The following is a 55729-nucleotide window of genomic DNA, read 5'->3' as shown; positions in this document are numbered from 1 at the left end:
TGACCGATGCGGTGGACGCGGTCGATCGCCTGCGTCTGCTCCGCGTCGGTCCAGGAGAGCTCGGCGAGCACGACGTTCGACGCGACCTGCAGGTTGACCCCGACGCCGGCGGCGGTCAGCGAGCAGACGATGACCGCGACCTCGGGATCGTTGACGAAGGCGTCGATGTCGCGCTGGCGCGCCGCGGACGTCTGGTCGCCCCGGATCGTCGAGTAGCGGAGCCCTCGCTTGGCGAAGGTCTCCTCGGCGACGTCCATCACGTCGAGGTGCTTGGCGAAGAACACCACCTTGCCGACGCTGTGCGCGAGCTGCGCGGCGTAGTCGGCCGCGAGGCCCGCCTTGGCGAGCCCGATCCGGCGCATCATGCCGAAGACGTTGCCGCCCTCACCGCCGGCATCCTCCTCGCGCTCCCAGCGCGCGACCAGGCGTACGAGCTCGTGGTCGATGCCGTCGACCACGGCACCGGAGCGCCGGTGCTCCAGGGCGCTGTCGTACCGGGCGACCATGCGGCGTGCCAGCTCGCGCTCGGCCGCACGGATCGAGCGTCCGGTCTCGTCGTCGAGCTCGACCGGGATGTCGGCGATCCGGCGGGCGGGGATGTCGGCGGCGACGTCGATCTTGCGACGGCGCACGATGCCGAGGTCGACGACGCACTTGCGCGCCGCCGGGTAGAACCCGGGCTCACCCGGGGCGAGGCCGGTCTCGTCGAGCGCCTCCATCAGCTCCGCCTCGGGCTTGCGCTCGTCGATCCAGCCGAGGAACTGCCAGATCGCCCGGAAGTCCTCGATGTCGTTGATGAGGGGCGTGCCGGTGAGCGCCATCAGCAGCGGCCGCGGGGTCCGCGCGCGGATCCGCGCCGACAGCTCGAGGGCGTGCTGCGAGCGCTGCGACTTGCGGTTCTTGATGAAGTGCGCCTCGTCGACGACCATCCCCTTGAACCCGTGCGCGCCGAGCCATCCGACGTGCCGGTCGAGGACCTCGTAGTTGACGACGACGATGTCGGCGAACCCGTCGATCGTGGTGCCGTCGCCATGGATGACGGTCGCGGCGTGCCGGGGCGTCCACAGCTCGGCCTCGCGGGCCCAGTTGATCTTGACGACGTTCGGGGCGACGACCAGCAGCGGGTACGCGTTCGCAGCCTGGGCTGCGAGGAGCGCCTGCGCCGTCTTGCCCAGACCGGGCTCGTCGGCCAGCAGGAAGGTCCGGTGCCCGTCGCCGGCGGACGCGATCAGCTGCGCCTGGTGGCGCATCAGCTCGCGCCCGTCGCGGGTCCGCAGCGTGGTCGGCGTCGGGAGGTCCATGCTCGAGGCCGGGCCTCCGCGCTCGAAGGACCGCAGCAGAGGCTCGATCAGCTCCCAGTTCGCGAGGCGGCCGGCGCTCGAGCGCCGGGGCCGGGCCGCGGAGAAGTCGGGGGTCAGGAACGGGTTGGCGAGCTGCCGTGCGGCGACCGACTGGGGGACGACCTGCCGGTCGGGGGCGGCGGGTGCCTCCTCCTCCGGCGGGGGCGGCTCCTCCTCGACCTCCATCCCGGCGGCGGTCATCATCTCGCGGCGCAGCGTCTTGGCGGCGGGGGAGAGGACCGCGTCGTCGGCGAGGAGCGAGAACAGGGACGGGTCCCGTGCCGCGGTGGTGGCCAGGATCGTCGCGATGCCGTCGAGGCGCTTGAGCTGCTCCGTACGCCGGGCCTCCGGCATCGCGTCCTCCTTGACGCGGGCGCGCTCCTCGCGCACGAGCAGCGCGACCACCTGGAACGCGGTGCGCGTCGACGCGGTCGCCGTGCCGCGCTGGACGGAGCGTTCGACCTCCCTCACGGCCTGCGCGAGCTGCGGCAGGATGCCGACGTTGTCGGTGCTGCCTGCCGAGCGGTCACGCTGCTGACGTCGCGGGCCCCCCTTGCGGGCAGGGTCCGGTCGCCGCTTGGTCGGTCGAGCCAACGAATCTCCTCCGGAGCTGGGCGCCCCGTCGAGGGCGCAGTACTCGTCTGCGGCTGCCTGCCGGGCGGGTGCCAGGCCGAGACGCAGACCGACAGTCGCACTGTCGTCGTCGCCTGGAACCCACCGAGCGGTGCCGCGCCGAGCGATCGCTCACGGCGGCCGAGGAGATGACGAGCGTCGATGTCCTCGCGGGGTCCAGCCAACGTCCAACGACGATGATACGCCCTGAACGCCGTACCGCTGCGACTCGCTCGCCCCGTGTCCGCCGACGTCAGCCGAGGTAGCGCACGTCCACGGACCGGATCGTCCCCTCGAACGGGAACGGTGCCTTGTCGTGGTAGTCGAGCGAGACCGGGCTGCCGAGGCACGTGCCGATGTCGAGGCAGTCGTTGGCGGTGAACAGCAGCGGCGCGCTCACCGGGACCTGCCCGGACGCGACGACGTCGCCGTCCACGCGCAGCGTCACGTCGAGCGGTCCGCCCGGCCGCGGCTCCGCGTAGACGGTCTCGACCTCGATCGTGGCCTTTCCGGCCGGGAGCTGCTGCTCCGAGCGGAGCTTGGTGCGCATCAGGATGAACAGGTTGTACTCGTAGCAGAGACGACCGTCCTCCAGGAAGCAGGTCAGGCCGCCGCCGGCGCCGCCGAGGGCGTACAGGACGCCGTTCGCCCGATCGGGGAGGTCGGCGTCGATGACGACGGTGTTCGCGCGGTTGCCCAGCGCGGGTGCGCAGAACTCCGGCATCCGCACGATGTCGCCGGTGAAGCTCCACTCGCGGTACGGCGTGGAGATGCGCATCTCGGGGTGGAAGACCGGGACCCACAGGCCGCCGCCGATCGGGTAGACGCTGTTGCGTGCCGCCTCGATCGCGAAGGTCTCCTTCAGCTGCGCGAGCTTGTCGGGGTGCTCAGCCGCGAGGTCGTGGGCCTGCGTCCAGTCCTCGTCGAGGTTGTAGAGCTCCCAGGTGTCGTGGTCGGGCGTCCAGTCGTGGATGCCCTCGGGGAGCCCCGGGACCCACGGGGTGCGCGGGCCGAACGCGGACGCGATCCACCCGTCGTGGTAGATCGCGCGGCTGCCCATGATCTCGAAGTACTGCGTGCGCAGGCGCCCGTCCGCGTCCGCGTCGTCGAAGGTGTAGGCGAAGCTCACGCCGTCGAGCGGCTGCTGCTCGACGCCGCGGACCTCGCGCGGCGGCGTGATCCCGAGGATCTCGTACAGCGTCGGGACCAGGTCGTTGCAGTGGTGGAACTGGCTGCGCGGCTTCGCCTCGGGGGTGATCGTGCCCGGCCAGCGCACGACCATCGGGTTCCGGGTGCCGCCGAAATGTGACGCGAGGAGCTTCATCCCCTTGTACGGCGTGCTCCCGGCCCACGCCCAGCCCGCGTGGTACTGGTTGTCCGTCTTCGGGGAGCCGAGCACGTCGAGCCCGCCGATCTCGTCGAGCGCCTTGATGTGCATGTCGACGGTGGTGGGGATGCCGTTCTGGGCGAGCAGCTCGCTGATCGTGCCGTTCTGGCCCTCGCCCGAGGAGCCGTTGTCGCCCCAGATGTAGAAGATCAGCGTGTCGTCGCCGTAGCCGAGCCGCTCGACCTCGTCGACGAGCCGGCCGACCTGCACGTCGACGTGCTCGGCGAAGCCGGCGGCGACCTCCATCAGCCGCCGCTGGAACGGACGCTCCTCCTCGGGGATGTCGTCCCAGGCCGGCATGCTCGGGTCCCGGGGCGTCAGGACCGCGTCCTCCGGGATCCACCCCTGGGCCTTCGCCCGCTCGAAGACCCGCTCGCGGTAGGCGTCCCACCCGTCGTCGAAGGCTCCGGCGTACCGGTCCGCCCACTCCTTCATGATGTGGTGCGGGCCGTGCAGGCAGCCGCTCGCCCAGTACAGGAAGAACGGCTTGTCCGGCTCGAACGCCTTGTGCTTGCGGAGCCACCCGATCGCGTCGTCGGCGAGGTCCTCGCTCAGGTGGTAGCCGTCCTCCGGGCGCCTGGGCGGGAGCACGCTGGTGGTGTTGCGCACGAGGTTCGGCTCCCACTGGGACGCCTCGCCGGCGAGGAAGCCGTAGAAGTACTCGAACCCCTTGCCGGTCGGCCAGTTGTGGAACGGGCCGGCGGGCGTCGTCTCCTCGGCCGGCGTGTTGTGCCACTTGCCGAACGCGGCCGTGGAGTACCCGTAGTCGGTCAGGACCTCGGCGACCAGCGCCGTGCTGTCGGGGATGTGGCCCGAGTAGCCGTCCCAGTCGTTGGCCAGCTCCGCGATCTGGCCGTTGCCGATGCGGTGGTGGTTGCGGCCGGTGAGCAGCGAGGCGCGGGTCGGCGAGCACATCGCCGTCGTGTGGAAGCGGTTGTAGGAGATGCCCTGCTCGCGGATCCGGGTGAGCGTGTCCGTGCGGACCTCGCCGCCGAACGTGTCGGGCAGTCCGGGACCGGCGTCGTCGATCAGCACGACGAGGACGTTGGGGGCGTCCTCACCCAGGCGGGGCGGCTCGACGCGCCGCTCGTAGGTCGACTCCTGCATGGTCCGCCCGGCGACCGACGCGGAGGGCGTCGGGGGGAACGGAAGGCTGTCCTGGCGGGGAAGGCGCGGGACGCTGGACTCCATCAAGGGCTCCTCGACGTGAGACGAATGGCCCTCAATGTACGCATTTCGACCGGCTTTGTGGTGGCCGTTGTCTGGCGCGCGGGTGAGCGGTCGGCGGCTATCGTGGCGGCCGAGGCGTGGCGTGGAGGCCGCGCGACGAGGGAGCCGACCATGGCACGTGACCCGAACGTCCCGGACGCCTTCGACGTCGTCACGGTGGTCGTCCTGCGCCGACCGGACGACGCCCCGGAGATGTCCGACGAGGAGCTCGACGCGCTCCAGGCGCGTCACCTCGCCTACCGTGCCGAGCTGGCCGAGCGGGGCCTGATCGTCGCGAACGGGCCGTTCGACGCGCAGAGCGACCCGTCGTACCGCGGGATGTCCGTCTTCGCCTGCGACCCCGCGGAGGCGGCCCGGCTGTCGGCGGAGGACCCGTCGGTGCGTGCGGGACGGCTCGCGTACGACGTGATGGAGTGGTGGACCCGCGCGGGGTCGCTCGCGTTCCCGCTGGCGGGCGGTCCGGTCGGCGAGCGCCGGACGATGCCGGACTGAGTCGTCCAGCAGCCGACGGCCCGCCGCCCGAGTCCCGCGTCAGCCCCCGGTGGCGGCGAGGTCGGGCACAGGGGCGCCGACGGCGTACGGTTCCGCGTCGAACGTGCCGTTCTCCGCGCGGTAGCGGCTCATGTAGTCGGGCCACAGCGCCGAGAGCCGGCCGCTGACCGGGTGCCTGTACCAGCTGCTGCACCCCTCGGACAGCCATACCGTGCCCTCGCTGCGGGCGTCCAGGTCGGCGACGTACGCGTCCTCCGCCTGCGGAGTCGGCTCGATCGGTGCGCCGTTGTCGGCGACGAAGTCGACGGCACCGCCGATGTAGGACGCCTGGCTCTCGATGATGTACACGATCGAGCCGGCGCCGAGGCCGGTGCTCGGCCCCTGCATGACGAAGAGGTTCGGGAACCCGGCCACGCTCGTGCTCGCCACCGTCCGCCCGCCCTCGGCCCAGTGCTCCGACAGGAGCCGCCCGTCACGCCCACGGACGCGATAGGCGAAGGGGAGGTCGGTGGCCTCGAAACCGGTCGCCACGACGAGGACGTCCAGCGCGATCTCCGAGCCGTCGCGCGCGACGACGCCGGTCTCGGTCACCCGCGCGATCCCGCTCGTCTCGAGGTGCACGTGCGACCGGGTGAGCGCGGGGTAGTAGGTGTTGGAGAGCAGGATGCGCTTGCACCCGAGCTCGTACGACGGGGTGAGCCGGTCGCGGAGGTCCGGGTCGGCGACCTGCGCCGTCAGGTGGTCGAGCGCGGCCTTCTTCATCTGGTCCAGGAACGCGGGGACCCCGAGACGCTGGGGGAAGCGGGCCTCGCTGTCCCAGAAGAGGCTCTCGCGCAGCTGTCGCGCCGTCTCGGGGAGCCGCCCGAACATCGCCTTCTCCGCCTCGGAGTAGGGCCGGTCCTTGCGCGGCACGATGTAGGGCGCGGACCGCTGGAAGACCGTCAGCGAGCCTGCGACCTCGGCGAGCTCGGGAACGATCTGGATGGCCGACGCGCCCGTGCCGACCACGCCGATCCGCTTGCCGGCGAGGTCGACGTCGTGGTTCCAGCGGGCGGAGTGGAAGATCTCGCCGGCGAAGGTGTCGAGCCCCTCGAGATCGGGGATCGCCGGATCGGAGAGGTGCCCGCAGGCCGTGACGAGGGTCGTGGCGAGGTGCCGTCCGCGCGACGTGCGGACGTCCCAGCGCTGGGCCTGCTCGTCCCAGGTGGCGTCGAGCATCTCGGCGTCCAGGAAGGTGTGGGGGAGCAGTCCCTCCTCGCGCGCCGTCTGCTCGAGGTAGTCGAGGATCTGCGGCTGGCGGCCGTACACGTGCGACCACGACGCGGACGGCCGGAACGAGAACGAGTACAGGTGCGAGGGGATGTCGCACGCAGCACCGGGATAGGTGTTGTCGCGCCACGTGCCGCCGACCGACGAGGCGCGGTCGACCAGGGCGAAGGAGTGGCGACCCTGGCGCGCGAGACGGGTGCCGACCGCGAGGCCGGAGAACCCGGTGCCCACGATGAGCACGTCGGTGTCGCTGAGGAGCGTCTCGTCCTCGACGGCGGGCACGGGCGGACGGACGGCGGTGCTCACACGGCCTCCTGGAGGATCACGTCGCCCGGCGTCGTCCGCGCCGGGTCGGTCAGGAACGGGTCGATCAGGTGGTAGAGCTCGGCGGGGCGCTCGTGCACCACGGCGTGCCCCGAACGGACCTCGGCGTAGCGGGCGTCGCGGATGCCGCCGAAGAGCAGGCGCGCGTGGTGCGGCGGCACCATCTGGTCCGCGGTACAGCCCACGACGAGCGTCGGCGCCGCGATCGCCGCGACGTCCTCGCTGATGTCGACGGTGCGGTTGAACCGCATCATCACCGCGCGGTCGCGGCCCGCCCCGGCGTTGGCGACGAGACCGGCGAGCTCGGGCGCCGTCCGCGCGAGCAGGTACGCCGGGCTGTAGGCGGTGAACACCATGAACTCCGCGAGGGCCGACGAGCCCTCGGCGTGCAGGCGCGACCAGATCTCGTTGCGGAGCTGCTGCTGCGGGTCCGTCCTGGTCCAGCCCGCGACGAGGACGAGGCTCTCGACCAGGTCCTGTCGACGGCCGGCGAAGGCCGCGGCGACCACGGCGCCGAACGAGTAGCCGACGACCGCGACGCGACGGTTCGGGCTGAGCTCGGCGACGAGCGCCTCGACCTGCTCGACGTACCAGGTGGTGTCGGCGTCGCCGTCGGCCGGAGCGGGGTCGGTGAAGTCGAGCGCGAGGACGCGGTGGTGCTCGGCGAGCATCGGGAAGAGCGCCCAGAAGTGGCTGGTGGCCGTGCCCCCGGTGCCGTGGAGCAGCACGACCGGGGTGCGGGGGTCGTCGGGGTCGGTGGAGTCGTAGGACGTCGCGCGCGCCCGGGGGCCGCGGACGACGCCCTCGCGCACGCCAGGAAGAAAGTTCACGAGATCCCTTGGCAGTCGGTTCGGTAAGTAGTGAGAGCGTACTCTCACAATTTCTGGTCGAGCAATACCGGCGAGCGGTTGATGACTAAATTTCTGGGACGGTTGCTCATGGTGTGGTTGAAAGCGCACTCTCGCGATCGACGGCCCTGAGGGATCGCGCAGGCCCCCGTGTGCAGTACGCTCTGTCCGTGTCCGACTCCGATCAGGGGCCCCGCGACGTGGCCCGGCGCGCACGCCTGGACCGCATCAGGGTCGCCGCCACCGAGCTGCTCCTCGAGAAGGAGTTCACCGCCATCACCACGCGCGACATCGCGCGCCGCGCGGGCGTCGCCGAGGCCACGCTCTTCCGCTACATCAAGGGCAAGCAGGAGCTGCTCACGATGGTCTACGCGGACCACCTCGACGCCCAGCTGAGCGTCGTCGAGGAGGAGGACGCCCGCATCGTGGCGCGCCGCGCGGGCGCGCCGCCGTCGATGGACGCCGTCCTCGAACGGATCTTCCACATCTACCAGCGGCGGTGCGAGTTCTACCAGGCGGCGCCGCACAACGCCTCGCTCTACCTGCGCCAGGGCTTCGACGTGGACCCGGACGTGAGCGCGCGCCCGGTCTCGCAGGGCGACCGGACGATCCGGCTCGTCGTCTCGATCCTCGGCGACGGCCAGCGCGCGGGTGTCCTCGACCCTGCCGTCGACATCGCGCTCGTCGCCCAGAACCTCCACGGCACCTACATGCACGAGATCGACCGCACGCCGGTGCGCGGGTTCGAGCCGAGCACCCTGTGGGAGCGGCTCCGGCCGCGCCTTGAGGTGCAGCTCGTGCCGCTGGCGCGACTCGCGTCCTCAGACACCGCCGCTCCTTAGCTCCCGCCGCAGGATCTTCCCGCTCGCCGTCTTCGGGAGCTCGTCGACGAACCCGATCGCCCGGGGGTACTTGTACGCGGCCATGCGCTCGCGGCAGTGCGCGATCAGCTCCGCCTCGGTGGCCGACGCCCCCGGCTGCAACGAGACGAACGCGTGCACGGTCTCTCCGCGGTACTCGTCGGGCACGCCGACGACTGCCGCCTCACGGACGGCCGGGTGGGTGTAGAGGACGTCCTCGACCTCGCGCGGCCAGACCTTGTAGCCGGCGGCGTTGATCAGGTCCTTCTTGCGGTCGACGAGGTAGAACCACCCCTCGGCATCCATGAAGCCGACGTCCCCGGTCCGCAGCTCCCCGCCGGGGAACGCCGCTGCCGACGCGTCGGGGCGTCCCCAGTAGCCGCTCGCCACCTGGGGTCCGGCCACCAGCAGCTCGCCGACCTGACCCGGCTCGACCTCGTCGTCGGACTCGTCGACGATCCGGGCGCGCACCGAGGCGATCGGGACGCCGATCGACAGCGCGCCGGACTCGGGGTCGACCGGCGCGTGCCGGTCGGGTGGGACGAGATGCGTGATCGACGACGTCTCGGTGAGTCCGTACGCGTTGTGCACGTAGCTCCCGATCACCCCCTCCACCTTCTCGGCCACCGCCGGCGCGATCGGTGCACCGCCGGAGTAGACCTTCGTGAGCGACGCGAAGTCCTCCGGACCCACGCCCGGCACCGCTGCCAGCGCCGTGAAGGCGGTGATCGCTCCGATCGTGAAGACCGGACGGTGCTCGCGCACGAGGTCGACCATCACCTCCGGGTGGAACCGGTGGCCCAGCACGAGCGGCGCCGGCACGAGCAGCGACAGGATCCCGTGGCCGACGAGACCGGTGATGTGGAACAGCGGCGCGATCGCGAGGATCCCGTCCTGGGGGGACAGCTCCATCCACTCGCGGTAGCTGCGCGCGTTGAACACCAGGTTCGCGTGCGTGAGGCAGGCGCCCTTCGGGTCGCCGGTCGTGCCGGAGGTGTAGACCAGGAACGCCGGGTCGTCGGGCTGTGCGGCCGGGACGTCGGCAGGGCGCCGGCCGGTGTGCTCGGCGAGCAGGGCGGTGAGACCGACGGAGCCCGGCAGAGGGCTCGGGTCGCGGTCGGGCAGGACCCGCACGTCGTCGCGTGCCTGGAAGTCCCGTCCCGCCGACGTGATCACGATCTCGACCGCATGGCCGTCCTCGGCCAGCACGTCGGCCGCCACCGCGTGCACCTCGTCGAGGCACAGCAGCGCGCGGGCATGCGAGTCGTGGAGGAGGTGCCGCAGCTCGCGCTGCTTGTACATCGGGTTGACCGACACCGCGATGCCGCCGGCCTTCCAGGTCGCGAGCATGCCGAGCACGAATGACGGATGGTTCTGGGTGAACAGGGCCATCCGGTCCCCGGCGACGAAGCCGCGCTCCTGCAGCGCCGCCGCGAGCGCGTCGGCCGCGGCGTCCAGCTCGGCGAGGCTCATCCGCCCGTCGAAGTACCGGATCGCGTCCTGGTCCGGAGCCCGCCCGACCGCGTCGTCGACCATGGCGAGGAGGTTGTCGAACTCGGGCTCGACGTCGGTCGGCTGGCCGTCGCGGTAGAGGGTGAGCCACGGTCGCTCGGCGTACGACGGGTTGCTCATGCGGAGGCCTTCCTGCTCGGAGCGACGGCGCCGCGCGCCGCCGCTGGACTCACTATTCGTACGACGTGACGCGGTCGGGGTCCAGGCGTACGTCGACCAGAAGCGGTCCCGTACGACCGGCGATCGCCTCGTCGACCGCCGCGAGGTCGCCCGGCGTCGTGACCGTGACGCCGTGGCCGCCCAGCGCGGTCGCGACGGCGGCGAGGTCCGGCCAGGCCAGCAGCGAGAGCGCGGGGTCCATCCCGCGGCCCGTGAGCTGGATGTGCTCGGCCCCGTAAGACCCGTCGTTGGCGACGACGCAGACGAGGTCCAGCCCGTGCTGCACCGCCGTGACGAACTCGTTGAGCCCGCCCAGCACGAAGCCGCCGTCGCCGGCCAGCAGCACGGTCGGCCGCTCGGGCCTGGCCGCGGCGGCGCCGATCGCCATGCCGGCGCCCAGCCCGATGGAGGCGAACCCGGCACCGGCCCACAGCCACGACCGCGCGTCGGTCGCCGACAGGACGCGCAGCGTGTGCAGCGCGAAGCGACCGACGTCCACGACGACGGTGCGCTGCGCCGGGAGCACGGTGTCGAGGTGGCGCAGCACGTCCTGGAGGTCGACCGTGCCCGGGCGGCCGGGACCGGCGAGTCGTCGAGGAGGTTCCGCAAGGCGGGCGGCGGCGCGCTCCGCGAACGTCGACGGCTCGGCGTCGGCCTCCTCCAGCCACCGCACCAGCTCGGTCGCCGTTGCCGCGGCGTCGGCGACGATCGCCGCGTCCGGACGCACGAACCGGCCGATCGCGGATCCGTCGACGTCGCACTGGACCACGGCCCGTCCGTCGAGCAGACCGCCCCTGTCGGTCGTCTCCGGCGTCAGCGACGCCCCGAAGGCGAGGATGCAGTCGCTGTCGGCGATGACCTGCTGCGTCGTGACCGTCGACAGCGTGCCGAAGATCCCGAGGTCGGCGGCCTCACCCGCGAAGAGCCCCTTCGCCTGCGCGGTGCAGGCCAGGGGAGCGCCGAGCAGGCGGGCGAGGCGGACCAGCGGCTCACGCGCGTCGAGCGCGCCCTGGCCCGCCAGCACGATCGGGCGGCGGGCGGACATCACGATCCCGAGCGCCGTGTCGACGGCGTCCTGGTCCGGTGCACTCGGCGACAGCGCGGGCGGCACAAGGACCGGATCGGTCGAGACAGCGGCCTCCTGCCACATGAGGTCGATCGGCACCTCCAGGACGATCGGCCGTCGTTCGGCGCGGGCTCGCCAGAACGCGTGGTCGAGGTCGGCGGCGACGGTGTCGGCGGCGCGGGCCTCCTCGAACCCGGCACCGGTCGCCTCCACGAGCGGACGCTGGACGATCTTCTGCGGTGCGTGCCGCCGCTGGTCCGACGTCCGGCCCGCGATCACCACCAGCGGGATCGAGCTCTTGACGCACTCGACCAACGGGGTCACGACGTTGGTCAGCCCGGGGCCGTGGGTGACGGTGGCGACGCCGACCGCCCCCGTCGTCCGCGCCTGGCCGGCCGCCATCATCACGGCGTTCGCCTCGTGGACGGCACCGACGTACCGACCGCCGAGCGCGCGCACCCAGTGGTCCACGAAGAACAGGTTGGCGTCGCCCACGAGGCCGAACACCACCTCGACCCGGTGCTCGCGCAGACGTTGCGCGAGTGCTGCGTAGGAGGGGGTGGTGCTCAACGGAACGCCGGGATCCCGGTCAGCGCCTGCCCGACGACGAGGGTGTGCATCTCCACCGTGCCCTCATACGTGAGGACCGACTCGAGGTTGTTCATGTGGCGGATCACCGGGTACTCGAGCGAGATGCCGTTCGCGGCCAGGATCGTGCGGGCGGTCCGGCAGATGTCGAGGGCCTCGCGCACGTTGTTGAGCTTGCCGAGGCTGACCTGCTCCGGACGCAGCGTCCCTGCGTCCTTGAGGCGGCCGAGGTGGATCGCCAGGAGGAGCCCCTTCGTGTACTCGAGGCTCATGTCGGCCAGCTTCTGCTGCGTGAGCTGGAAGCCTGCGATCGGCCGGTCGAACTGGGTGCGCTCGGTCGCGTACGACAGGGCGGACTCCAGCGACGCCCGGGCCGCGCCCATCGCGCCCCAGACGATGCCGTACCGGGCCTCGTTCAGGCAGGACAGCGGGCCCTTCAGGCCGCGCACCTCCGGGAAGGCCGCGGACCCCGGGAGGCGGACGCCGTCGAGCACGATCTCGCCGGTGATCGAGGCGCGCAAGGACAGCTTGTGCTTGATCTCCGGCGCCGAGAAGCCCGCGGCGTCCGTCGGGACGACGAAGCCGCGGACGCCCTCGTCGGTCTGCGCCCACACCACGGCGACGTCGGCGACCGGGGCGTTGGTGATCCACATCTTGCGACCGTCGAGGACCCAGTCGTTGCCGTCGCGGCGTGCACGGGTGCGCATCGACCCGGGGTCCGATCCGTGGTCGGGCTCGGTGAGGCCGAAGCATCCGATCGCCGTGCCCTCCGCCATCGCCGGCAGCCAGCGCTGCTTGTGCTCCTCGCTGCCCCACTTCCAGATCGCATACATGGCCAGCGACCCCTGCACCGAGACGAGCGAGCGGATCCCAGAGTCGGTCGCCTCCAGCTCCAGGCAGGCCACGCCGTACTCGGTCGCGGACATCCCCGCGCAGCCGTAGCCCTCGAGGTGCATGCCGAGCACACCGAGGGATCCGAGCTCCTTGGCCAGGTCGCGGATCCCCGGGATCGTCCCGTCCTCGAACCACTCGGCGACGTAGGGGTCGATGCGGTCGGCGCACAGCTGACGGACCGAGGCGCGGACGGCCTTCTCGTCCTCGGTCAGCAACGTGTCGAGGGCGGCGAGGTCCAGCGGCGGCAGGGTGGCGGTGCTCATGTCGGGTTCTCCTTGGTGGGGTCGGACAGCCAGCGGCGGATCTCGTCGTCGTGCTGGCCCAGGCGGGGCGGGGGGAGGTAGCTGGTGACGGGCGTACGGGAGTACGTGACGGGGTGCCGGACCTGAGCGGGCGCGTCGGGAGCGACCGTGACCGTGGGCGAGAGCCCGAGCCGTTCGGCCAGCGCGATCGCGTCACCGACGTCTCCGACCTTGCCGGCCGGCACACCGACGTCGGTGAGCGCGGCGGACCAGTGGTCGGCGGTGCCGTGCCGGAGGCGGGCCTCGAGCGCCGCGACCAGCTGCGGTCGGTGCTCGACCCGTGCAGGGTTGGTCGCGAAGCGCGGGTCGGCTGCGAGCTCGGGGGCGCCGAGGGCCTCGGCGAGCCTGCGGAACTGGCCGTCGTTCCCGCAGGCGACGGCGAGCGGTCCATCGCTGCAGCGCAGCAGCTCGTACGGGGCGATCGAGGGGTGTGCGTTGCCCATCCGTCCGGGCGCGCGGGAGGTGGCGAGGAAGGAACCGGCCTGGTTCGCGAGCGACGCGAGGAGGCTGGAGAGCAGGTTGACCTCGACGTGCTGCCCCAGGCCGCTCTGCTCGCGGGCTCGCAGCGCCGCGAGGATGCCGACCGTCGCGTCCTTCGAGGTGAGGACGTCGACCACCGCGACGCCGACCTTCGTCGGTTCCGCGTCGGCGGCTCCGGTGATGCTCATCAGCCCGCCGACCGCCTGGACGAGGAAGTCGTACCCGGGAAGGTCGGCACCACCGGCGGAGCCGAACCCGGTCACGGAGCAGTAGACGATCCCGGGGTTGGTCACGGCGACCTGCTCGTACCCGAGGCCGTGCTTGGACAGCGTCCCGGTCTTGAAGTTCTCGACGAGGACGTCGGCCCGGGCGGCCAGCCGGTGGGCGAGCTCGCGGTCGACCGGGTCGGCGAGGTCGAGGGTGACCGAGCGCTTGGACCGGTTGGCCGCGTGGAAGTACGCCGCGGTCCCGCCGGGCTCGCCGACCCACGGCGGACCCCATGCTCGGGTGTCGTCACCGGTGCCGGGACGTTCCACCTTCACGACCGTGGCGCCGAGGTCGGCGAGCGTCGCGGTCGCGAGGGGCCCGGCGAGCACCCGGGAGAAGTCGGCGACCAGCACGCCGTCGAGCGGTCCCGTCACGGGAGCTCGAGCTTTCCGTCGACCCGGCGCGGCAGCTGCCACGGGTTCGCGGCGCGAGCAGCCGGGGGGAGCCAGGCGTCGGGGGTGGACTGGTAGCTCACCGGACGGACGAAGCGGTCCAGCGCGGCGGCGCCGACCGACGTGGAGGCCGGGGCCGAGGTGGCCGGCCACGGACCGCCGTGCTGCTGGGCCCAGGTCCACGCCACCCCGGTCGGCCAGTCGTCGACGGTGACCCGGCCCGCGCCGCGGGCGAGCGACGCGAGGAGCACGCCCGCGTCCGGGTCGTCGTCCGTGCCGTCCGTGACGACCGTCGCGGCGAGGCTGCCCTGCAGCCGGCCGAGGACGTCGACGGCCTCGGCGACCGACGCGTACTCGACGACGACGGCGACCGGGCCGAAGCACTCCTCGAGCAGGCGGCTGCCGGTGTGCAGCGCGCGCGGTGGGGCGGTGAGCACGACGGCGTCCGCGGACCACCCCTCGGCGCCGCCCTCGACCCGCGCGACGATCTGCGCGCCGGCCTGGACGAGCTGCTCGACCCCGTCCGCGGCGGCGTCGGCGATGCCGCGGGTCAGCATCGTCGGGCTGGGGGTCGCTGCGGTCAGCGCACGCGCGACGGCGGCCGGCACGCCATGACCGGCGGGTGCGAGCAGCAGCCCGGGCTTCGTGCAGAACTGGCCTGAGCCGAGGGTGAAGGAGCCGACGAAGCCCGCCGCGACGTCCGCCGTACGGGACACGGACGCGGGCGTCATCACCGCCGGGTTCACGGTGCCCATCTCGGCGTAAACCGGGATCACGACGTCCCGTGCGTTGGCGAGCCGCCACAGCGCGAGGCCGCCCGCCTGCGAGCCGGTGAAGCCGACCGCGCGGACGTCCGGGTCCTCGACCAGGCGCACACCGGCGTCGAACCCGACGACGAGGCCGAAGGTGCCGACGGGGGCGCCGGCCGCGGCCAGCGCCTCGGCTGCCAGGTCACCGAGCCGCGCGCACAGCAGGACGTGTGCGGGGTGCGCCTTCGCGACCACCGGGCACCCGGCAGCCAGCGCCGACGCGGTGTCGTTGCCGAGCACGCCGAACCCGAACGGGAAGTTGCTCGCGCCGAAGACCGCCACGGGACCGAGCGGTTGGTTGACCCGCACGAGCCCGGGCGCGGTGGCGGTGGGGTGGTCGACCGTCAGCCCGAGGTACGACCCCTCCACCGCCACGTCGGCGTAGAAGCGCAGCTGGGCGGCGGCCCGCTCGACCTCGCCGAGGAGGCGGGGCAGCCCGAGCGCGGTCTCGGAGTCGGCCAGCCGTGCCAGCTCGTCGCGGTGGTCGAGCAGGCTCTGCGCGAGCGCCTCGAGCCAGTCGCGTCGCTGCGCGGGTGAGGCGGCGGCCACCACGGGGGCGGCCGCCGCTGCCGCCGCCACCGTGCCCGCGACCTCCTCGGGGAGGGTGTCGCGCACCGTCCCGACGAGGTCACCGGTCCGGGGGCGGAAGCTGACGGTCGTCGTCACGCGAGCGCTCCGACGGCGTCCTCGAGGACGGAGACGGCCTCGAGGAGGAGGTCCTCGCCGATGACCAGCGGGGGCAGCAACCGGATGACGTTGCCGAAGGTGCCGCAGGTCAGCGTGAGGACCCCCTGGCTGTTCGCGTAGTCCGCGACCCTCTTGGCCGCCTCCGGCGCGGGGTCGGTCGTGCCGGGCTCGACGAACTCCATCGCCAGCATGGCGCCGCGCCCGCGGACCTCGCCGACGTACGAGCCCTCGCCCGTGAGCGCCTCCAGGCGTGGCTTCACGATCTCCTCGATGCGCCGCGCCTTGGCGGGGAGGTCGTCCCGCTCGATGACCTCCAGCGCGGCGCGGGCGGCCGCGCAGGCGACGGGGTTGGCGGCGTACGTGCCCCCGAGACGCCCGGGTCCGACCGCGTCCATGATCTCCGCGCGGCCGGTGACCGCGGAGATCGGCATCCCGCCGCCCAGCGCCTTGGCGGTGGTGATCAGGTCCGGGACGACACCCTCGTGGTCGACGGCGAACATCGCGCCTGTGCGGCCGAGCCCCGCCTGGATCTCGTCGGCCACGAACACGATGCCGTGCTCGCGGGCGAACGCCGCGACCCGCGCCAGGTAGCCCTCGGGCGGGACGATGAAGCCGCCCTCGCCCTGGATCGGCTCGACGACGACGGCTGCGACGTTGTGCGCCCCGATCTGGCTGGTGACGGTCTCCACGAGCAGGTCGTACGCGTCGTCGCCGGCCCGCTCCGCGCCCGCGACCCACCGGTACGGGTACGGTGACGGCACCTTGTAGACCTCGGGCGCGTACGGGCCGAAGCCGTCCTTGTAGGGCACGTTCTTGCCGGTCATGCTCATCGTGAGCAGCGTCCGGCCGTGGTAGGCGTGCGTCAGCACCACGACGGCGTCGCGCCCGGTGTAGGCGCGCGAGATCTTGATCGCGTTCTCGACCGCCTCCGCCCCCGTGGTGAACAGTGCCGTGCGCTTCTCGTGGTCGCCGGGGGTGATCCGGTTGAGCGTCGCGGCGACGTCGACCGCCGCCTCGTACTCGGTGACCATGAAGCAGGTGTGGGTGAAGCGCTCCGCCTGCTGCTTCACCGCGGCCACCACCTCGGGGTGGGAGGCACCCACGCTCGTCACGGCGATGCCTGCGGCGAGGTCGATCAGGTGGTTGCCGTCGACGTCGACGATGATCCCCCCACCCGCCTCCTCCACGAAGACGGGCAGCGTGATGCCGAAGCCGGCCGCCACCTCCTCGGTTCGCTGCTGGTGCAGCTTCGTCGACTTCGGGCCGGGGACGGCCGTGGCGAGGATGCGCTGCTGCGCGGGGAGGGACATGACTGCTCCTGTCGTGGTCATCAGGGTCGTGAGGTGGGGCGGGCGGTGTGGCGGTCAGGGACGGACGTCCACGAGCGCCTTCCCGGTCGAGGTGCCGTCGAAGAGGCTGAGGAACGCCTGCGGCACCGCGTCGAGGCCGCGGTGGAGGGTCTCCTCGACGGTGACGCGGCCCTCGGTGAGGTGCTCGGCCATCTCGGCGTGGAACGGGTCCCACTCGTCCTCGTGGTCGAAGACGAGGAACCCTTCCGCGCGCAGCCGCTGGGAGAGGAGGAGGCCGGTGTTCTTGAGCGTGTACGGCTCGCCGTTGTAGGTCGAGATCGAGCCGCAGAGGGCGAGCCGGCCGTGCGGGCGCATCGCGGCGAGCGCCTCGTCGAGCTGGACGCCGCCGACGTTGTCGAAGACGACGTCGAGCCCGTCAGGCACCTGGGCCGCGACGTAGTCGGCCAGCGACCTCTCCTTGTAGACGAAGGCGTCGGTGAAGCCGAGCCTCTCGGTGACGTACGCCGCCTTCTCGGCCGAGCCGACCGACCCGATGACGCGGCTCGCGCCCCGCGCGAGCGCGAGCTGGCCCGCGGCGGCGCCGACGGCGCCGGCCGCGCTCGTGACCAGCACGACGTCGCCGGGCCGGACGTCGGCGACGCGGGCGACGCCGAGCCAGGACGTGAGGCCCGGGTGGCCCATCACGCCCAGGTACGACGACTCCGGCGCCCGCGCGACGTCGATCGCTCGCACGGCGGAGGTCGGCACGAGGGAGTGCTCGCGCCACCCGACCCGGTGGAACACGTGGCTGCCCTCGGGGAACCGCGGGTCGCGGGAGGCGACGACCTGCCCGACGGCACGACCGGTGACCGGCTCGCCGACCTGGTACGTCGCGACGTAGGAGTCGCCGCCGTTCATGAGGCCGCGCTGGCCGGGATCCACCGAGAGGAAGTGGTTCTCGACCACCACCTCGTCGGGCCCCGGGTCGGGCACGGTGAGGTCACCGACGGCGAAGTCGGCCAGGACGGGCATCCCCTCGGGACGCCGGGCCAGCAGGACGGCACGTGAGGTGAGCGCCATCAGGACCGGAACTCCTTGACGACGTCGCCGATCACCTTGCGCTGGACGAACTTCCACCCGTCCTCGGTCCGGCGCAGGACGTCGCGGTACATCGACGACCGGTCGACCCGCGGGGCGGCGAGGTCGCGTCCGTCGATGGTGACGATGTACGCGACGCCGGTGGCGTCCTCCGGGCCGTCGGGGGTGTCGCTCAGGATGATGTTGTCGTTGAGGTGCTTGAAGCCGCCGGCCTGCGCGTCGATCGCCTGCTGCATGAAGTCGCGGATGGCGGCCTTGCCGACCACGAGCTCAGGGAAGCGGTAGTGGTCGTACGAGCAGTCCTCGACGAAGAACTCGGTCATCTTCTCGGCGTCGCCCAGGATGTCGACGGTGAAGTTGTACTGGTAGTACAGCTCCCAGATCTCGACCTTGTCCTCAGCACTGAGTGCCATGGCTTCTCACTCCTTCTCTTCGGGTGCGGTGACGGGTGGCGTGCGGGTCAGACGGCGAAGGCCGGTGGGACGCGGCCGGCCCACTCGAGCTCCTGCTCGAGCGACTGGGCGAGGCGGAGGATGGTGGTCTCGTCGTACGGCGAGCCGACGAGCTGCGCGCCGACCGGGAGCCCGTCCGCGTCGGTGCCGACCGGGACGCTGATCGCCGGGAGACCGAGGATGTTCGCGTACGCGTTGAACGCCAGCATCCGTGCCTCGCGCGGGCTGCTGCCGTCCAGGAGCTCGTTGGCCTCGGCGAGGATCACGCCGACCGGCGGGACCTGGCACGCCAGGGTGGGACTGACCAGCACGTCGAAGTCGCGGCGCCAGTGGGCGACCATCCGGCGGCACTCCAGGTGCATCCGCAGGACGGCCTTCGCGTACTCGCTGGACGGGAGGTCCTCGGCCATCTTCCGGCGGGCGACGATGAAGGGCTCGGACTGCGTCGGGTCGTCGTACGGCACCGTGTGCAGGGACGCCGCGATCACCACCCGGCTGTAGATCCTCAGTGCCTCGGTGCTGATGAAGCCCGCCGAGACGGGGACGACGGTGTGGCCCGCTGCCTCCAGCAACCGGGCCGTACGCTCCGCGGTCTCGGCGCACACCGGGTCGACCTCGACCCCGTTCGGGGCGTCGAGCATGAGCCCGATCCGCAGCGGCTCGGCCGGCTGCGTGTAGCTCTCGCCGAACGGGCGCTCCGGCGCCGGAGCGCGGTACCAGCCCAACGAGTCCTCGACGGAGAGGTAGTCGAGGGTCCGGGCGGCGTCCTCGACGGTGCGGGTGACGACGCCCTGGGTCGTGCCGTGCTCCCAGCCGAGGACCTTGGCGGGGACGCGCGCGCGGCTCGGCTTGAGACCGACGAGCCCGGTCGCCGCGGCCGGCATCCGGATCGAGCCCCCGCCGTCCGAGGCGCTCGCGATCGGCGCCAGGCCGGCGGCGACCGCGGCCGACGCTCCGCCGCTGGACCCGGCCGGCGTCCGCTCCAGGTTCCACGGGTTGCGCGTGATGCCGTACCGGCTGTTCTCGGTCACCTGGGTCATGCCGCCCTCGGGCGAGTTCGTCCGACCCATCAGGAGGAAGCCCGCGTTGAGGATGCGGTCGACGACGAGGTCGTTCTCCGGCTGCGGCTCGGTCGACGTGCCGAGCCCGCCCCGGGTGTTCGGCTGACCCGCGACGGACACCAGGTCCTTGATCGGCATCGGCACCCCGTGGAAGAACGGCAGCGACCCGCCGGAGCCCAGTGCCGCCTCCGCCGCCTTGGCGGCCTGGCGGACCTCGTCGTCGTTGCGCCACACGATCGCGTTGACGGCGTCGTTGTGCTTGTCGATCCGCGCGAGGTAGAGGTCGACGACCTCGACCGGGCTGATCGCCCCCGCGCGGATCGAGCGCGCGACGTCGCTGGCGGAGCTGAACGGATCCATGGATCTCCTTGGGTGGCGAGTGGGTGCGCGTCAGGCGTTGACGGCGAGACGGCGCTGCGGCTTCCAGCCGCGATGGGGGACCGCCTCGAGCAGGCGGCGCGTGTAGTCGGCCTGCGGGTCGGTGAGCACCGCGTCGGTGGTGCCCTCCTCGACCACGCGGCCGCGGTGCATGACGATCGCGGTGTCGGTGACCTGCTGGGCGACGGCGAGGTCGTGCGTCACGAAGAGGTACGTGACGTCGCTCTCCGCGCGCAGGTCGTTCAGCAGGTTCAGGATCTGGGCCTGGATCGAGACGTCGAGCGCGGCGACGGCCTCGTCGAGGATCAGGACCTCCGGGTCGACCGCGAGCGCGCGGGCGATCGCCACGCGCTGGCGCTGGCCGCCGGAGAGGCTTCCCGGCCGCATCGCGAGGTGACGCTGGTCGAGGCCGACGCGACGCAGCTGCGTCAGGGCGACCTCGGCGCACGCGTCCCGGTCTGCGATCCCGTGCAGCCGGAGGATCTCCGCGAGACCGTCGCCGATCGTCTGCCGCGGGTCGAGCGAGGAGTAGGGGTCTTGGAAGACCATCTGGATCCGACGGGCACGCGCCAGCCGGGCCGCCGCACCGCGTCCGGAGTGGACGAGCGGGGTGCCGTCGAGCAGGAGCTCGCCGGACGTCGGCGTCTCCAGCCCCGCGATCATCCGGACGACGGTCGTCTTGCCCGACCCGGACTCGCCGACGATCGCGAGCGCGCCGCCACGTGCGACGTCGAAGCTGATGCCGTCGACGGCGACGACGGGCGCCCCGCGTCGGCCGCCGCCGAACTCCTTGCGGAGGTCCCGGGCACTGAGCTGCGGTGTGGTGGTCATGAAGGCTCCTTGTCCTGACCTGGTTCGGCCGGCGCGAGAGCCCCGTCGGCGTCGGCGAGGGGGAGGAGCGCGCCGTCGAGCTCCTCGGCGCGGTGGCACGCCACCTGCCGGCCCTGCAGCGGACGGAGCTGGGGACGCTCGCTGACGCACTGCTCGGTGACGAAGGCGCAGCGCTCGGCGAAGACGCATCCGTCGCCGACCTCGAAGCCGGAGGCCGGGCGTCCCGGCACCGTCCGCAGACGTGCCCGCACCCCGATCTCCGGGCGTGCGGCGAGGAGCCCGGCGGAGTACGGGTGCAGCGGGCGCTCGACCAGGTCGTCGCCGTCGGCGACCTCCACCACCTGGCCGGCGTACATGACGGCGAGGCGGTCGCAGGCCGCCCCCGCCAGGTCGAGGTCGTGCGTGATGAGCAGGATCGAGAGGCCGCGCTGCTCCTGGGCCTCCCGGAGGATCGCGATGACCTCTTCCTGCGTGGTCACGTCGAGAGCCGTGGTCGGCTCGTCGGCGAGGATCACGTCCGGCTCGGTCGCGAGGGCCGCGGCGATCATGACGCGCTGCAGGAGTCCGCCCGACAGCTCGTGCGGGTACTGGGTCAGGCGGCGGGCGCCGTCAGCGATCCCGACGGCGGCGAGCAGGTCGACGACCCTCTGCTCCGCCTCGCGCCGCGGGACCTTCTGCACCTGGCACAGGCCCTCGACGAGGAAGTCGCCGACGGTCCGCAGCGGGTTGATGTGCGCGTGCGGGTTCTGGTAGATCATCGCGATGCTCGACGCCCGGTACGCCCGGAGCCGGCGCGGGTTCATCGCCTGGACGTCCTCGCCCTCGAAGCGGATCGCCCCGTCGACCTCGGCGCCCGCGGGCAGCATGCGCATCAGTGCGCGCGCCGTCATCGACTTCCCGGACCCCGACTCGCCGACCAGCCCGACCGCCTCGCCGCGACCGATCGTCAGCGTCACGTCGTGGATGACCGGTGCGGGCTTTCCGTCGACCGGGATGCGGACGCGGAGGTGCTCGACGGCGACGGCCGGGACGACGGTGCTCTCCGCGAGCGTGGTCGTGGGCTCGAGCGTGTTCATCGACCCTCCTTCTGGGCGGCTGCGGCGAGTCGTTCACCGAGGATGTTCACGGCGATGACGACGACCAGGACGGCGACGCAGGCCGTCAGCGACTCCCACGGCTTGCCGGCGAGCAGGTCGGCCTGACCGGTCGAGATCTGCAGGCCCCACTCGGCGGCGGGTGCCTGGACCCCGAGACCGATGTACGAGACGGCGGCCAGGTCGACGAGGGCCGTTCCGAGCGCGATCGTGACGTGCGCGCGGACGAACGGGAAGATGTTCGGCAGGAGGTGGCGCACGCAGATCGTCCAGCCGGAGACGCCGAGCATCTGTAGCGCGTTCACGTAGGTCATCGACCGCTCCCGCAGCGCGACCGGACGGAGGACCCGCGCGATGTAGGGGATGAACGCGATCGAGAAGGCGACGATCGGGCCCGTGATGCCGGCGCCGACGATGGCGACGACCACGATCGCGAGGATCAGCCCCGGGAAGGAGAAGAGGACGCTCAGCGCCTTCCCGACGAACCGGTCGTACCGGCCGCCGATCCAGACCGAGGACAGCACGAGGGCCACGGCGCACACCGTGGCGACCCCGATGACGACCACGGGGCCGAGCAGGCTGAGGCGCGTCCCGTAGATCAGGCGGGACAGCAGGTCGCGGCCGAGCGCGTCGGTGCCGAGGAGGTGGGCGGCGCTCGGGCCCTGCGACGCCGAGAGGATGTCGGTCTCGTCCGGCGCGTACGGGGCGAGGACCGGGGCGAGCACGGCGACCAGCACGAGAAGGCCGAGGAAGATCGTCAGCCCGAGGGCGACACGGTCCTGACGCAGCACCGAGCGTCGGGCGGGCTGCCCGGAGCGCAGGCGGCGAGCACGTCGCGGCGGCGGCGTGACGAGTCCGGTACTGGTCATCGGTCCACTCCTCGAGTACGCAGCCGCGGATCGATCGCCAGCTGGATCAGGTCCGCGATGACGGTGACGGCGATGAAGACGACGACGATGAGCATGGTGATCGCCATGACCACCTCGGCGTCGTGCCGCAGGATCGACTGGACGAGGAAGGCGCCGATGCCGTCGATGCTGAAGGCGCGCTCCACCACCACGGACCCCGCGATCAGGCCGCCCATCGTCAGGCTGATGACGCTGACGATCGGTGCGGCTCCGTTGCGCATCACATGACGACGGAAGATCGCGTTCTCCGTGAGCCCGCGCCCGACCGCGGTCTCGACGTGCTCCCGTCCGAGCTGTTCTCGGAAGCTGGCGCGGGATATCTGGGCGACGAGGGCGATCCACGAGAGGGAGAGCGCGATGGCGGGAAGCGTCAGCGAGTGGATCGTGGACGCCAGGCCGTTGCCGGTGTCGGCGAGCGCCGGGAACCAGCCCAGTGAGATCGCGAACACCTGGATCAGGAAGATCGCGGCGACGAACGTCGGCAGCCCGACGAACACGCTGCTCGCCACGGTCAGCGTGGAGCTCATGCGGCGGTTGCGGGCCGCGAGGACGCCGAGGCCGATCCCGACGACGGCGACGAGCAGCGTGGCGTACAGATCGAGCATGAGGGTCGCTCCGAGCCGGGGCTTCAGGAGCGTGAGCACGCTCTGACGGTGCTGGAGCGACTGGCCGAAGTCGCCGGTGACGAACCCTCCGAGCCAGTCGAAGTAGCGGATCCACGCGGGTCGGTCCAGGCCGAGGTTGTGCCGGACCTGCTCCACCTCCGTGGCGGTCGCGTCCGTGCCGGCGATCTCGGCGGCCGGGTCCCCGGGGACGAGCTGCATGGCCGCGAAGATGACGGCACTGGCCACCAGGATGGTGACGAGCGCGCCGATCACGTTCTTGAGAACGCTCCGCATCCCCTTGCTCCCTTCGTGTCGGGTGGTGTCCTGCGATGCGGAGGTGGGGGCCGGGGTGTTCCGGCCCCCACCTCCTGCCTTCGTACGACGGTGGACGAAGGGTCGTGCGGGTGACGTCGGCGACGGCTACTTCGTCGCGCCGATGGTCGCGAGGCTCGGGTGGTAGACGTAGGCGAACGACGTGGTGAGACCACCGAGCCCCTTGCGGACGAAGGAGACCTCGCGGGGGTTCGCCACCGGCATCAGCGGGACCTCCGGGGTGAACGTCGCCTCGGCCTCCGCGAAGGTCTCGGCACGCTCGGGCTCGTCGAAGGTCTGAGCCGCCTTCTCGACCAGCTGCGTGACGGTCGAGTTCTCGTAGCCGAGGAGGTTGAAGCGGCCTTCCGGCACCACGACCCGCCGGGCGTAGAAGAGGTAGTCGGGAACCGCGGACCACCCGGTGTTCATGATCAGGTCGACGCCCTCGCGTGCGGCCGGGTCGGTGAAGTAGGCGACGTTCTCGGCCGGCTGGATCGGCTTGATCGTCAGCGCGATGCCGACCTTCTTCAGCGACTCCTGCAGGAGGGCCGAGGTGAGACGCATCTGCTCGTGGCCGGCGATGATCGCCATGGTCAGCTCGGTCGGCGGGTTGTCCATCGACTCGATGAGCTTCTTGGCCTCGTCGAGGTCCACCTTCTCCGGCTTGTCGAGCTCGTCGAGCGCTGACTGGAGGGTGTCGGCTCCGTCGCCCCAGAGGAGCTTCGGGGTGAAGGTGTACATCGGCTCGGCGGTGCCGTGGTAGATCTGCTCGGCGACGGCGGTGCGGTCGATGAGCAGGTTGACCGCCTGGCGCAGCTTCACGTCGTCCATCGCGCCGGCGTTCGGGTAGATCTGCAGCATCTGGGGCGACGGGCCCTGATAGACGCTGCCGGTCTTGCGGAGCGAGGCGATCGATCCGGGCGGGACGTCGTACGAGCCGTCGAGGCTCCCGGACTCCAGACCCTGGACGAGCGACGACGCCTCGGTGATGAACTTGAGGTTCACCGTCTTGGCGTGCGGGGTGAACTTCTCGTCCCAGTAGTGCGGGTTGGCCGTCAGGGTCATCCCGCTCCCGGACTGCCAGCTCGCGATCGCGTACGGACCGGTGCACATCAGCCCGCCCGACGCGGTGCCGTACGCGCTGCCGGCCTTCTCGACGTACGCCTTCTCGCTGACGAGTCCGGCGGTGATCGACATCGCCTTGACGAAGAGGGAGTCCGGCGCGTTGAAGCTGACCACGACCTTGTCGTCGCCCTGGGCGGTGACGGACTTGACGTTGCCGTACACGCTGCTCGCCCAGGTGGAGGCGAGCTCGGGATCGAGGTTGCGGGCCAGGCTGTAGCGGACGTCCTCGACGGTCATCGGCGTACCGTCGGAGAACTTCACGTCCTGACGGATCGTGAAGGTCAGCGTCAGGTTGTCGTCCGAGTACTCCCACGACTCGGCCAGCGCCGGGCTGATCGTGTAGTCGTCGTTGAGGCGGAGCAGCGGCTCGCAGACGTTCGCCTTGATGAGGTTGGCGCTGCTGTCGCCGCCGGCGGCGGGGTCGACGCTCGGCGGTTCGCCGAACGGCACGCCCCAGTTGAGCTCGTCGATGGCGCCGTCGGCTGCGGGGGCGCTGTTGACGACCTCCGCGTCGCGCTCCGAGGTCGCATCGGAGGACGACGAGCCGTTGCAGGCGGTGAGGCTCGCCGCGAGGACGGCGGCCGCGGCGACGGAGAGCGCACGGGTGCGTGTCCGAGCGAAGAGGTTTCGGGTCATGGATCCTCCAGGAGGCGATCAGGCCGTGGGGGGAGAAGGCCGGTCGACGTTGACCGATGCGCACATGCTGCCCAGTGACCCGGGGCACGTTCGTTGGACGAGATGCACAAAAGTCGGGCGACCTGTGCGGTTCGACCCGGCCCGGTGTCCACGTGTGAGAGTGCGGTCTCATAAGATGCGTCCATGGATCTCCCTGCTGTCTCGCAGCTCTGTGCGGAGATCCCTGATGTCTTGAGGTTGTTGCCCCTTCAGGACGCCCCGGACCAGCCTGTGAGTGCGGTCCACGTAAGTGACCTCGCCGACCCCACGCCGTACCTCAGCGGGGGCGAGCTCCTGCTCACGACGGGGCTTTCCCTCCCTCGGAACGAGGCCGGCATCGAGGAGTACGTCGCGCGCCTCTGCGGCGCCGAGGTCGCCGCCCTGGGACTCGGTCTGGGGCCCAGCCTGGAAGGTGTCCCGCTGGCGCTGCGCGAGGTCTGCGCGCGCGCCCGGCTGGCGCTCCTGGTCGTCCCTCCCGAGGGTGCGTTCCTCGACGTGACCAAGGCGTACTGGAAGCTGCGCACCGAGGCCGAGCGCCGCGACCTCGGTGAAGCGGTGATGGCGCACAGCGAGCTCGTCAAGGCGGCGTTCTCCGGCGATCCCGTGTCGGCCACGCTGCGCTCGCTGGCGTACGCGATGCGGGGATGGGCGGCGATGCTCGGCCCGACCGGCGAGGTGGAGCACGTCCATCCCTCCGGCCGCCTGCAGGACGCCGTCGACGTGGCCGCCGAGCTGCGGTCGTCGTCGCGGCAGGCGTCGACCGCGCCGCTCACCCTCGAGCGCGCCGAGGGCTCGTCGATCGGCTACCCGATCACGCTGGGGCAGCGCGTCGTGGGGCACCTCCTCATCGGGACCGAGAACCGGCTCACCGGGACCCAGCACCGCGTCGGGCTCGCAGCGGCGGCCCTGCTGACCCTCGGCACGCTGCGACGCGACCAGGACCAGGCCCGGAGCCAGGGTCACGCGCAGGCCGTGGCGATGCTCGTCGACATGCGGCTGCCCGACGCGGCGGCACGCCTCGCGTCCCGGCTCGACATCGCGATCGCTCACGAGATGCGCATCGTGGTCGTCGAGAGCACCGCCCCCGTGGCCGTGGACCAGGTCGTGCGCGAGTGGTGTCCCGGAGTGGTCGCCGGGTGGCACGACCCGGACGCGCTGTGGTTCCTGGCTCCGAGCGAGAAGCCCGACGCCGCTCGGCTGGGCACCGCGTTGCGGCAGGTCGACCCGAACGTCGTCTCCCTGGTCTCCGAGGCGGTCCCGCTCGATCGGGTCCACGACGTCCGGGTCGGTCTGCAGCGGCTGCTCGACGGCCTGGCCCGCGGGAGCACGCGCGTCCTCGAGAAGCGGTCCTTGCGGACCTCCGGTCTCGACCACGCCTTGCGTCGCCTCGGGGACTACGGACGGGCGGACCTGACGGGAGCGGTGGCCGCGTACCTGCGCAACTGGGGTCAGTGGGAGCCGGCGTCGCGCGAGCTCGGCGTCCACCGCAACACGCTGCGCCACCGGATCGCTCGTGCGCACTCGGTCCTCGGGCTGGATCTGAACGACCCCGACGTGGCTGCCGAGCTCTGGCTCCTCCTGCGCCGCGACGGCCTCGCCTGACGCGCTGCCCGTGTGCGCCGGGCGCTCCTCGACGCTCGACTCGAGGAGAGTGCGCAGCCGGGGGGTCGCCGCCGATGCGGTCGATCCCGGCCAGCCGGTCGCTCACCATCGTCGCTCTTGTGCTCGAACAGATGATCGAATACGATGTATCCATGTTTGAAGCCGTGCTCGTCGATGCGCTGGGCGACGCTGTCGTCGCGCTCGCTGGGACCTCGCTCGAGCTCGCTACGAACGCGGAGAAGGCCTCGCTCATCCGCGCGGTGCAGACGGCGCAGGACCTCCTCGACGGGGTCAAGGCGGAGGCCATGTCGTCGTTCGCGGCGAGCGGGGGACCGGAGGACGACGGGGCACCCACGGTCAAGGCGTGGGCTCGTCGCGAGCTCAACCTCTCGTCGGCGGAGGCGGGGAGGCTGGTGACGGCCGGCCGGACGATGCGGACGCTCCCACCGCTCCGGGAGGCCTTGAACGCCGGTCGTGTCCGCCTCGACCACGTCCACGAGTTCTCGACCGGGCTCAAGAAGGGCGGCGAGGAGATCATCACGCTCGGCACCGACTACCTCGTCTCCGTCGCCGAGTCGCACGAGCCGCCCGCGCTGCGCGAGGAGATCCGGTCGTGGATCGACGCGATCCACCCCGACAGCCTCGACGAGGCCTACATCCGTGGCATGGACAAGCGTGACCTGCAGGTGAGCAGGGTGGGCGACGGGTTCGTCGTCGACGGGTTCCTCGACGTCACGACCGGTGCCAAGCTCAAGACGGTGCTCGACTCTCTGGGCCGTGCCACCGGCCGTGACGACCGCCGGGCGCCGTCAGAGCGCCGGGTCGCGGGGTTGGAGGCCCTGCTCGACACGGTGCTCGATCACGGGTTGCCGACGCGCAAGGGCATCCGTCCTCAGCTGCAGGTGACCGTCGATCTCGACCGGCTTCAGGGTCGGCCTGGTGCGGAGCCGGCGCGGCTGGAGGGCTGGGGCGTCATCGGCGACCGTCTCCTCGGGTCGATGCTGTGCGACAGCGACGTCACCGGGATCCTGACGGCCGGATTCACCACCGGCGCCCTGCCCCAGGCCGCGGTCCTCAACGTCGGACGCAGCGAGCGGCTCGCCACGCTCCCGCAACGCAAGGCGATCCTCGCCCGGCAGGAGGGGCGCTGCGCCAACCCGGGCTGCAGCAACGTCTCCCTCGAGATCCACCACCTCGACTGGTGGGCGCGTGACCTGGGGTCGACCGACCTCGACACGCTCGTCGGACTGTGCGCCCGCTGCCACCACCTCGTGCACGCGGGACGGCTGCACGCCCGCTCGGCCGGAGACGGCACGACGCTCTTCACCCTCGCCGGCGGCACGCCGCTCCCGGACGAACGCCGCACGGCTCGACATCTCGCGCGACAACGGCTCCGCATCCTGCGCGACCTGCTCGCAGGTCCGGCCAACGGCGCGCGTCCTGCTGCCCGAGCGCCTGCGCCCGCGCCGGCGACCGCACCTGCCCCCGCGGCGGCGACACAGTCCGCGGCCGGCGTCGACGTGGACTGGGACGACGAGGCGCTCGTGGACTGGTCCGTGCTGCTCGAGCTCGAGCGTCAGCAGCTCCAGGTCGTGTGACGTCGAAGGCATCGGTGCCTGGTCGCGGGGTACCCGTCAGGCGAGCGCCGGAGGGAGGCCCTGCCGATGCCGACGAACCTTCCGCTCGCGGACTACGACCAGTTGACGCCGAGCGCGATCACGGTCCGGCTGCGCGCGCTGGGGATCGACGGCGTCATCGCACTCCTCGACCACGAGCAGCACCACGCGGCGCGTCCGACCGTGTGCCAGATCCTCGAGCACCGCATCGACACCCTTGCGCGAGCGCGCCGAGGCTAGGGCTTCCGACGCGTCGCCGTCTCCACGATCTGGTACGCGATCTGGCGCGCCTTGACGTTGCGGTCGTTGCTGAGGGCCACGATGTGACGCCACGCGAGGTCCGCGTCGAGACCGAGCTCAGCCATCACGATGCCCTTCGCCTGGTCGATCACGGCGCGGGACTCCAGCGCACGGTCCATGTTGCGCGACATCCGGTCGAGCTCGTCCATGAGATCCAGCTCGACGAGGACCGCGGAGAGCGTCACCGCGAGGACCTCGACGGCCTCCGGAGCGACGTCGTCGGCGCGATAGACCGTGAGGACGCCCGTCGTCTTGCCCGTCGGGACCAGCGGACACGCGATCACCGACGTGGACCCGCGCCCGGGAAGGTCGCGCAGCGCAGGCCAGCGGGGGTCATGGGCGAGGTCCTCGCTCGTCACGGTGGTCCCTTCGACGAAGGCGGCGACCGTCGGTCCTTCGCACGACATCATCTGCGCGCCGTCGAGGGACTGGGCCTCGCCCGACGTGGACGCGACCGCCTGCGGCTCTGTCGGCGGACCCAGTGCGATGCTCACCTCCGCGGCACCTCCGAGCGCGCGCCTGCAATGGCCCGCCGCCGTCGCCAGGGCGTCGGTCGCAGGTCGTTCTTCGTCGGCGATGGCGGCGATCGCGCCGAGCGCCTGGGTCAGCGCAGGCGAGAAGGCACGTCGGCTCGCCCCTGCGACCAGCAGGATCCACTGGACGCGGTCGGGTTCGGCGCTGGACGCGGTGATCTCGACCCTCACCGGTTGACCGGTGCGAGTGACAAGGGTGGCCGCGCGGTGAACGGGCTCCCGGCCCGCGCTGCAGAGCCCCGTCACTCGCCGCAGCGCCGCCTTGTCGTCGCCGGAGAACAGCACGAAGAGCGGCTGGTCGAGCATGCCGGTCAACGACCGCTGGGCGAGCCCGTCCGCGGCAGCGTTGGCCGAACGGATCAACCCGTGTCCATCGGTCACGATCGCGGGGACGGGCACGATCGCCAGCGTGCGCTCGAGCTGCAGCTCGATCCTGCGCCGACCGGCCGACAGCTCGGTGATGAGGTCGGCTTGCGCGCGAGCCTCGTCACCGGCGACGCGGAGCCTCTCGTAAGCGGACTCGAGTGCTGCGTAGAGCTCGTCAGCGGGGGCGGCATCGCGCTGCGCATCATCGATGCGACGGCGGAGCTGGTCGAGGCCGTCGGTCGACGAGGGCAGCTGGCGCGGGTTCATGGCACTCCTGACAAGGCCAAGTGCACGATTGGGCAGCTGCTTTACCCCGGTGCCCTTCCATCATTGCGCGCTCTTGTCGATCCCGCCAGCCCTCGTTCAGGCGTGATGCCGTCAGACAGGGGGTACCGGACTCCCGACGGAGGGAGCGAACCATGGACGACTCCACAGCGGGGCGCCGCGACACGGCAGGCGCCAACGAGAAGACCCTGCGCACGATCACCACGGTCGTGGCGGCGGTGTTCCTGCTCGTCGGGGTCCTGGGCTTCATCCCGGGCATCACGACGAACTACGACACGATGACCTTCGCCGGTCACGAGAGCGACGCGAAGCTGCTGGGCATCTTCGAGGTGTCGATCCTGCACAACATCGTGCACCTGCTGTTCGGCGTCGTCGGCCTGTGGGCCGCGCGTGCGGCGCGGACAGCGGTCGCCTACCTCGTTGCGGGCGGTCTGATCTACCTGGTGATCTGGGTCTACGGCCTGGTCGTCGACCACGAGGATCCGGCGAACTTCATCCCGGTCAACGACGCGGACAACTGGCTCCACCTGGTGCTCGGGCTCGGCATGGTGCTGCTCGGTCTCGTCGGGGCACGGATGATCGCACCCCGTCGTACGGACACCACCGGGCGTCGGGCCGGTCCCCGGTAAGGGGCCCGCGGGTGACCACCTCGTCCCGCGAGCGGGTCATCCGCGGCCCCGTGGCTTGGCCAGGGCGGCCTGCATCCGGGTCGCGAGAACCTCAGGGGCGTACGCGCTCAGGAGATTGGCCGCCTTGATGAGCCACGAGCCGGTGACCACCTGACCGCGGCCCGCCATCATCGCCGCGAAGGCCTGGTGCGCGACGTCGGACGGGTCCGCCTTGGGACCGCGGGCGACCCAGGCCTCCTCCATGTCAGCACGCGCGAAGAAGGTGGTGTCCGTCGGGCCCGGGAGTACCGACGTGACGGTCACCGCTGTGTCGCGCAGCTCGTGGCGCAGCGCTCGGCCGAACGAGTGGACGAACGCCTTCGACGCCGCGTACGTCGACTGGTATGGCCCGGGTCCTTGGCCGGCCACCGAGGACGTGATCATGATGCGCCCCTCACCGCGTGCGGTCATCTGCGACAGGAGGTGGTGGGCGAGGGTCACGGGGACACGACGTTCACGGCGAGAAGGTGCAGGTGGTCTCCCAGATCCGTCCGGTCGAACCGGCCGTGGACGCCGACCCCTGCGTTCAGCGCGGCGGCGGTGACCGGCCGGCCGTCCGCCGTGGCCGCGACGACCACCTTCTCGTTGCCGGTCGGCGTCGCCAGGTCGGCACGGAGCAGGCGGACCCGTGCCCCGGCTCCGTCCTCCGGCCATGGCCCGTCGGCGTCCTCGTCGGCGACGGCCAGGACGTCGAATCCGCCGCGGACGAACTCGTCCACGAGCGCGCGCCCGATGCCGCTGGACGCGCCGGTCACGATGCCCAGGGGGCGGGGCTGGTCGGTCGGTGTGCTCACAGGGCGCCGGTACCCACCACCAACGCCCCGCACGCGGGGCGACCCGGTGAAGTACCCGCCTTCACGGGCGTCGACACCCCAGGTCCGAGGAGCTTGTCGGGCGTGCGGCGCCCGCCGATGGGTACTCGTGCGTCACGAGGGAGGGTCGGCCTTCGGCGGACGGCGAGGTGAGGACATGGAGCACAGGGACGACGCGCTGTCGGTGGAGGAAGCGGCAGCGACGTACGAGGAGCGGAACCGCCGTCTACGACGGGTGACGGGGTACGTGGTCGCGACCGGCGCGGCGGTGATCGCGGCGGTGGTCGCCCTGGGCGTCGCCGGCCTGGAGCCGATCGACTAGGGCGCGTCGCCGATCGCTGAAGCCGGTCAGACGTCGTAGCGGCGGTAGGTCTCCGCCATCGCCTCGTCCGGGTCGAGCCGCTCGAGGATCGCGTCGGCGATCGTGGCGAGCTGCTCCACCTGCTCCGGTGTGAGGGCGTCGACCACAAGCTCGCGGACGGCGCCGACGTGCGACGGCGCGGTCGCGACGACCTTGTCCCATCCGTCGTCGGTGAGTCGCGCGTTGGTGGCGCGACGGTCCTCGGGGCAGGGGACACGCTCGACCAGCCCGCGCTTCTCCAGACGCTGGACGACGTGCGAGAGCCGGGGGAGGGTGGCGTTGGTCTGCCGGGCGAGGCCGGTCATGCGGAGGGTTCGGTCGGGTGCTTCGGACAGCATCGCGAGCACGTAGTACTCAAAGTGGGTGAGGTCGGCGTCGCGGCGCAGCTGGGTGTCGAGGGCGCCCGGGAGGAGCTCCAGGACGCCGACGAGGCGTACCCAGGCGGCGAGCTGCTGACGGTCCAGCCAGGGGGTGTCCATAGACCCATCCTCTCGCGTAAAGGTTGTCACTTCAACTGATACCCGCTACAGTGAAAGTTGTAGCAACAACCAATCGTTCATCACGCAGCACGGAGGAGATCTCATGGCACACGTCAGCATCATCGGAACCGGCACCATGGGCAGCGCGATCGCGGGGATCGTCACCAAGGGCGGCAACAGCGTCGAGGTCTTCAACCGCTCCGACGCCGACAAGCCCCTGACCGGTGACGTCGTCGTCCTCGCCGTGCCCTACCCGTCCGTCGGCGAGATCATCGCCGAGCGCGGCGACCAGCTCGCGGGCAAGGTCGTCGTGGACATCACCAACCCGCTGAACTTCGAGACGTTCGACTCGTTGGTCGTGCCGGCCGACGGCTCGGCGGCCGCCGAGATCGCGGCGGCGCTCCCGCAGTCGCGCGTGCTGAAGGCGTTCAACACCACCTTCGCCGCCACCCTCGCCTCAGGGTCGGTCGACGGGGCGGTGCCGACCACCGTGCTCGTCGCCGGTGACGACGCCGACGCCAAGACGCTGCTCGTCGGAGTGATCGCTGCCGGCGGCCTCCAGGCGATCGACGCGGGTGCGCTCAGCCGCGCCCGCGAGCTCGAGGCGCTCGGCTTCCTCCAGCTGACGCTCGCGGCTTCGGAGAAGATCGGCTGGACCGGCGGCTTCGCCGTGGTCGCCTGACCTCAGCGCTGTGTCGCGCGCTCGAGCACGACGTCACCGGCGTTGCGGCCGACCTGGACCGTGAACGCGCCGGGCTCGACGGTCCAGGTGCCGCCGTCGACGTCCCAGTGCTCGAACGCGCGCCGCGGCAGCGCCACGTCGGCGGTGGCCGTCTCCCCGGGCTCTGCGACCACCCACGCGTACGACGCGAGCCAGCGCACCGGTCGCTCGACGGCGCTGACCTCCCGGGCGAGGTACACCTGCACGAGCTCGCGCCCGCGGCGGTCGCCGGTGTTGCGGACCGTCACCCGCGCCACGACGTCGTCGGTGCCCTCGATCTCCAGCCCCTCGTACGACCAGGTCGTGTAGCCCAGGCCGTGTCCGAACCAGTACGCCGGCTCGACGTCGTCGCGCAGGAACCGGCGGTAGCCGACGTGCAGCCCCTCCTCGTACGCGACCGTCCCGTCGACGGGGCGCGTCGAGGGCAGCACCGCCGACTCGGTCGCGGGCCACGTCGTCGGGAGTCGCCCGCCTGGTTCGACGACGCCGGTGAGCAGGTCCGCGAGCGCGTGGCCGAACTCCTGGCCCGGGAACCACGACAGCAGCACCGCGGCCACCTCGTCGCGCCACGGCATCACCACGGGTGCGCCGGCGTTGACGACCACGACCGTGCGCGGGTTGGCGGCGGCGACGCGGCGCACCAGCTCGTCCTGGCGGCCCGGCAGGTCCAGGGACTCGCGGTCGAAGCCCTCGCTCTCGACCTCTTCGTTCGTCCCCACCACGACGACGGCGACGTCGCTGACCCGGGCGAGGTCCACCGCGTGCGCGATCGCGGCCTCGTCGCCGGGGTAGGGCAGGTCGGCGTTGAGCTGGAGGGACACGAGCAGATCGGTCCCGGGGACGTGGTCCGTGATCGTGCGGAGCACGGTCAGCTCGACGCCGTCGCCCTCGCCCAGGGCGACGTCGACGCCGCGCTGTGGCGGGCGCATGAGTCCTTCGACCGGGTCGGCGCCCTCGGGCAGCACGAGCAGCTCGTCGAACGCGACCTCGCCGTCGAGGAGCAGCCGGAAGCGGCCGAGCCCGGAGACGCCGACGCGGTACTCGCCGGACTCCGGTGCGGTGAGCACGGTCGTGATCTCGATCGCGCCGAGCGCCTCGGGAGCGACGCCGGGGACGAACGCGTTGTTCCAGTTGTACGCCGTCCCGGTCCGCTCGTCGGTCGCGAGCACGGCGCCGCTGCGGTCGAGGAAGCGGATGCGGACACCGGGTGCGCCGGTGCCGGGCACGCTCAGATGAGCCGGGTCGGCGATGTCGATGCGGTGGTGAGCGCGGACCCCTTCGGCGTACGCGACCGCCTCGGCGCCGAAGGCCTCGCGCAGACCGTCCAACGGTGAGACCTGCCGGTCCGGGAAGACGAACGCGCTGCCGCCGCCCAGGGAGCGGCCCGGATGCGCGTTGGGCCCGACCACGGCGACGCGTCGGATGTCGGGACGGTTCACGGGCAGTACGGCGGCGCCGCGGACGGGTGCGTTGCGCACCATGACGAAGCCGGCCGCGGCCGCGCGGCGTACGAGGGCGTGCGTGTCGTCGGCACTCCTCGGCGGCAGGGTCCGCGGGGTCGCCGGCTCGAGGGCGCCGACCCGGTGCGCGAGCCGCAGCAGGCGCTGGACCTTCTCGTCCACGACGTCCTCCGCGACGTGTCCGTCGCGCACGGCGGTGACCAGGGCGTCTCCCCACGGCCCGGTCGGGCCGGGCATCGCCAGGTCGAGACCGGCCTGCGCGGTGGCCTCGGTGGACCGGGCGGCGTACCAGTCGCTCATGGTGACGCCGTCGAAGCCCCACTCCGCGTGCAGGACGTCGCGCAGCAGCGGTGACTCCGTCATCGTGGTCCCGTTCACACGGTTGTAGGCCGCCATCACGGCCCAGGCGCCGGCCTCGCGCACGATCACCTCGAAGGGGGAGAGGTAGACCTCGCGGAGCGTGCGCTCGTCGATGCGCATGTCGACGGTGAGGCGGTCGGACTCGGAGTCGTTGGCCACGAAGTGCTTGACGGTCGCGGCGACGCCGTCGTCCTGCAGCGCCCGGACGATCGCCGCGCCGGTGCGGGCGGTGAGCACCGGGTCCTCGCTGAAGCACTCGAAGTGGCGCCCTCCGTACGGCGAGCGATGCAGGTTCACGGTCGGCGCGAGGAGGACGTCGACGCCCTTGCGGCGCGCCTCCGCGGCGAGCAGCCGGCCGACCTCCGTCATCAGGGCGTCGTCCCAGCTGGCCGCGAGCGCGGTGGGGGACGGGAGGTTCGCCGACGTGTCGCGCTCGTCCCAGAGCTCGCCGCGGACCCCGGCGGGACCGTCGGAGGTGACGACGCGACGCAGCCCGACCGCGGGCTCCGGGTTCAGCGCCCAGAAGTCGGCGCCGGTGAGCAGCCGCACCTTCTGCTCCAGCGTGAGCCGCCCGACGAGGTCGGCGAGGTCGGGTGCGGGTGCTGGCGGCGCAGCGGCCGGGGCGTGGTCGGGCACGAGGACTCCTGAGGTGTGAAGGGTGCGGCGGCGTTGGCGCTAGGCCTTGACGCCGCCTTCGGCGAGACCGCTGCGCCAGAACCGCTGCAGCGCGAGGAACGCGATGACCAGCGGCACGATCGACAGCAGCGACCCGACGATGACGAAGAGCCGGAGCTCGGGGAGCTGGTTGACCTGGCTGTTCCACGTGTTCAGGCCGAGCGTGAGCGGATAGAGCTTGGTGTTCTGCAGCATCACCAGGGGGAGGAAGAAGTTGTTCCAGATGGCGACGAACTGGAACAGGAAGATCGTGACCAGCGCGGGCCCCATCAGACGGATCGACACCGTGAAGAACGTCCGGAACTCCGACGCGCCGTCGATGCGGGCCGCCTCGAGGAGCTCGTCGGGTACGGCGGAGGCCGCGAAGATCCGCGCCAGGTAGACGCCGAACGGCGAGACGAGGCTGGGGAGCAGGATCGCCCACATCGTGTCGGCCTGGTCGACCTCGCTGAACAGCAGGAACAGCGGCAGCGCGAGCGCGGTTGCGGGGACGAGGACCCCGCCGAGGATCACGTTGAAGGTCGCGTTGCGGCCGGGGAAGACGTACTTCGCGAGGGCGTAACCGGCCATCGCCGCGAAGAGCGTGCCGAGCAGTGCACCCACACCCGAGTAGACCAGGCTGTTGAACGCCCAGCGCACGAAGATGCCGTCGTCGTAGGTGACGACGCCCTTGATGTTCTCGAAGAGCAGGAACGGGTCGGAGAACCACAGTCCCTTGCCGCTGCTGAGCGCGGCCTGGTCCTTGCTGGAGGCGACCAGCAGCCACCAGAGCGGGACCAGGAAGTAGGACGCGCAGATGACCATGAAGAGGGTCGCGGTCGCGACCGGGAGCGGCTTGGTCCGCTGGGCACCGGCGCCGGCGGCGGCGCGGCGTACCGGTGCGCCGGTGGCGGTGCGGCGGCGGGTCGCGCGGCTCATCCGAGGGCCCGCTTCTGGGTGATCTTGAGGAACGTGAACGACAGCGTGCAGGTGATGAGGGCGAGTACGACCGACATCGCGGCGGCGAGGTGGTAGTCGGGGATGCTGGAGGTCGCGTCGACCATGAGGTTGGGGGTGTAGTCGCGACCCACCGCGCTGGAGATCGCCCGGAAGACGCGCGGCTCGTTGAACAGCTGCAGCGTCCCGATGATCGAGAAGACCCCGGTCAGCACCAGGGCCGGCGCGACCGACGGGATCTTGACCGACCACGCGATCCGCATCTGGCCGGCGCCGTCGAGGGTGGCGGCCTCGATCGTGTCCTTCGGGATCGCCTGGAGCGCCGCGTAGATGATCAGCATGTTGTAGCCGATGTAGACCCAGTTGACGACGTTGACCATCGAGAACATCACCAGGCCGGGCCCCAGCAGGTCGACGTTGTTCGCGACCTGGGGGAACGGCGAGATCTCGGGGGAGTAGAGGAAGCCCCACATGATCGCCGCGATCACGCCCGGCACCGCGTACGGCGCGAAGAACGCGAGCCGGAAGAAGCTCTTGACCTTGACCAGCGGGGAGTCCAGGAGCAGGGCGAACAGCAGCGCGAGCCCGAGCTGCAGCGGGATCGAGGCCACGAAGAAGACCAGGACGCGACCGATGCTGGCCCAGAAGTCGGGGTTGTCCAGCACCCGGCCGTACTGCTCGAGTCCGCCGAACACCTCACGGGCCTTGCCGAAGGTGCCCTCGCGCTCGACCTTGAAGAACGACTGCCAGACCGCGTACGCGATCGGGGCCAGGTAGAAGAGCACGAAGAGCACGAGGAACGGGGCGAGGAACCCCACGATCGCGCCCTTGTGCCGGATGCGCTGCCTCGGAGGCTGCGGTGGCGGTGCTTCCGCCACCTGGGCCGGCACGGTCGTCGCCATGCGCTGCTCCTTCACGTGGGACGGGGTGGGGTGCGGCCGGCCGTAGGGATGGCCGGCCGCACCCGTCAGCGGACTCTCAGCGTCGCCGGACCTAGTCGGCGACGTCCAGAGACTGCGCCTTCAGCGTGTCGATCGTCTTCTGCTGGGCGTCGGCAAGCGCGTCGGTGAGCGTGCCCTGGCCGTTCACCGCCTTGCCGAAGCCGTTGCCCAGGTCGGCGTAGGTCTGGGTCATCGTCGGGCCCCACTGGAAGTCGGGGTCGACACCCTCCGAGGCCTGCGCGAAGACCTCCCACACCTTCTGCCCGCCGTAGTACGGCAGACCCTCGGTCAGCGCCGGCAGCGACGCCTGGCCCTCGGTGGTGGCCGGGTACTGGCCGCCGTTGGCGTTGTTGAGCGCCAGCGCCTCAGGATCGCTGAACGCCCAGGTCGCGAACTTCGCTGCCTCGTACGGGTGCTTCGACGTCTTCCAGACGACCGCGTTCGAGCCGCCCCAGTTGCCCGACGAGTTGCCTCCGGCCTCCCACTGCGGCATCGGCGCGACCGCCCACTTGCCGGCCGTCTTGGGCGCGCTGGTCTCGAGCAGCTTGGTCGTCCAGGCCGCACCGATCAGCGTCCACTGCTTGTTGTTGTCGAGCGCGTTCCACTGCGCGTCGACCAGGCCGGGGAGGGTGCCGACGAGATCCTGGTCGAGGAGCCCCTGCCAGTAGTCGGCGACCTGCTGGGTCTTGTCGTCGTCCAGGCTGACGGTCCAGGTGCCGCCGTCCTCGGAGAACCAGGTCGCGCCGTTCTGCCAGGCCAGCGAGGTGAACCAGGCCGGCTGGTCCGGCGGGAAGTTGGTGATCTGCGCGCCGAGCGCCTTGACCTTCTTCGCGGCCTCCGTGAACTCGTCCCAGGTCGTCGGCACCGGGATGTTGTTCTGCTCGAAGAGGTCCTTGCGGTAGTAGAGCCCCATCGGGCCGACGTCCATCGGCACGCCGTACGACGAGCCGTCCTCGCCGAAGCTGACCTGCGACACCGTCCACGGGAGGAAGTCGTCCTCGACGTCCTGCCACGGCTCGCACCCGCCGATGTCGGCGAGGCCGTCCTGCAGGCGGAAGCTCGCGAGGTTGTCGAACTCGATCATGCCGATGTCGCCGGTGGTGCCGGCCTTGATCTGGTTCTGGTAGGCCTGGTACGTCCCCTGGTTGCCGCCGACGACCTCCTTGTAGTCGACCTGGATGTCAGGGTTGTTCTTGTTCCACAGGTCCACCGTCTTCTGCATGCCCGGCACCCAGGAGGTGAAGGTCAGCTCGACCTTCTCGCCGTCGGCCGCCGGCTTGCAGGCGTCGGAGGCCGAGTCCGAGTCGGAGTCGTCGTCGCCGCCACCGCACGCGGCGACGAGGAGCATCGCCGCTGCGGCCGCGAGCGCTGCGGCGCTGCGGCGCCTGCGCGTGGTGAGAACCGCCATGTCGTGTCGTCCTTTCGTGTCCCGACGTGCGCCGTTGGGAGAGACGCGCGCGGCCCGAGCAGCGGCACCGGGTGTGACGCCGGACACATCACCCGGTGAGGTCCATGGAATCACGCTTACTGACTGGCAAGTAAGTAAGGAGGGGTAACGATCGGATAACACCAGGGGTTGTGCGGGGACTCGGCCGGTCGTGCAGGACTCAGTCGCGCGTCGCCGACGAAGGGACGAGGCCGATGATCCAGTCCGCGAGGTGCTGGAGCGCGAGAGCGGAGATGCCGTGGCCGCCGGGGTCGCGAGTCGCCACGGTCTCGGCGCCGGCCTCGTCGGTCAGGTAGCGCCACGTGCGGTCGAGCAGCTCCCGTGGGATCACCTGGTCGGCGTCGCCCTGGGCGACGAGGACGGGCAGCCCGTCGAGTCGGCCCGGGTCGACCGGGAGACCGGCGTCGAAGGGCATCGTCCCGTACAGGATCGCGACGCCCGCGTATCGCTGCGGGTCGGCGAGCGCGAGGCCGCCGGCGAACGCGGCGCCGCCGCTGAAGCCGACGAGCACCACAGGTCGCCCGGACGGTGCCGCGTCGTCCAGCCAGGTTCGGAACCAGGTCATGGTGGCATCGAGGGACTCGGCGATCGGACGGCCGATCCCGCGGTTCGCGAACCACGCGAAGCCGCCGCCCTCGGCGATCGGTGCGCGGACCGCGGCGTACGCGGCGGCGGCCGGGAGGTGCGGAGCGAGTGCGATGATGTCCCGCTCGTGGGAGCCGCGCCCGTGGAGCAGGACCACCAGCGGTGCTGTCGGGTCCTCGCTCCCGCCGGTCGCGACCGTCGGCTCGGGGAAGGTGTCGGTCACCGCGCGACCTCGTGGTTCAGGTCCGACGCGGTCCGGACGCCGGACCACCGCTCCACCTCGGCGGCGAGGTCGAGCCGCGTGGTCGGCGCGGCGTTCTCGAACTGGCCCCACTGCTCGCGAGGCAGCATCCACATCACCTCGAACTCGTTGCCGTCCGGGTCGGCGCCGTACAGGCTCTTGGTGGCGCCGTGGCTCGACTCGCCGGTGAAGGCGCCGAGCTCGGCGAGCGTCATCCGGGCCTGCTCCAGCTCGTCGATCGTGTCGACCTGCCATGCGAGGTGGTAGAGCCCGAGCGAGCCGCGCGGTCGGGGCGGCTGGGCGCCGACGCCGAAAAGCCCGAGGTCGTGGTGGTTGCCGGAGCGGGGGAGGCGCAGGAAGGCGGCGGCGGCGCGTGGCTCGCGGGCCATCACTGTCATCCCGAACGCCTGCTCGTAGAACGCGATGCTGCGCTCGAGGTCGGCGACGAAGAGGACGGCGTGGTTCAGGCGGACGGCGTTGACGGTCATGGGGAGTCCTTGCGTTAGTTGTCTCGGCAAGTGAAACCCTAGCAGAGATAGTTGTCGGTTCAACCAATGCGATCGGTGGGGGCGTCGTACGTCACGACGAGAGCCTGACCATCGGCTCGGTCGGGACGACCACCACGTCGACGTCGACACCGAGGAGGTGTGCGGGCTCGTGCGAGAGCATCAGCGCCGGAGACTCGTGCCCACCTCGAGCGCCTCGTTGTCGCCGAAGGCGCTCGCGGAGATGACGTCGGGGTGGTCGATCGCGGTCTCGATCGCCGCGTCGAGCCGCTCAGCGCTGTACCGGCAACGGACGAAGCTGACCTTCAGCGGGGGTGGTGCCTCGTCGGCCCAGGCGACGGCAGCAGCCGGCGCCTCTCCGGTGAACGCGACCTCCAGGTGATGACGGCTGACCCGCTCGACGTACCCGAACCCGGGAGCGTCGTCGACGAGCGCGTGGAGGCGGTGGCTGTAGAGCGTCGCGGTCCGCCAGGGTCGTGGGGTTTCAGCGACGACCCGACAGCAGGTCGGTGAGGCCGCCGCGCGCGTCCTGGACCACGAGCGTCTCGGCCGTGCCCTCGTCGCCGGCGCGCAGGGCTGCCACCAGCGAGCGGTGACTGGCGTAGCGGTCCTGACCGAACTCTGGGTCGTCCGCGACCGCCTGCAGGAGCCGCGTCCTCCGCTCGGGACGGGAGAAGACGCGTGCCTGGTCGAGCAGGCGCACCAGCACGGGGTTGCGGGCGCACGCGTCGACCGCGTCGTTGAACCGCTGCATCGTGTCGAAGAGCTGGTTCATGTGCCGCTCGATCGGGTCGCCGTCGGCGTGGCGCTGCCGGATCAGGACGAGCAGGTCGTCGGCGTCGTCGAGTATCGCGTCCAGGGCGTCGAGCTGGTCGGGGGTCGCGTGCCGTGCGGCGAAGCGGGCGACCATGCCCCGCAGCGCGACCTCCACCTCCGCGAGGTCGGAGATCGCGCTGTCGCCGATGTGGGCCACCTCGACCGTGCGCGGGCCGGTGCGCTGGAGCAGTCCGTCTTGCTCGAGGCGGCGGATCGCCTCGCGGACGGGCGTCGCGCTCACCGTGAGGCGTTCGGCGAGACCGCGCTCGGTCACCTTCTGGCCCGCGCGGAGCTCGCCCGTCGCGATCGCGGCGCGGATCGACCGGTAGGCGCGGTCGGCGAGGGTGTCGGACGCCAAGGGTGTCGAGAGCTGGGAAGGCACGGCGTCAGCCTACCCCGATGCCATCGCATGAAGCATTTGCAATGCTTGACACTCTTGCTATAGCAAAATACGGTGACGCAGGTCACGGCGTGGGTGGCAGCATCGAGCTCGGTGCGTGTCCCCGGCCGGACATCGGATCCTGCTGGTGAGGAGCATTCGCATGACGACGACGGCGTCGAACCCTCCACGGTCGCAACGCTCGACCGAGAGACGCATCACGCTGCTGGTGGCCCTGGCGGTCTTCGCCCAGGAGTCCACCTGGAACTTCTACGACAGCCAGGTGCCACCGCTGCTTCGCGACCACATCGCGAGCGCGGCGGTCGTCGGCCTCTGCATGGGCATGGACAACCTGTTCGGGATCTTCGTCCAGCCGTGGATGGGGAGCCGGTCCGACAACACCCGGACGTCGTGGGGGCGACGCATGCCGTACCTGGTCGTCGGCATGCCGGTCGCCGCCCTGCTGTTCCTGGTGATCCCGTACGCCGCCGCGTCGTTGCCCGCCCTGCTCGCGGTGATCTTCGCGTACTCCCTCGTGGCCAACTCGTACAAGCCGATCGCCGAGTCGCTGATGCCGGACTTCATCGCGCCGGCCCGGCGCAGTCGCGCGAACGCGGCCGTGAAGATCGCGTCCGGGCTCACCGTCATCGTGGCGGCCCTGATCAGCCTCTTCGTCGTCGACGACCACCCGAGGCTCGCGTTCGCGATCCCGTCGGTGCTGATGCTGGCGTCGGTCGCGGTGCTGGCGTGGAAGGTGCGCGACAGCACCTCGCCCGCGTACCAGGCGGCGCTGGAGGAGGACGCCGCGGGCGAGCACGGCACCGCACCTCAGGTCCGGGTGCGGGAGACGGTGCTCGAGATCGTGCGCGACCCCGACCGGAGCCGGCTGCTGGTGATGGTCGCGATCTTCCTCTTCGGCTCGGCGTGGTTCGCCTCGCGCGCGCTCGGCACGCCGTACGGGACCGAGGTGCTCGGCCTGTCCCGCGGTGACGCCGGCGGGATCACGCTGCCGGCGGGCATCGCGTTCCTGCTCGCCGCCTACCCCGCGGCGCTGCTCGCCGAACGGTTCGGCCGGATCCGGACGATGCTTGTCGGCATGTCGGTCTTCGCCCTGTCCATGGCCGCCGGAGGGCTCGTCCAGACCACGACGTGGACCGTCGTCGCGTTCTGCGTCGGCGCCGCGGGTGCGGCCGGCTTCATGATCAACGCCGTCGTCGTGCTGTGGAACCTCGCGCCGTCGGCGCGAGTCCTCGGGACGTACGCCGGGCTCTACACCGTCGGCTGGGCCAGCGGCGGGTTCCTCGGCCCGGCGATCGTCGGCGGGCTGGTCGATCTCACGAGCTGGTCGTTCATGCTCTTCGACATCGCCGCGCTGACCCTGCTCGCGATCCTCGTGGTCGCTCGTGTGGACGCGCTGCAGCGCCGACGTGGCGAGGGGGTGGCGCTGTGAGCGTGCGCGTCCTCATCACCACCGACTACCTCGTGCCCGGCGACGAGGTGGACACCTACCTCCGCGCGGCCGGCTGCGAGACCGTCCACGCGCCGCGGCGCGGACCACGCGACCGCGAGGAGCTTATCGACCTCCTGCTCGGGGTCGACGCCGCGCTCGTCGCGAACGAGCCGATGGACGCCGAGGTCCTCGCCTTCAGCGACCGCCTCCGCGTCGTCGTGCGGACCGGCGTCGGCTACGACTCGATCGACGTGGAGGCTGCCGCGCGCCTCGGGATCAGCGTCAGCAACCTTCCCGGTGTCAACGCCAACGCCGTCGCGGAGTACACACTCGGCATGATCCTGTCCGCTGCTCGCCGGCTCGGCGAGAGTGCTCGCACTGTCGCCGCCGGGGGGTGGCCCAGGGAGGACGGGCACGAGCTGCGCGGTGCCACCCTCGGGCTCGTCGGGTACGGCGCGTCCGCACGCGCGGTGGTGCCGCTCGCCCGTGCCTTCGGTATGACGGTGCTGTGCACGACCGGCGTGCCGCTCGAGGAGCGGGCGGGAGCACCGGTCGAGTTCGTCGTGCTCGACGACCTGCTCGCCCGGTCCGACTACGTCTCGCTGCACACCGCGCTGACCGCACGCACGCGTGGCCTGATCGGTGCCGGCGCGCTCGCCCGGATGAAGCCCACGGCAGTCCTGGTCAACACCGCGCGCGGCGCCATCGTGGACGAGGAGGCGCTGGTCCGCGCCGTGCGGACCGGCGTGATCGCAGGTGCGGCGCTGGACGTAGTGGCGGACGAGCCGCTGCCGGCCGACAGTCTGCTGCGCGGCGTCGAAGGCATCACCGTCTACCCCCACATGGCCGGCCAGACCGCCGAGACCCGCGCGGCGGCCGGCACCAGGGGAGCGCGCGAGGTCGTGGCCGCGCTGGCCGGGCGTCCCGAGCACTGCGTCAACGCCGACCTGCTCCGCCGGGTCCGTGAGGAGTCCGCATGAACACCTACCGCATCGCCGTGATCCCGGGGGACGGGATCGGACGCGAGGTCGTCCCGCCGACCCTGGCGGTGCTGGACCGGCTCGCCGACCACGGAGGGTTCCGGCTCGCGTACGACTCCTTCGACTGGTCGTGCGAACGCTTCGTCCGTACCGGCGCGATGATGCCCGAGGACGGCCTCGACCAGATCGCCGGGCACGACGCGATCCTGCTCGGTGCCGTCGGCTGGCCGGGCGTGCCGGACCACGTGTCGCTGTGGGGCCTCCTCATCCCGATCCGGCGACGCTTCCGGCAGTACGTCAACCTGCGGCCGATCCGCGTGATGCCGGGCCTCCCGGGACCGCTGCGCGACGCCGACGGCGTCGACCTGGTCGTCGTCCGTGAGAACGTCGAGGGGGAGTACAGCGAGATCGGAGGACGCCTCAACCGTGGCTTTCCCGACGAGCTGGCCGTGCAGGAGGCGGTGTTCACCCGGGCCGGAGTGACGCGCGTGGTCGACTACGCGTTCGACCTGGCCGCGACCCGGCGGGGTCGGCTCGTCTCCGCGACGAAGTCGAACGGGATCATCCACACGATGCCGTTCTGGGACGAGATCGTCGCCGAGCGCGCGGCGCGGCAACCCGAGGTCACCTGGCGACAGGAGCACATCGACGCCCTGGCCGCGAAGCTCGTGCTCGACCCGGCGTCGTTCGACGTGATCGTCGGGTCGAACCTGTTCGGCGACATCCTCAGCGACCTCGCCGCGGCGATCGCAGGCAGCATCGGGGTCGCCCCGGCGGCCAACCTCAACCCCGAGCGCGAGTTCCCGTCGATGTTCGAGCCGGTCCACGGGTCGGCGCCCGACATCGCGGGGCAGGGCGTCGCGAACCCGGTCGGGATGCTCTGGTCCGCCGCGATGATGCTCGACCACCTCGGCGAGCCGGACTCGGCCGAGGCGCTGATGACCGCGATCGCCGCCGCGCTCGGCGCCGGCGACGCCCTTACCCCCGATCTCGGGGGCACCGCCACGACCGACGATCTCGCGGCCGCGATCGCCTCGGCGATCGAGCCGCCGACGAACCTGACGAGAGGAACCGTCCGATGACCCCCCACCCCGACCGCACGGACAGTGTGCGGGTCCTGGTCCCGACCGGCATGCTCGGCGGTGGCTTCACCGACGCGACCGTCGAGCGCGGTCTCGCGCTCGGCGCGGACGTCATCGCCGTCGACGGGGGCTCGACGGACTCCGGTCCGTCCTACCTCGGTGCGTCGAAGCCGAAGACGACCGCTGCCGCCGTCGCTCGCGACCTGCGCATCCTGCTGCGCGCCGCCGCCCGTGCCGGCATCCCGCTCGTCGTCGGCTCGTGCGGCACGAGTGGTACCGACGACGGTGTCGACTGGGTCGCCGGGATCGCCGCACGCGTGATGGCTGAGGAGGGCCTGGACCTTCCGGTGGCCCGCATCTACAGCGAGCAGAGGGCCACCGACCTCAAGGAGCACCTCGACGCCGGGCGAACCCATCCGCTGCCGCCCTCGGACGAGCTGACCGCCGAGACGCTCGAGAGCTGCACCCACATCGTCGGGATGATGGGGCACGAACCGATCGTCGAGGCGTTGCAGGCCGGAGCGCAGGTCGTGCTGGCCGGGCGTGCGACGGACACCGCGGTGGCGGCGGCGTACCCGCTGATGAAGGGCATGCCCGCGGGGCCCACCTGGCACGTCGCCAAGATCGTGGAGTGCGGCGGCCAGTGCACGACCAACCCGCGCGCGGGCGGGGTGTTCGCCACGATCGACGCCGACGGCTTCACGATCGAGCCGCTCGACCCGGACGCCGCGTGCACGCCGATCTCGGTGGCCGCCCACATGCTGTACGAGACCGTCGACCCGTTCCGGATGCGGGAGCCCGCGGGCACGCTCGACGTGCGGGAGGCGACGTACGAGGCTCTCGACGCGCGTCGCGTGCGCGTGGAGGGATCCCGGTTCGAGGTCGCGGACCAGCACACGATCAAGCTCGAGGGGGCGCGGGTCACCGGCTACGAGACCGTGTCGTTCGCGGCGATCCGCGACCCGCACGTCCTCGGGCAGATCGAGACCTGGGCGGCGCTGATGCGACGGATGATCACCGAACGCGTCACGCAGACCCTCGCCCTGGAGCCCGACGAGTACGCGTTCGACCTGCGGCTCTACGGCTACGACGCCGTGCTCGACGACCTCGAGCCGTCGATCGCGCCGCCCCGCGAGGTCGGCGCCATGCTCCTCGTGAGCGCGGCGGACCAGGAGACCGCGACGGCGGTCGCGAAGGTCGCGAACCCGTTGATGCTGCACCTCCCGACCCCGGACATGGACTACCTGCCCAGCTTCGCCTTCGCGACGTCGCCGGCGGAGATCGAACGCGGGCCGGGGTACGAGTTCGTCCTCAACCACGTGGTCGACGCCGCGACGCCGACCAGCATGTTCCGCATCGAGACGGAGGCCTCGCATGGCTGACACGACCGCACCGGCCACGACCACGCTGGGCGAGCTCGCCCTGGAGGTGCGCTCGAAGAACGCCGGACCGTTCTGGGTCACGATGGAGCTCTTCATGCCGGACGCGGCGTCGTACCGGCTCGCGGCCGACCCGGCGTACGTCTCCGAGGAGGTCGTCGCGCGGCTGTACGGCGTCGACCCCGGTCAGATCCTGCTCTTCCGCATCCCCACCCTGAACGTCGTCAAGATCTCGTTCCCCCGACCGATCAGCCAGGGCTCGCTCCGCGACCGGGACATGCACGCCGGTCAGCACCACGTGCCTCTGGCGCTCGTCCGCGTGCCTGTGCCGGCCGGGACGTGAGCGGTCCGGCGGGGCTGCGCCGGCGAAGGCAGCCCCGCCGGTCCTGGGCTCAGGCGAGCTTCGGGTCCCAGGGGCCGACCTTGCGCGAGCGCACCGGCAGGGTGGACGGGATCGGTGCCTGCGTCTCGGGGTCGTAGTTCTCGGCGGTGCCGCCCCAGTCGATCCAGGTGTCGGTCGAGTAGAGGTTCACCAGCAGGCCGTCGCACCGCAGGATCCAGACCGTGTCCTCGAGGGTCTCGTAGTGGCCGTGCTTGATCCAGGCCGGGCGGAACGCGTACGTGCCGACGGAGGAGTCGCCGTGGATCGACGCCGTACGCCCTTCGAGCGTGAAGAACTCCTCGAACACCGGGTGGTGGGGGAGCCGCGGCTCGGTCCAGCCCTTGGGCGCCTTGATCAGGCGGGTGTAGAAGTCGGTCTCCTTGTCGTGGTGGAGCATCTTGATGTAGAGCGGCTTCATCGGTCCCGGTGTGCGCTCGATGGTCGACGTCCACTCGAGGGTGGCCGGGTCGGTGACGGTCACCTCGCCGCGCGCGTCGGCCGTACGCTCGCCTCCGAGGTCGAAGGCGCTCGGGCCGTACTCGCGCCAGTGCAGGAGGCGCGAGCCCTTCGCGACCGTCAGCGCGCCCATGGGAACGCCCTTCGGGACGTGAAGGTACTCCCACCGCCCCATCGTCCGGCCCTCGTACTCCATCGAGCCCTCGATCACGAAGAACTCCGTGTCGGCGTGCGGCACGCCGGGGCCGCGGCTCCAGTCGGTCGTGAACGACAGCATCACGAGGACGAGCCGTCCTCCTCGTCGACGGAGAACCGCTGCTCCAGCACCTCGCCCTGTCCGCCCGGCAGCTCGGCCGGGTGCCAGACGTAGTCGTCCTCGTGAATCATCTCGACGTGCGCTCGCACCTCGACCTCCTCGTTGCGTGGTTGGATAATCGATACAACTCGTACCGCTTATTGCTTCGAGGCGAGAGACTAGCCTTCCCGGCCATCCAGTGCAAGATGTATCGTTAATTCCATGACCCGCGTGGGACGCCCGGTCGGCCCTGCCGCCGACACCGCCGTCGTCGTGCTGACGGCTGCCCTCGAGCTCCTCCTCGCCGAGGGCGGCGCCGCCCTCACCCCGCAGCGGCTCCACCAGGCCACCGGCGTCTCCCGCTCGACGATCTACCGTCACTGGGCGACCCCGACGGACGTGCTGGCCGCGCTGATCGACGTCGCTCCCGACGCCGAGCGTGCCCGCACCGGCGACCCCGTCCGCGACGTCCACGCGGAGGTCGACGCGCTCTGCAACCGCCTCCGCGACAAGCCGGTGGCCGCGTTCCTGCAGGCGCTCGTCGCGACAGCCGTCACGGACCCGGCCGCACTGACGCTGCGTCAGCGCTACGTCGACGACCTCGTCGCCCCGTTCCGCCATGCGCTCGCCGACACCGACCTCCCGCGCGCCGCGGTCGACGACGCGGTCGCGGCGATCGTGTCGCCGCTGCTCGTCGACGCGCTGCTGCTCGACCGTCCAGCGGCGCGGGCCCGGGCCCACCGCGCCGTCGACCTCCAGCTGGCGGCCCTGGACCGACGACCATGAGGTCGAGAGACGAGGAACAGCTGATGCGTGCCGTCGTGGTGAACCGCCATGGAGGTCCCGAGGTCTTCGAGGTCGCAGAGGTCGACCGGCCCGCTCCGGCTACCGGGCAGGTCCTCGTCGAGCTCACCGTCTCCGGGGTGAACTACCTCGACGCCTACCAGCGCAACGGCACCACGCCGCTGCGGGCGCCGTACGCCGCGGGGGTCGAAGGCGTCGGCGTCGTGGTCGACGTGGGCGCGGACGTCACCGACCTCGACGTGGGCCAGCGGGTCGGCTGGCTGACCGGCGGTCAGGGCAGCTTCGCCGAGCTCGCCGTCGTCGACGCGGACAGGGCCGTGCCGATCCCCGACGCGGTCGACGACGCGTCCGCGGCGGCCGTCCTGATGCAGGGGGTGACCGCGCACTACCTCGCCACCGACGCGTACGCGATCGTGCCGGGTGACACCGTGCTGGTGCATGCCGCGGCCGGGGGTGTCGGGCAGATGCTCACCCAGGTCGCGAAGCTCCGCGGAGCGCGGGTGATCGGCACGGTCTCCACCGACGCGAAGGCCGACGCCGCGCGCGCCGCCGGTGCCGACCACGTGATCGGGTACGACGGGTTCGCCCAGGAGGTCGCGGCGTTGACCGACGGGGCCGGAGTGGCGGCGGTGTACGACGGTGTGGGGGCGGCGACCGTCGACGGCAGCCTGGCCTCGCTCGCCGTCCGTGGGACCTACGTGGTGTTCGGCGCTGCGAGCGGACCGGTCCCGCCGCTGGACGTGACGCGGCTCGCCTCCGGCGGCTCGCTCTTCGTGACGCGCCCGACCGTCGTCCACTACACCCGGACCCCGGAGGAGCTGCGGAGCCGTACGGACGAGCTGTTCGCCTGGGTCGGCAACGGCGATCTCCGAGTCACGATCGGTGGTCGCTTCCCGGTAGCGCAGGTGGCCGAGGCGTTCCGGGTGCTGGAGGCCCGCCAGACCCAGGGCAAGCTGCTCCTCACGCACGAGGACGGCTGGGCCTGAAGGTCGGCGTCAGCGGGCGCGCGTCCCCACGTCCTCCGCGACCGGTCCGCGTCGCAGCGAGAGTGTCCCGGGCGTGAGCGCCCGCAGGAAGTCCTCGGCGTCGAACAGCTCACCGGGGGCGCCGACACCCGTGCCGGTGGCACGCCCGTCGAGCAGGCGGATCGCGGCCTCGACGACCAGCGGAGCGCTGACCGCGTAGATGTCGCGGCCGGTCGTGGTGATCCGTCGGGTCTCGTCACCGACCTGCGCCACCACGTCGACCACGAACTGCTGGGCCGAGCGGCCGTCGGCGTCCTCGGGAGAGGGCGGGGGAGTGTCCGGGCTGCGCACGTCGGTGAGCGCCGACGTGGTGAGGAAGGAGTCGACCGCGGTCAGCGGGAGGTGGCGCGCGAGGAGGATCGGCTCGGAGAACGGCACCGCGACCACGGGCTGCTCGCCGAAGGCGGTGGGGAAGTGCCACGTGCCGGTCGGCGCCGGGTCGGCGAGCGGGGTCAGGCGGCCGTCGGCGACGACCTGCCGGCGCGCGGGGTTGCGGCTTCCCGTGACGCGGGTCCCTGCTGTCGGCCACCACCGATCGAGCCCGACGGCGACCGTCACCGAGGCCGGTTCGGTCGTCCCGGCGAGGACCGCGGTCGTGAGCAGGTCGGCGAGGCCGCCGTAGAAGGCCATCGCGGGCACGACCGCCACGCCGGCTGCTGCCGCGTCGCGGGACCGCGCGGCGTACACGGCTTCGACGGCGGGCTGCTCGGCGGTGACGTCGAGGTAGTGCACTCCCGCCGCGATCGCCGCCTGCGACACGGGCAGCGCCGTGTCGAGGAACGGGCCGGCGACGTTGACGACGGCACCCGCGCCCGCCAGCGCGCCGGCGAGGGCTTCGGGCTCGTCGGTGCGCGCCGGCCGGATCTCCAGGTCCGGTCGGCCGTCGAGCATCGCCTCGAGGCGTGTCTCGTCGCGTCCGGACAGGATCGGCGTGAGACCGCGTCGCAGGAGCTCGTCGACGACGAAGCGGCCGGTGTGACCGTAGGCCCCGTAGACGACGACGGGGGCGTGGGAGGAAGAAGGCATGACCCCATCCCATCGGCTGGCGCAGTCGGCAGCCAGCGTCTGAAGTGACACGGTGCGCACAGTTTCCGACATCGCGGGATCGCCGGGGGCAATCGCTCACAAATGGGCGGACCCCCGCATCGCGAGTACGCTCCTGCCTTGTTGGCGGCGAGCATCGGACGATGTCATGGGCGTTACTGCGGACGTACGACGCTTCGCGCGCCCCGTGCTGCTTCTCGGCCTCTCGCTGGCGGCCGGGTGGATCATCATCGGGCTCGTCGGGGCGGTCGACTGGCAGGCGGTCGGCAGCGCGCTCGGTCGGCTGAACGTGTGGCAGCTGGCGCTGCTGGTCGCGGTCGTCGTGGTCCGCCAGATCCTGAACGCGTGGCCGCTGGCGATCTTCATCGAGGGCCTCGGACTTCCGCGGGCGGTGGTCAACGACCAGGCGTCGATCCTCATGTGCACGCTGGCGCCACCGCCCTCCGACCTGCTGATCAGGATGACGATGTTCTCCGGCTGGGGGATCGACCTGTCCCGCGGGCTGGCCGGCGTCGTCATGAACACGGTGTCGTTCTACGTCGTCCGCTGGGCCGCGCCGGTGATCGGCTTCGTGCTCGTGCTGACCGACCGGTTCGACTCGTCGTTCGCGACCGGAGCACTCGCCGGCGGGCTCGCCGCGCTCACGCTCGTGGTCGCGATCAGGATCATCGCCAGCGGCGCGGCGGCGGCGCGGTGGGTCGGCCGCTCGGCCGGTCGGGCGGCGCGCGTGGTGCGTCGCAGCGTCGACCCCGAGGCGTGGGCGCAGAGCGTGGCGACCTTCCGAGCGCACATCGCCGACAAGCTTCGGCGCGGCTTCCCGCGGTCGCTCCTCGCGCTGCTCGCGATGATGGTCTGCGACGCGACCGCGCTCGTCCTGGCGGTCCGGTTCGTCGGCGTCCCGTCCGACGTGATCCCGACGGTCGAGATCGTCGCGGCGTACTTCCTGACCTACCCGCTCACGATGCTCCCGGTCTTCGGGATCGGGGCGCTCGACGCCGCCGCGGTCGCGATCATGGTCGCCTACGCCGGCATCGCGTACGAGGCTCCGTTCGTGGCCGCGTTGATCGTGTGGCGTGCCGTCACCATCGGGACGCCGCTCACGCTCGGCGCCTTCTCCGTGCTGCTCTGGCGGCGGATCAGCCCGGTCTCCGATCCCGTCGCGCGAGCGGCCCCAGAGCCAGGATGAACCGCTCGAGCCGTACCTTCCGGTCGTTCCGCACGCTGGTGCTGCTCGCCGCCTCGTTGCTGCTGGGCTGGTTCATCATCGGTCGCGTCGGCACGGTCGACTGGGACGACGTCGGTGACGCGCTCGCGACGCTGACCGTGTGGCAGCTGGTGGTGCTCCTCGGCCTCGTGGTCGTGCGTCAGGTGCTGAGCGGCGTCCCGACGGCCCTCTTCGTCCCCGGTCTGGGCATGACGCGTGCCGTCGTCAGCGACCAGGCCGCCATGCTGATGCGCGTCGTCGCTCCGCCCCCGGCCGACACCGCGATCCGCCTCACGATGCTCTCGCGGTGGGGGGTCGAGCCGCCGGCAGCGGTCGCCGGCGTCGTCATGACGAAGGTCGCCCACAACACCGTGCGGTGGTCCGCGCCGGTGATCGGGTTCGTGCTCGTGCTGACCGACCGGTTCGACTCGTCGTTCGGTGCGGGAGCCCTCGCCGGAGGATCAGTCGCGGCCGTCATCCTCGTGGCGGTCTACCTCGTCGCGCGGGGCCGGACGACGGCGCGTCGCGTCGGGCACGCGGCGGGGCGAGGCGTCCGTACGGTCCGGCGCAGCGTGGATCCCGAGGAGTGGGAGGCCGCCGCCGCCGCGTTCCGCGAGCAGATCTCGGGACGGCTGTCCACGGGCCTGCCCCGGTCGCTGGCGGCGCTGATGGCGATGCTGGTGTGCGACGCCGCGATCCTGCTGCTGAGCGTCCGGTTCGTCGGGATCGGTGCCGATGCGCTGCCGGCCAGCGAGGCGGTCGCCGCGTACCTGCTCGTCTACCCGATGACGTTGCTCCCGATCTTCGGCATCGGGGTCCTCGACGCCTCCGCCGTCGCGATCATGGTCGCGTACGCGGGTCCGGAGCTCGAGGGGGCCCTGGTCGCGGCGCTGTTCGTGTGGCGCACGGTGACGATCGGTGCCGCGCTCGTCCTCGGCGGCGCCGCGGTGGTCGTCGGGCGGCTGATGCCGCGTGTCTGACCTGCGGCCTGCCGTACGGTTTCGGACATGATCACCGTGGGCCTGGCGCTGCACGCCGACGCGATGCTTTACGAGACGGCGATCGCCGCGGAGGTCTTCGGTGTCGACCGGTCCGACCTGTCGGCCGACGGGACCTGGTACGCGTTCGTCGTCGCGACGCCGGACGGCAATCCGGCGCCGTGGCTGGGCCGTACGACGAGCGTCGACTTCGACGCGCTGGCCGACGTCGACCTCGTCGTCGTGCCCTCGACGGACCGTCTCGACGCGGCACCGGACCCGGCGCTGCTCGACGCCCTGCGCACGGCCCATGCACGGGGAGCGCGCATCGCGTCGTTGTGCACCGGCGCCTTCGTCGTCGCCGCGGCGGGACTGCTCGACGGGCGCGAGGCAGCGACCCACTGGATGCACGTGGACGAGCTCGAGCGCCTCTACCCTGCCGTGCGCGCGCGTGCCGACGTGCTCTTCGTCGACGACGGGCAGATCCTGACCTCGGCCGGCAAGACGGCGGCGCTCGACCTCTGCCTGCACCTGGTCCGCACCGACCTCGGGAGCGCCGCGGCGAACGGGCTGGCGCGGAGGCTGGTCGTGGCGGCACAGCGTACCGGCGGGCAGGCGCAGTTCATCGCTGCGCCCGTCCGCCCGGTCGGGTCCGATCGTCTGGGGGTCGCGCTCGACTGGGCTCGGGGACGTCTCGACCAGCCGATCACCGTCGACGAGCTGGCGCGCGAGGCCGGGCTCGGCTCGCGCCAGCTGGCCCGCCGGATGAGTGCGGAGACCGGCCTGACGCCGCTGCGGTGGCTCCACCGGGAGCGCGTCCTGCGCGCTCAGGAGCTCCTCGAGCGCACGGACGCGTCGGTGGAGCAGGTCGCGAGCCGGTGCGGGTGGGGCACGGCCACGACGCTGCGCCGTCACTTCGTGCGTGCGGTGGGGGTCAGTCCGACGACGTACCGCGCGACGTACGGGACGCGTACGCAATAGCGGCGGGCTGCCCCTGATGCCCTTGCCGCGCCCGGCCGCGTCTGAGTGCTCGCCGCCGACTCTCGAGGGGCGTATATTACGTACGCAAGGCAACCGTAATCGTGCTCACGAGGCACAGGCGAGCCAGGACAGGGGATGACAGATGACAGCCAGTTCCGATGCCGTCAAGCGTCGGGCCGGGCGCAAACGCGATCCGAGGGTCGAGCCGCTCGTCCTCAACGCGACGCTCGAGGTCTATGCGCTGCACGGCTGGCGCGGGCTGACCTTCGACGCGGTGGCCCGTGCCGCAGGGATCGGCAAGCCCGCGATCTACCGGCGATGGGACAGCCGCGAGCTGCTCCTCGTCAGCGCGTTCAACCGGACCAACTTCCCCACGGCGCGCGACATGGGCAGCCTCGAGGCCGACGTCCGCGACTACCTCGCGCAGTGGCTCGACTGGTACTCAGCGCCCTTCCTTCCCCAGGCCGGGAGCAGGATCCTCGTCGACTGCACCAACAACCCCGAGCTCGACCGCCTCTACCGCGAGGTCGTGATCGGCCCGCGTGGGCGCGCCGCGCGCCAGGTGACGCGGCGTGCGATCGCCCGCGGCGAGCTGACCGGCGAGGTCTCCTCGGCGATCCTGCCGGACCTGATCCTCGGCGGCATGTTCTTCCACTGGGCGTTCTCGACCGACCGTGACGAGCCTGGATTCTCCGAGAAGTTCGAGCGCGAGTCGACCGCACTCGTGGACGTCATCCTGCGCGGTCTGCGCAGCACCACGGAGGCCTAGCCCGTGCGAACGCCGGACGTCGTCCCGGACCCGGCTCTCCCCGCGCGGGTGACCGTGTACGAGGTCGGCCCGCGCGACGGGCTCCAGAACGAGGACGTGACCCTGCCGGCGGACGTCAAGGTCGCGTTCGTCCGCCGGCTTCGAGCCGCCGGACTGCCGATCGTCGAAGCGACGAGCTTCGTGCACCCGCGCTGGGTTCCCCAGCTCGCAGACGCGGAGGAGGTGATGGGTGCCCTCGTCGACGACGCCCCCTCGCTCCCTGTGCTCGTCCCGAACCAGCGTGGCCTCGAGCGTGCGATCGCGCTCGGCGTCCGGCACGTCGCCGTGTTCGGCTCGGCGACCGAGACGTTTGCGCGGCGCAACCTCAACCGTGGGCTCGACGACCAGTTCGCCATGTTCGAGCCCGTCGTCCGTGCTGCCGTCGACGCGGGGATCGCCGTGCGCGCGTACGTGTCCATGTGCTTCGGCGATCCGTGGGAGGGGCCCGTGCCGCGCGACCAGGTGGTAGCCGTCGGGCGGCGCTTCGCCGATCTCGGCATCGATCAGCTCAGCCTCGGCGACACGATCGGGACCGGGACGCCTGGCCAGGTCGTCGCGCTGCTCGACGCGTTCAACGCCGCGGGACTGCCGGACGACATCCTCGCGATGCACTTCCACGACACCTACGGCCAGGCCCTCGCCAACGCGTACGCCGCGCTCCGGCACGGTGTGACGACGTTCGACGCGAGTGCGGGCGGGCTCGGAGGCTGCCCGTACGCCGAGAGCGCCACCGGCAACCTCGCCACAGAGGACCTCGTCTGGATGCTCCACGGTCTGGGCATCGAGACCGGCGTGGACCTGGATCTCCTCGTCGCGACGTCGCAGTGGATGGCCACGCAGCTCCGACGGCCGCCGGTCGGACGAGTGGTCGCCGCGCTGACGGGATGAGTGCCGCCGGTTTACGTCACCGCCCTACGGTGTCGCGCCGGTGACGAGCCGTCCGACCAGGTGGCGTCGCTGGATCTTTCCGGACGGCGTCCGCGGGATCTCGTCGACGAAGTAGACGTCGCGCAGACGTTTGTACGGCGCGAGGCGGTCGGCGACCCACGCGATCAGCTCCTCGGCATCGGTCTCCACGCCGTCGGCGACCACGACGGCGGCGGCCGGACGCTCTCCGCGTCGCTCGTCGGGGACCCCGAACACCGCGCAGTCGGCAACCTGGGGCGCAGAGACGAGGACGCGCTCGACCTCGACGGGCGAGACCTGAGTGCCGGACACCCGGATGATGTCCTTGACCCGGTCGGTGACGACGACCCATCCCTCGGGCTCGACGTGGCCGATGTCGCCAGTGCGGTACCAGTCGCCGTCGAGGAAGGGGGAGTCGCCTTCGGGCAGGTAACCCTTCATGCGTGCGGGACTACGCACCACGATCTCGCCGGTGCTGCCGCGTGGGAGGAACTCGTGGGTGACGACGTCGACAGTCTCGA

54 protein-coding genes (2 of these 54 only partly in view) are annotated in these 55729 nt (G+C 71.6%); 21 read left to right on the top strand and 33 right to left on the bottom strand.

Features of this window, described 5'->3' with window-relative positions; genetic code table 11:
* Together ACQSSQ_RS21425 and ACQSSQ_RS21420 are read right to left on the bottom strand one after the other, a co-directional pair.
* A protein-coding gene (locus ACQSSQ_RS21425) for a DEAD/DEAH box helicase (protein WP_431329171.1) crosses the window boundary here: on the bottom strand, positions 1–1934 show its 5' portion. Its footprint begins 199 nt before the window's first position; 1934 of the gene's 2133 nt are visible here — the first part of the coding sequence; its start codon is at positions 1932–1934; its stop codon lies beyond the left edge, outside the window.
* A gap of 271 nt (positions 1935–2205) precedes the next feature.
* Positions 2206–4530, bottom strand: coding sequence for an arylsulfatase (locus ACQSSQ_RS21420; RefSeq protein WP_431329170.1), 2325 nt, complete (start codon positions 4528–4530; stop codon positions 2206–2208).
* Positions 4531–4680: 150 nt separating this feature from the next.
* On the opposite strand from ACQSSQ_RS21420, the gene ACQSSQ_RS21415 reads away from it, so the two are divergent.
* A complete protein-coding gene (locus ACQSSQ_RS21415) occupies positions 4681–5061 on the top strand; it encodes a YciI family protein (protein ID WP_431329169.1) in 381 nt (126 codons plus the stop codon).
* A gap of 39 nt (positions 5062–5100) precedes the next feature.
* On the opposite strand, the gene ACQSSQ_RS21410 is transcribed toward ACQSSQ_RS21415, so the two are convergent.
* Both ACQSSQ_RS21410 and ACQSSQ_RS21405 read right to left on the bottom strand, forming a co-directional pair.
* The gene (locus ACQSSQ_RS21410) at positions 5101–6636 is read right to left on the bottom strand and encodes a flavin-containing monooxygenase (RefSeq protein WP_431329168.1); all 1536 of its coding nucleotides are present in this window, start codon (positions 6634–6636) and stop codon (positions 5101–5103) included.
* On the bottom strand, positions 6633–7484 hold the full coding sequence (locus ACQSSQ_RS21405; protein WP_431329167.1) for an alpha/beta fold hydrolase: 852 nt from the start codon (positions 7482–7484) through the stop codon (positions 6633–6635). The genes ACQSSQ_RS21410 and ACQSSQ_RS21405 overlap by 4 nt, the downstream gene beginning before the upstream one ends.
* 188 nt (positions 7485–7672) lie before the next feature.
* Between ACQSSQ_RS21405 and ACQSSQ_RS21400 the strand changes: the two genes are divergently transcribed.
* Positions 7673–8344: a TetR/AcrR family transcriptional regulator gene (locus tag ACQSSQ_RS21400; protein WP_431329166.1), complete on the top strand. Its 672-nt coding sequence runs from the start codon at positions 7673–7675 to the stop codon at positions 8342–8344.
* Here ACQSSQ_RS21400 and ACQSSQ_RS21395 read toward each other — a convergent pair.
* The 14 genes from ACQSSQ_RS21395 to ACQSSQ_RS21330 all read right to left on the bottom strand — a co-directional run bounded on the left by ACQSSQ_RS21395 (position 8324) and on the right by ACQSSQ_RS21330 (position 25307).
* Positions 8324–9994 (bottom strand): AMP-binding protein, encoded by a 1671-nt coding sequence (locus ACQSSQ_RS21395; protein WP_431329165.1) that lies wholly within the window; start codon positions 9992–9994, stop codon positions 8324–8326. The genes ACQSSQ_RS21400 and ACQSSQ_RS21395 overlap by 21 nt on opposite strands.
* A gap of 52 nt (positions 9995–10046) precedes the next feature.
* Positions 10047–11669 (bottom strand): thiamine pyrophosphate-binding protein, encoded by a 1623-nt coding sequence (locus ACQSSQ_RS21390; protein ID WP_431329164.1) that lies wholly within the window; start codon positions 11667–11669, stop codon positions 10047–10049.
* Positions 11666–12844, bottom strand: coding sequence for an acyl-CoA dehydrogenase family protein (locus ACQSSQ_RS21385; RefSeq protein ID WP_431329163.1), 1179 nt, complete (start codon positions 12842–12844; stop codon positions 11666–11668). Before ACQSSQ_RS21385 ends, ACQSSQ_RS21390 begins: the two co-directional genes overlap by 4 nt.
* Positions 12841–14004, bottom strand: a complete 1164-nt coding sequence (locus ACQSSQ_RS21380; protein WP_431329162.1) for a CaiB/BaiF CoA transferase family protein — start codon at positions 14002–14004, stop codon at positions 12841–12843. The genes ACQSSQ_RS21385 and ACQSSQ_RS21380 overlap by 4 nt, the downstream gene beginning before the upstream one ends.
* The gene (locus tag ACQSSQ_RS21375) at positions 14001–15497 is read right to left on the bottom strand and encodes an aldehyde dehydrogenase family protein (protein ID WP_431329161.1); all 1497 of its coding nucleotides are present in this window, start codon (positions 15495–15497) and stop codon (positions 14001–14003) included. The genes ACQSSQ_RS21380 and ACQSSQ_RS21375 overlap by 4 nt, the downstream gene beginning before the upstream one ends.
* A complete protein-coding gene (gene gabT / locus ACQSSQ_RS21370; RefSeq protein WP_431329160.1) occupies positions 15494–16828 on the bottom strand; it encodes a 4-aminobutyrate--2-oxoglutarate transaminase in 1335 nt (444 codons plus the stop codon). The genes ACQSSQ_RS21375 and gabT overlap by 4 nt, the downstream gene beginning before the upstream one ends.
* Positions 16829–16882: 54 nt before the next feature.
* Positions 16883–17887, bottom strand: a complete 1005-nt coding sequence (locus ACQSSQ_RS21365) for an NADP-dependent oxidoreductase (protein ID WP_431329159.1) — start codon at positions 17885–17887, stop codon at positions 16883–16885.
* Complete coding sequence (locus tag ACQSSQ_RS21360) at positions 17887–18318, bottom strand: nuclear transport factor 2 family protein (protein ID WP_431329158.1); 432 nt, start codon at positions 18316–18318, stop codon at positions 17887–17889. The genes ACQSSQ_RS21365 and ACQSSQ_RS21360 overlap by 1 nt, the downstream gene beginning before the upstream one ends.
* A 47-nt stretch (positions 18319–18365) precedes the next feature.
* Positions 18366–19778, bottom strand: a complete 1413-nt coding sequence (locus tag ACQSSQ_RS21355; protein ID WP_431329157.1) for an amidase — start codon at positions 19776–19778, stop codon at positions 18366–18368.
* 30 nt (positions 19779–19808) lie between these two features.
* Complete coding sequence (locus ACQSSQ_RS21350) at positions 19809–20627, bottom strand: ABC transporter ATP-binding protein (protein ID WP_431329156.1); 819 nt, start codon at positions 20625–20627, stop codon at positions 19809–19811.
* A complete protein-coding gene (locus ACQSSQ_RS21345; protein ID WP_431329155.1) occupies positions 20624–21703 on the bottom strand; it encodes an ABC transporter ATP-binding protein in 1080 nt (359 codons plus the stop codon). Before ACQSSQ_RS21345 ends, ACQSSQ_RS21350 begins: the two co-directional genes overlap by 4 nt.
* Positions 21700–22590, bottom strand: a complete 891-nt coding sequence (locus ACQSSQ_RS21340; protein WP_431329154.1) for an ABC transporter permease — start codon at positions 22588–22590, stop codon at positions 21700–21702. Before ACQSSQ_RS21340 ends, ACQSSQ_RS21345 begins: the two co-directional genes overlap by 4 nt.
* Positions 22587–23528: an ABC transporter permease gene (locus tag ACQSSQ_RS21335; RefSeq protein ID WP_431329153.1), complete on the bottom strand. Its 942-nt coding sequence runs from the start codon at positions 23526–23528 to the stop codon at positions 22587–22589. The genes ACQSSQ_RS21340 and ACQSSQ_RS21335 overlap by 4 nt, the downstream gene beginning before the upstream one ends.
* Before the next feature lie 126 nt (positions 23529–23654).
* Positions 23655–25307 (bottom strand): ABC transporter substrate-binding protein, encoded by a 1653-nt coding sequence (locus ACQSSQ_RS21330; protein ID WP_431329152.1) that lies wholly within the window; start codon positions 25305–25307, stop codon positions 23655–23657.
* Between the two features lie 183 nt (positions 25308–25490).
* Between ACQSSQ_RS21330 and ACQSSQ_RS21325 the strand changes: the two genes are divergently transcribed.
* The 3 genes from ACQSSQ_RS21325 to ACQSSQ_RS21315 all read left to right on the top strand — a co-directional run bounded on the left by ACQSSQ_RS21325 (position 25491) and on the right by ACQSSQ_RS21315 (position 28804).
* Positions 25491–26948, top strand: coding sequence for a PucR family transcriptional regulator (locus ACQSSQ_RS21325; RefSeq protein ID WP_431329151.1), 1458 nt, complete (start codon positions 25491–25493; stop codon positions 26946–26948).
* A gap of 152 nt (positions 26949–27100) precedes the next feature.
* On the top strand, positions 27101–28546 hold the full coding sequence (locus ACQSSQ_RS21320; RefSeq protein ID WP_431329150.1) for an HNH endonuclease signature motif containing protein: 1446 nt from the start codon (positions 27101–27103) through the stop codon (positions 28544–28546).
* A 66-nt stretch (positions 28547–28612) separates the two neighbouring features.
* Positions 28613–28804 (top strand): DUF8129 domain-containing protein, encoded by a 192-nt coding sequence (locus ACQSSQ_RS21315; RefSeq protein ID WP_431329149.1) that lies wholly within the window; start codon positions 28613–28615, stop codon positions 28802–28804.
* On the opposite strand, the gene ACQSSQ_RS21310 is transcribed toward ACQSSQ_RS21315, so the two are convergent.
* Positions 28801–30030, bottom strand: coding sequence for a GAF and ANTAR domain-containing protein (locus tag ACQSSQ_RS21310; protein ID WP_431329148.1), 1230 nt, complete (start codon positions 30028–30030; stop codon positions 28801–28803). The two genes, ACQSSQ_RS21315 and ACQSSQ_RS21310, sit on opposite strands and share 4 nt — an antisense overlap.
* 152 nt (positions 30031–30182) lie before the next feature.
* On the opposite strand from ACQSSQ_RS21310, the gene ACQSSQ_RS21305 reads away from it, so the two are divergent.
* The gene (locus ACQSSQ_RS21305; RefSeq protein ID WP_431329147.1) at positions 30183–30677 is read left to right on the top strand and encodes a DUF4383 domain-containing protein; all 495 of its coding nucleotides are present in this window, start codon (positions 30183–30185) and stop codon (positions 30675–30677) included.
* Between the two features lie 36 nt (positions 30678–30713).
* Here ACQSSQ_RS21305 and ACQSSQ_RS21300 read toward each other — a convergent pair whose 3' ends face one another.
* Positions 30714–31100, bottom strand: coding sequence for an SDR family NAD(P)-dependent oxidoreductase (locus ACQSSQ_RS21300; protein ID WP_431329146.1), 387 nt, complete (start codon positions 31098–31100; stop codon positions 30714–30716).
* Positions 31101–31153: 53 nt separating this feature from the next.
* Entirely contained in the window at positions 31154–31510 is a 357-nt protein-coding gene (locus tag ACQSSQ_RS21295; protein ID WP_431329145.1) for an SDR family NAD(P)-dependent oxidoreductase, read from the bottom strand.
* A 175-nt stretch (positions 31511–31685) separates the two neighbouring features.
* Here ACQSSQ_RS21295 and ACQSSQ_RS21290 point away from each other — a divergent pair, with 175 nt between their 5' ends.
* On the top strand, positions 31686–31850 hold the full coding sequence (locus ACQSSQ_RS21290; RefSeq protein WP_431329144.1) for a hypothetical protein: 165 nt from the start codon (positions 31686–31688) through the stop codon (positions 31848–31850).
* Between the two features lie 26 nt (positions 31851–31876).
* On the opposite strand, the gene ACQSSQ_RS21285 is transcribed toward ACQSSQ_RS21290, so the two are convergent.
* Entirely contained in the window at positions 31877–32368 is a 492-nt protein-coding gene (locus ACQSSQ_RS21285) for a MarR family winged helix-turn-helix transcriptional regulator (RefSeq protein ID WP_431329143.1), read from the bottom strand.
* Positions 32369–32471: 103 nt separating this feature from the next.
* Between ACQSSQ_RS21285 and ACQSSQ_RS21280 the strand changes: the two genes are divergently transcribed.
* Positions 32472–33050, top strand: a complete 579-nt coding sequence (locus ACQSSQ_RS21280) for an NADPH-dependent F420 reductase (RefSeq protein ID WP_431329142.1) — start codon at positions 32472–32474, stop codon at positions 33048–33050.
* A gap of 2 nt (positions 33051–33052) precedes the next feature.
* On the opposite strand, the gene ACQSSQ_RS21275 is transcribed toward ACQSSQ_RS21280, so the two are convergent.
* The 6 genes from ACQSSQ_RS21275 to ACQSSQ_RS21250 all read right to left on the bottom strand — a co-directional run bounded on the left by ACQSSQ_RS21275 (position 33053) and on the right by ACQSSQ_RS21250 (position 40222).
* The gene (locus tag ACQSSQ_RS21275) at positions 33053–35545 is read right to left on the bottom strand and encodes a glycoside hydrolase family 3 protein (protein ID WP_431329141.1); all 2493 of its coding nucleotides are present in this window, start codon (positions 35543–35545) and stop codon (positions 33053–33055) included.
* A 39-nt stretch (positions 35546–35584) separates the two neighbouring features.
* Positions 35585–36502 carry a carbohydrate ABC transporter permease gene (locus tag ACQSSQ_RS21270; RefSeq protein WP_431329140.1) on the bottom strand — a complete coding sequence of 306 codons (918 nt, stop codon included), beginning with the start codon at positions 36500–36502 and terminating at the stop codon, positions 35585–35587.
* Positions 36499–37422, bottom strand: coding sequence for a carbohydrate ABC transporter permease (locus ACQSSQ_RS21265; protein WP_431329139.1), 924 nt, complete (start codon positions 37420–37422; stop codon positions 36499–36501). Before ACQSSQ_RS21265 ends, ACQSSQ_RS21270 begins: the two co-directional genes overlap by 4 nt.
* Positions 37423–37513: 91 nt before the next feature.
* A complete protein-coding gene (locus ACQSSQ_RS21260; RefSeq protein WP_431329138.1) occupies positions 37514–38869 on the bottom strand; it encodes an ABC transporter substrate-binding protein in 1356 nt (451 codons plus the stop codon).
* Between the two features lie 199 nt (positions 38870–39068).
* Entirely contained in the window at positions 39069–39716 is a 648-nt protein-coding gene (locus tag ACQSSQ_RS21255) for an alpha/beta hydrolase (RefSeq protein ID WP_431329137.1), read from the bottom strand.
* Positions 39713–40222, bottom strand: a complete 510-nt coding sequence (locus tag ACQSSQ_RS21250) for a VOC family protein (RefSeq protein WP_431329136.1) — start codon at positions 40220–40222, stop codon at positions 39713–39715. Before ACQSSQ_RS21250 ends, ACQSSQ_RS21255 begins: the two co-directional genes overlap by 4 nt.
* A gap of 196 nt (positions 40223–40418) precedes the next feature.
* Between ACQSSQ_RS21250 and ACQSSQ_RS21245 the strand changes: the two genes are divergently transcribed.
* Positions 40419–40622 (top strand): hypothetical protein, encoded by a 204-nt coding sequence (locus ACQSSQ_RS21245; RefSeq protein ID WP_431329135.1) that lies wholly within the window; start codon positions 40419–40421, stop codon positions 40620–40622.
* Positions 40623–40724: 102 nt separating this feature from the next.
* Here the strand turns inward: ACQSSQ_RS21245 and ACQSSQ_RS21240 are convergent, their stop codons facing one another.
* Complete coding sequence (locus ACQSSQ_RS21240; protein WP_431329134.1) at positions 40725–41438, bottom strand: GntR family transcriptional regulator; 714 nt, start codon at positions 41436–41438, stop codon at positions 40725–40727.
* Positions 41439–41598: 160 nt separating this feature from the next.
* Between ACQSSQ_RS21240 and ACQSSQ_RS21235 the strand changes: the two genes are divergently transcribed.
* Genes ACQSSQ_RS21235 through ACQSSQ_RS21215 form a run of 5 tightly spaced genes read left to right on the top strand, consistent with a single transcriptional unit; the run spans position 41599 to position 46669 of the window.
* Positions 41599–42885: an MFS transporter gene (locus tag ACQSSQ_RS21235; RefSeq protein WP_431329133.1), complete on the top strand. Its 1287-nt coding sequence runs from the start codon at positions 41599–41601 to the stop codon at positions 42883–42885.
* Complete coding sequence (locus tag ACQSSQ_RS21230; RefSeq protein ID WP_431329132.1) at positions 42882–43865, top strand: phosphoglycerate dehydrogenase; 984 nt, start codon at positions 42882–42884, stop codon at positions 43863–43865. Before ACQSSQ_RS21235 ends, ACQSSQ_RS21230 begins: the two co-directional genes overlap by 4 nt.
* Positions 43862–44947: a tartrate dehydrogenase gene (locus ACQSSQ_RS21225; RefSeq protein ID WP_431329131.1), complete on the top strand. Its 1086-nt coding sequence runs from the start codon at positions 43862–43864 to the stop codon at positions 44945–44947. Before ACQSSQ_RS21230 ends, ACQSSQ_RS21225 begins: the two co-directional genes overlap by 4 nt.
* Complete coding sequence (locus ACQSSQ_RS21220) at positions 44944–46329, top strand: acyclic terpene utilization AtuA family protein (protein WP_431329130.1); 1386 nt, start codon at positions 44944–44946, stop codon at positions 46327–46329. The genes ACQSSQ_RS21225 and ACQSSQ_RS21220 overlap by 4 nt, the downstream gene beginning before the upstream one ends.
* Positions 46322–46669 (top strand): DUF4387 domain-containing protein, encoded by a 348-nt coding sequence (locus ACQSSQ_RS21215; protein WP_431329129.1) that lies wholly within the window; start codon positions 46322–46324, stop codon positions 46667–46669. The genes ACQSSQ_RS21220 and ACQSSQ_RS21215 overlap by 8 nt, the downstream gene beginning before the upstream one ends.
* 49 nt (positions 46670–46718) lie before the next feature.
* Here ACQSSQ_RS21215 and ACQSSQ_RS21210 read toward each other — a convergent pair whose 3' ends face one another.
* Both ACQSSQ_RS21210 and ACQSSQ_RS21205 read right to left on the bottom strand, forming a co-directional pair.
* Positions 46719–47441: a DUF4437 domain-containing protein gene (locus tag ACQSSQ_RS21210; RefSeq protein WP_431329128.1), complete on the bottom strand. Its 723-nt coding sequence runs from the start codon at positions 47439–47441 to the stop codon at positions 46719–46721.
* Positions 47441–47569: a hypothetical protein gene (locus tag ACQSSQ_RS21205; RefSeq protein ID WP_431329127.1), complete on the bottom strand. Its 129-nt coding sequence runs from the start codon at positions 47567–47569 to the stop codon at positions 47441–47443. Before ACQSSQ_RS21205 ends, ACQSSQ_RS21210 begins: the two co-directional genes overlap by 1 nt.
* 112 nt (positions 47570–47681) lie before the next feature.
* Here ACQSSQ_RS21205 and ACQSSQ_RS21200 point away from each other — a divergent pair, with 112 nt between their 5' ends.
* Both ACQSSQ_RS21200 and ACQSSQ_RS21195 read left to right on the top strand, forming a co-directional pair.
* Entirely contained in the window at positions 47682–48245 is a 564-nt protein-coding gene (locus tag ACQSSQ_RS21200) for a TetR family transcriptional regulator (RefSeq protein WP_431329126.1), read from the top strand.
* Positions 48246–48268: 23 nt separating this feature from the next.
* Entirely contained in the window at positions 48269–49249 is a 981-nt protein-coding gene (locus tag ACQSSQ_RS21195) for a quinone oxidoreductase family protein (RefSeq protein ID WP_431329125.1), read from the top strand.
* Positions 49250–49258: 9 nt separating this feature from the next.
* Here the strand turns inward: ACQSSQ_RS21195 and ACQSSQ_RS21190 are convergent, their stop codons facing one another.
* Positions 49259–50314 carry a saccharopine dehydrogenase NADP-binding domain-containing protein gene (locus tag ACQSSQ_RS21190; RefSeq protein WP_431329124.1) on the bottom strand — a complete coding sequence of 352 codons (1056 nt, stop codon included), beginning with the start codon at positions 50312–50314 and terminating at the stop codon, positions 49259–49261.
* Between the two features lie 166 nt (positions 50315–50480).
* Here ACQSSQ_RS21190 and ACQSSQ_RS21185 point away from each other — a divergent pair, with 166 nt between their 5' ends.
* The 5 genes from ACQSSQ_RS21185 (at position 50481) to ACQSSQ_RS21165 (ending at position 55190) form a co-directional block, all read left to right on the top strand.
* Positions 50481–51518: a lysylphosphatidylglycerol synthase domain-containing protein gene (locus ACQSSQ_RS21185; RefSeq protein ID WP_431329123.1), complete on the top strand. Its 1038-nt coding sequence runs from the start codon at positions 50481–50483 to the stop codon at positions 51516–51518.
* Positions 51515–52516, top strand: coding sequence for a lysylphosphatidylglycerol synthase domain-containing protein (locus tag ACQSSQ_RS21180; RefSeq protein ID WP_431329122.1), 1002 nt, complete (start codon positions 51515–51517; stop codon positions 52514–52516). The genes ACQSSQ_RS21185 and ACQSSQ_RS21180 overlap by 4 nt, the downstream gene beginning before the upstream one ends.
* Positions 52517–52543: 27 nt before the next feature.
* Positions 52544–53494 carry a helix-turn-helix domain-containing protein gene (locus ACQSSQ_RS21175; protein ID WP_431329121.1) on the top strand — a complete coding sequence of 317 codons (951 nt, stop codon included), beginning with the start codon at positions 52544–52546 and terminating at the stop codon, positions 53492–53494.
* 142 nt (positions 53495–53636) lie between these two features.
* Positions 53637–54263 (top strand): TetR/AcrR family transcriptional regulator, encoded by a 627-nt coding sequence (locus ACQSSQ_RS21170; RefSeq protein ID WP_431329120.1) that lies wholly within the window; start codon positions 53637–53639, stop codon positions 54261–54263.
* Between the two features lie 3 nt (positions 54264–54266).
* Positions 54267–55190 (top strand): hydroxymethylglutaryl-CoA lyase, encoded by a 924-nt coding sequence (locus ACQSSQ_RS21165; RefSeq protein ID WP_431329119.1) that lies wholly within the window; start codon positions 54267–54269, stop codon positions 55188–55190.
* 24 nt (positions 55191–55214) lie between these two features.
* Here ACQSSQ_RS21165 and ACQSSQ_RS21160 read toward each other — a convergent pair whose 3' ends face one another.
* On the bottom strand, positions 55215–55729 hold the 3' portion of the coding sequence (locus tag ACQSSQ_RS21160; protein WP_431329118.1) for a class I adenylate-forming enzyme family protein. Its footprint extends 1015 nt past the window's final position; only the last 515 of its 1530 coding nucleotides appear in the window; its start codon lies off the right edge, out of view; its stop codon occupies positions 55215–55217.

The organism is Mumia spirodelae (genome assembly GCF_050632745.1).
Taxonomy (GTDB): Bacteria; Actinomycetota; Actinomycetes; order Propionibacteriales; family Nocardioidaceae; genus Mumia.
Note: the sequence above shows the minus strand (reverse complement) of the source record. Positions and strands in the feature narration are given on the sequence as shown.

Coding starts and splice junctions, on each gene's coding strand:
- ACQSSQ_RS21420 (WP_431329170.1), bottom strand. CDS start 4,530: ATGGAGTCCAGCGTCCCGCGCCTTCCCCGCCAGGACAGCCTTCCGTTC.
- ACQSSQ_RS21415 (WP_431329169.1), top strand. CDS start 4,681: ATGGCACGTGACCCGAACGTCCCGGACGCCTTCGACGTCGTCACGGTG.
- ACQSSQ_RS21395 (WP_431329165.1), bottom strand. CDS start 9,994: ATGAGCAACCCGTCGTACGCCGAGCGACCGTGGCTCACCCTCTACCGC.
- ACQSSQ_RS21385 (WP_431329163.1), bottom strand. CDS start 12,844: ATGAGCACCGCCACCCTGCCGCCGCTGGACCTCGCCGCCCTCGACACG.
- gabT (WP_431329160.1), bottom strand. CDS start 16,828: ATGTCCCTCCCCGCGCAGCAGCGCATCCTCGCCACGGCCGTCCCCGGC.
- ACQSSQ_RS21365 (WP_431329159.1), bottom strand. CDS start 17,887: ATGGCGCTCACCTCACGTGCCGTCCTGCTGGCCCGGCGTCCCGAGGGG.
- ACQSSQ_RS21360 (WP_431329158.1), bottom strand. CDS start 18,318: ATGGCACTCAGTGCTGAGGACAAGGTCGAGATCTGGGAGCTGTACTAC.
- ACQSSQ_RS21355 (WP_431329157.1), bottom strand. CDS start 19,778: ATGGATCCGTTCAGCTCCGCCAGCGACGTCGCGCGCTCGATCCGCGCG.
- ACQSSQ_RS21350 (WP_431329156.1), bottom strand. CDS start 20,627: ATGACCACCACACCGCAGCTCAGTGCCCGGGACCTCCGCAAGGAGTTC.
- ACQSSQ_RS21345 (WP_431329155.1), bottom strand. CDS start 21,703: ATGAACACGCTCGAGCCCACGACCACGCTCGCGGAGAGCACCGTCGTC.
- ACQSSQ_RS21340 (WP_431329154.1), bottom strand. CDS start 22,590: ATGACCAGTACCGGACTCGTCACGCCGCCGCCGCGACGTGCTCGCCGC.
- ACQSSQ_RS21335 (WP_431329153.1), bottom strand. CDS start 23,528: ATGCGGAGCGTTCTCAAGAACGTGATCGGCGCGCTCGTCACCATCCTG.
- ACQSSQ_RS21330 (WP_431329152.1), bottom strand. CDS start 25,307: ATGACCCGAAACCTCTTCGCTCGGACACGCACCCGTGCGCTCTCCGTC.
- ACQSSQ_RS21325 (WP_431329151.1), top strand. CDS start 25,491: ATGGATCTCCCTGCTGTCTCGCAGCTCTGTGCGGAGATCCCTGATGTC.
- ACQSSQ_RS21320 (WP_431329150.1), top strand. CDS start 27,101: ATGTTTGAAGCCGTGCTCGTCGATGCGCTGGGCGACGCTGTCGTCGCG.
- ACQSSQ_RS21315 (WP_431329149.1), top strand. CDS start 28,613: ATGCCGACGAACCTTCCGCTCGCGGACTACGACCAGTTGACGCCGAGC.
- ACQSSQ_RS21310 (WP_431329148.1), bottom strand. CDS start 30,030: ATGAACCCGCGCCAGCTGCCCTCGTCGACCGACGGCCTCGACCAGCTC.
- ACQSSQ_RS21305 (WP_431329147.1), top strand. CDS start 30,183: ATGGACGACTCCACAGCGGGGCGCCGCGACACGGCAGGCGCCAACGAG.
- ACQSSQ_RS21300 (WP_431329146.1), bottom strand. CDS start 31,100: ATGATCACGTCCTCGGTGGCCGGCCAAGGACCCGGGCCATACCAGTCG.
- ACQSSQ_RS21290 (WP_431329144.1), top strand. CDS start 31,686: ATGGAGCACAGGGACGACGCGCTGTCGGTGGAGGAAGCGGCAGCGACG.
- ACQSSQ_RS21285 (WP_431329143.1), bottom strand. CDS start 32,368: ATGGACACCCCCTGGCTGGACCGTCAGCAGCTCGCCGCCTGGGTACGC.
- ACQSSQ_RS21280 (WP_431329142.1), top strand. CDS start 32,472: ATGGCACACGTCAGCATCATCGGAACCGGCACCATGGGCAGCGCGATC.
- ACQSSQ_RS21270 (WP_431329140.1), bottom strand. CDS start 36,502: ATGAGCCGCGCGACCCGCCGCCGCACCGCCACCGGCGCACCGGTACGC.
- ACQSSQ_RS21265 (WP_431329139.1), bottom strand. CDS start 37,422: ATGGCGACGACCGTGCCGGCCCAGGTGGCGGAAGCACCGCCACCGCAG.
- ACQSSQ_RS21260 (WP_431329138.1), bottom strand. CDS start 38,869: ATGGCGGTTCTCACCACGCGCAGGCGCCGCAGCGCCGCAGCGCTCGCG.
- ACQSSQ_RS21250 (WP_431329136.1), bottom strand. CDS start 40,222: ATGACCGTCAACGCCGTCCGCCTGAACCACGCCGTCCTCTTCGTCGCC.
- ACQSSQ_RS21235 (WP_431329133.1), top strand. CDS start 41,599: ATGACGACGACGGCGTCGAACCCTCCACGGTCGCAACGCTCGACCGAG.
- ACQSSQ_RS21225 (WP_431329131.1), top strand. CDS start 43,862: ATGAACACCTACCGCATCGCCGTGATCCCGGGGGACGGGATCGGACGC.
- ACQSSQ_RS21220 (WP_431329130.1), top strand. CDS start 44,944: ATGACCCCCCACCCCGACCGCACGGACAGTGTGCGGGTCCTGGTCCCG.
- ACQSSQ_RS21215 (WP_431329129.1), top strand. CDS start 46,322: ATGGCTGACACGACCGCACCGGCCACGACCACGCTGGGCGAGCTCGCC.
- ACQSSQ_RS21210 (WP_431329128.1), bottom strand. CDS start 47,441: ATGCTGTCGTTCACGACCGACTGGAGCCGCGGCCCCGGCGTGCCGCAC.
- ACQSSQ_RS21200 (WP_431329126.1), top strand. CDS start 47,682: ATGACCCGCGTGGGACGCCCGGTCGGCCCTGCCGCCGACACCGCCGTC.
- ACQSSQ_RS21195 (WP_431329125.1), top strand. CDS start 48,269: ATGCGTGCCGTCGTGGTGAACCGCCATGGAGGTCCCGAGGTCTTCGAG.
- ACQSSQ_RS21190 (WP_431329124.1), bottom strand. CDS start 50,314: ATGCCTTCTTCCTCCCACGCCCCCGTCGTCGTCTACGGGGCCTACGGT.
- ACQSSQ_RS21185 (WP_431329123.1), top strand. CDS start 50,481: ATGGGCGTTACTGCGGACGTACGACGCTTCGCGCGCCCCGTGCTGCTT.
- ACQSSQ_RS21180 (WP_431329122.1), top strand. CDS start 51,515: ATGAACCGCTCGAGCCGTACCTTCCGGTCGTTCCGCACGCTGGTGCTG.
- ACQSSQ_RS21175 (WP_431329121.1), top strand. CDS start 52,544: ATGATCACCGTGGGCCTGGCGCTGCACGCCGACGCGATGCTTTACGAG.
- ACQSSQ_RS21170 (WP_431329120.1), top strand. CDS start 53,637: ATGACAGCCAGTTCCGATGCCGTCAAGCGTCGGGCCGGGCGCAAACGC.